The sequence below is a fragment of the Paenibacillus sp. CCS19 genome, assembly GCF_033239625.1.
Lineage (GTDB): Bacteria > Bacillota > Bacilli > Paenibacillales > Paenibacillaceae > Paenibacillus_T.
This window is the reverse complement of sequence record NZ_BTCK01000020.1, coordinates 1-57671: the sequence shown is the minus strand read 5'-3', so window position 1 is coordinate 57671 and position 57671 is coordinate 1. Positions and strand designations below refer to the sequence as shown.

Sequence of the window (57671 nt, the reverse complement as noted above, 5' to 3'; positions counted from 1 at the left end):
AGCTCCTTCGTCTGCCGCCGCAAAATGATGTTCATGCCGCGCAGTTCGTCGATCCGCTGCTGTTCTTTGTGAAAGTCGCGAATCATGAATACGAAAAATCCGCTCAGCAGTGTAGATAGCGGCAGCGTAATCGGCGCCACCTCGTGCCAGTACTCGCTGAACCCAATCGAACCCATCATCGCAATATCAAGCGCATTCAATAGATTGATCAGAATGACCGCAACGGTCGTCTTCCAGACGAACCGCCAATCGACCGCCTGCAGAAAAGCGTTGATCGCCGCCGCGAACACGCCAAGCAGCGTCATGTTCATACATCCTGCCCAGGATGTTTCGTTCACTCCGTCGTACATCAGCCTCCCGACACCAATACCGATCCCGATAATAATGAAGGTGCTTGGCCGCTTGAAGACGAGAATCGCCATAATGAGCGGAACGAATCGGAGATCGAACAGCTGTGTCTCCCCGACGCGCAGTCCGAACAGCATCGTCAGCCAGCCCGCCAGGATGAAGACGAATACGGAGATCCCCTGCTTCATCCGTCCGGAGATGCTGGGGAACAAATATTTGTAACCGATGTTGAATAAGTAAGCAATCGTAATGAGTACGCTCAAGTTGATGAAGAATACGCTGGAAAAGGAAACCTCCATCCTATCGCCTCGTTCCTGCAATGGTCTACCTTAGTACATTGTACACGATTGGCGCTTTCGAATCACCGCCAGGCATTCGCCTGCATAGCATAGAGCACCAGCCTATTGCACCGGAGGGGTTTGCCTTGGAAAAACTGGAGAAACTTCAGAAGATTGAAAAGGTCGAGAAGATCGAGAAACTTGAGAAACAGCACGAGAAGCATGAGAAACAGCACGAGAAGCATGAAAAGCAGCATGATAAATACGATAAACATGAGAAACACGACCATCACCATCATCAACAACATCATCATCACTATGAGCAGTATGGTGGTGGACAATACGGGCATTATGACCAACATGGTAAGCACGGGCATTATGGCCATCACGGTCAATATGGGCATTATGATGCATATGACACGCATGACAACTACGGCAAGCATGAGAAGCATGAGCAGTATGAAAAGTACGACAAGTATGATAAACATGACAAACATGAGAAGCAGCATAATCAAGTGGCGATTCATGAGCAGAAAGTAATTTACAAGGCTGATGCTGCCCATGTGAAGCATGTGCTCGACATCCGCAGCAAGATCCATCCGCTCTGCGGCAACTACATGCACCGCCATGTAACGGTGGAGACGGTCGATGGGCACAAATTTTCGGGCATGATTGTCCATGTGGATGAGAGCTGCTTGTATTTGCAATGTGCATGGTTCGATCCGCGCGGTTTCGTGCCGTATAATGCAGTATTGCCGCTGGTGCTGTTTGAATTGCTGGCTATTGCGCTGATGTAGCCCGGAGCTCTGGGAAAGAAACAATGAATTAGTAATTAGAAGCAAAATGTTATGCGTAGATAGAGATGATTATTCAACCGCTCCGAGTGCGGCATCATTCCTCCGATCGCTGTTATGTCCAGATTGTTCTGATTAGAGTAGATCTGTAATGGAAACAATCCGGACACAAAGGCGAACTAAAAGCTTTCCGGAGGAAAGCTACATCGGAAGCATATGCTCCGCTTCTCCAGAACGATGCAGCCCTCTCCGCTGAGGCTATGCGGCACTCTACATTATTTTAGGGAATATGGTCGCTCGCGTCTTAGATCCGCTCGCGGAATGACAAGGATGGAGCAAACCTAAGAGAAAAGTTACTGGCTGGGCACTAACGGTTGTTGGGCACTTAATTGGGGAGTTGGGCATACTTTGGAGGAGTAAGGGTTGCAATCGAGCTTATTTCGCTCGAAATTGGCGCGAACGGCTGATTGGGGAGCAATATGCTCTTTTGCAACCTTTACGTGTTCATGGAGGGCGTTGTGAGTGAAATAGGCGCTGTGGCAACCGTAAGGCGCGGAGCACGTTCGGCGGGTGAGCGAACTGCATCCCATACAAAAAAAACAACTGGTTGAGCGATAACTCAACCAGTTGTCTTCCTTATGCGGGTTAGGCTTGCTGCTGGAACGGGAGCAGGGCTGGGCGGCCGAGCCAGTAGCCTTGGCCGAGCGTTACGCCGAGATGCTTGGCGATTTGCCAATCCTGCTCCGTCTCCACACCTTCTAGAATCAGAAGCGCGTCATTCCTGCACAGCTCAGCCATCAGGTTCACGATACGCTGCTTCTGATTCGAAGCGGACAAGCCGCTTGCAAAGTAGCGGTCCAGCTTGACAACATCGGGCTTCAGCTCGACGAGCTTGCGCAGCGACGACGCACCTTCGCCCGTGTCGTCTAATGCAATACGGAAGCCGCTCGTTCGAAGCAGACTTGTGCCCTGCTCGAACGTCGGCGTGTTCCACAGATGCGCTTCCTCCGTCGATTCGTTCAGCTCAACGACAATTCGACGGAAATACCGTACGTAATTCACCTCCAGACCTGCGATAAAGGTTGAAAACAACGGGTTGCCAATAGTCGATGGAAGAAGATTGAGGAATAGAAGCGATTCGTCATCTGCGGCTCGCTCCTTGCCGAAAAAGGATTCGATCGCCGTCTCGAATGAGACCGTGTCCAGTTTGAACAGTTCTCCGCGCCGTCTTGCCGTCTGGAACAACCGATCAGGTCCGATTCCGGATTGACTTCGAATCAAAGCCTCATAGCCATAGACCTCTGCTGATCGTCCTTCAACGATCGGTTGGAAATGATGGAACAGCTCATCATAATCGAACGACTTTAAAGCTCTAGACATGGATGTGTACGTTCCTTTCATTGTCTATGACCCAATCTCCAAAAGGGACTACACAATCTATTCGACACGAATCGACCGATTCCTACTTTCTTCCTAAAAAATTTTATATATTTACCTTTTTAATAGATAATTTTGTCGAATCCCAGTTTCGAAAGTACCTATTTTGATCCATGGTCCGCGGTATATTCTTCCAACGTCAGCGCTCCTGAATGGATAACCTCAGCAAGGTCATCACCAACGTAACGCAAATGCCAAGCCTCGTATTTGTAGCCTGTTATATCTTCCTTGTCCTGCGGATATCGAATAATAAAGCCATACTCATAGGCATGATCGGCCAGCCAATTCGCTTCGTCCGTACCCGCGAAGCAGTCCTCTGCCGCACACTTGCCGTCTTTGCCGGAAACGTCCATTGCAAGACCGGTCTGATGCTCGCTGAAGCCTGGTTTGGCGCTGTAGCGCGAAGCCGCTTCGAGACCGTCGCGTTCCACATAGTTGTCGAACAACGTGCGTTGGCGGGATTCCGAGCGATAACCCGATACGCCAGCGAGCTCAATGCCATCCTTCTTAGCGGCGTCGAACAATTCCTTCAGGGCATCCGCGGCCTCGCGGCGCATTTTACGCTTATCCGACAATCCGCTGAATATAAACGCTACGTCCGGATAAACAAGATCGTCCGGCTCATAACCGGCAGGAAGACGATGCGTTTTGTTCACAAGCACACTAACGGCATTCGGATCCGATACGGTCACTACGTCGCTAGAACCGTTATTTCCTTTACTGCCGGAAGCTTGTCCACTGCCTGTCGAACCTGATGTCCCCCCGCCTGCTGGGTTGCTGTCCGTCTTCCCCTCGCCTTTGCTATCGCCCGATGCTGTCGATTCATTCGGCTGCGATGGCTTGTCCGCCTCTTGCTGCTCACCCGCAGTCGGTTTATCCGCTGATCCTGATTCCGTACTATTGTCTGGCGCTGCCACCGATCCAGATTGTTCCGATTGAAGGCTATCATCTGCAGCTGAGTCTTTACTAGTCAGCACAACATACGAACCGCCAATAACAAGAGCCACCCCGATGAGGGCGGCCCATATTCTTTTGCTCATCATGCGCTACCTCGTTTTCTATGAAGTCTATGAATATACGTTCTATTCTAATAGACGACATAATTCGAGTTTAGTTGCGCTTCTTAAGCATGCATATTGTGGATGTATCTCCGATTCCTTCAGGTGCTGGAACTAATGAGCTGCACTTGCTGCTGCTCCCGGTCTGTCCCTGACATCTGTTCGAAAAAAAGCTGATCCTCTTCCGCCAGTTTGAGCCAAGCATCCACGCACATCGGATCGAAGTGAACGCCCCGCTCCGATGCAATAATCGCCAGCGCCGCCTCGTGAGACATCGCCTGCCGATAAGAACGCGACGACGTCAAGGCGTCGTATACGTCAGCGACCGCCGTAACTCGTGCCAGCAGCGGGATTTGTTCGTGCTTCAAACGGTCAGGGTAGCCTGTACCGTCCCATTTTTCATGATGATTGCGAATAATGGCCAGCTCTTCCTTCATAAATCCAAGCCGCTTGCAGACGTCGTAACCCGCTAGCGGATGACGCTCAATGATATCCCGTTCGAAAGGGGTTAATTTGCCCGGCTTATTCAGAATGGAATCCGGCACCTTCAGCTTGCCAACGTCATGCACGATACCGCCGAGCGCAATCGCTCGGAGCTGCTCTGAATTTAATTCCATCCGCTCTCCTAGACGAAGCGCATACAGAGCGACACGATAATTGTGCCCCGCTGTGTAGGCGTCCCGCCGCTCGGTCGTTACGATCAGTGCGCGAACGTTCGGAGATAAGCAGGTTTCAATCCATTCGCGCGGATTCGCGCGGAACAGCCCCAGCAGCGAAGAACCACCTGCATCCTGCGCCCAGTACTGACGCATGACGCCGATGATCATGAACACGACAGAGAGAAGCAGCGTTACATGGTACTCCCACCAGCTGACATGCCATATCGTACCGGTCACCATAATGAACTGCGAGACGATTAACAATCCACAGCTCTGCACCAGCATAAAATGGAGCGGCGAGCCCCATGCCAGATACGATTGCCAGTACCGGCGCGCTGTCCATCCAATCAATCCGATCTCGACGACCGATTGCGCACCTTTGAACCAACCATTCTTGATCAGTTCGCTATGTACCCAATGCGTGTTCATGAACAACAGCGAACATACAATGAATAGAATTAGCGTCCACATCGGCAGCAGCATGACATTGTGGCGAGCCAGCATCCGAACGATCAATCGGTCACTGGACATCGAGGAAAGCCACAACCAGAACACAGCAAGGCTAAGACTGAGCTGTGCAGCGGCAGTCGGCAAGCTCGATGCATGCAGCAGAAACCCAGGAGTGGACAACCCGTGCAGCGTAAACACTTCGGCAAGCGATACAAAAGCAAGCGATACGAAGGTCACCTTCACATTGCGCATCCGAATACCGGCGACTCCAACTGCCAAGGCCAAAATAAAAGCTATCGCCGCAACCGTGCTGACTACATAGAAATGTCCAGTCGGCGTTTTGAAGGTAGGATCCATTGAACTAAAGCGGTGTAGCAATCCATAGCCAATCAGCGGCAACAGCATAACGATCAGAAGCGTGTTGCGAATTACTGCTTTGCTCCGCAAAAGCCGGTACCTCCATTCAAGTGGGATCGTTTAGTAGTGGATGAACGTGAACATCCCTCCGACCTGCGAGGTGAAATTGTTCGCATTATGATGCGGGATATGGCAGTGAAACGGCCAACGGCCCGGATTATCTGCAACAAATTCAATATCTCTGGTCTCCCCGGATGCTACGCCAATCGTGTTCATTAGCGGACGGCTGCCCGGGAAAAGCTTATTGCCGTCCATCGCCGTCAATTGAAATTGATGACCGTGCAAATGCATCGGATGAACATTCATTCCAATGCTGCCGAGCCGAATGCGGACTTTGTCGCCTTCCTTGGCAATCATCGGCCGCACATGCGGAAAACAGCGGCCATTCATGGTGAAGAAATTAAAGCCATCGCTGTACGGATCAATCCGATAGCGCCCTTGCTTCAGCTCGCCCTTGGACAGTCCAAGCAAACGGAACTGCTGCAGCATATAGACGTAATCGTGCGCGATTCCTTTCTCATTCGGGTCCATGATGACCAGCATGCCGCCAAGTCCACTAGACAACTGCCGAACGACATCGACATGCGAATGATACATATGCGTGCCCGGCCGGTTTCGAATCTGGAAGCGGTAATCGTAACGCTGACCCGGCTGAATGAGCGGCGTCGGTTCTATGCCCGGAACGCCATCCATTGTGTTCGGCACATCTAGACCATGCCAATGAACAGAGGTTGGCACGGGAAGACGATTTTCAACACGAATAATAACGTCATCACCCGTTCGGACCACGATCAGCGGACCCGGAATGGAGCCGTTATAGCCCCAGCCTTCCATCCAAATGCCCGGCAGCAGCTCTTGAGCGACCGGCTCAGCCTTCAGCTCAAACAGCTTAATGCCACCGTCGATCCGACAAGGCAGAATCGGCAAATCTGGCGCAACGATCATCGGAGCATTCCCCCGTTTCTGAAATCAGCTCTTTAAGTCCTTGTTCGCAAAGTTCGGCTTCGGCTTTCAGCCTCGCACTTTAGGGAACAACCTCTTCGAGGTGATACCATCAACGTGAAACATATGCTCTCTACCTTGATTTATACCTGACAATATTGCTGCCGTAAAGTAAAACTTTCCAATAACGATGCGAATCTGTCCTGCATGTCCGCTCTTGCATCAGTCGTTTTGATAGTTTGCGGAATAGGATGTACAAATTCGAATTGGAAGGAGGCGAAAGGATGGACAACCCTTTCGTCATAACGGTACTAGGAAGCTCGGGAGGCGTCGCTCGGGCTCTGCTTACGCTGTTCGAGCGTTCCTTATCGGACGAGCAATCCCCGCTTCACCATTACCTCAACAATGCCAAAATTCACGGAATCGATCGCGAACAAAAACCGCGCAGCTACTACCGCGAATTTGCGCCGGAACTCTCTTCCCGTCTCAAGCTTCATCAGCTTGACCTAACGCATGCCGAATCGCTCAAACAGCACTGCATGCGCACCAAAACTCAGCTCGTCATCGACCTGTCATGGGCCGATACGCGCAGCATGATCGCTTGCTGCGATGAGCTTGGCATCGCCTACGTGAACACGGCGCTCGAAGATACGGAAGTGGATGACATGCCAGAAGCAGAAGCTACCAGCTTGTTAGAACGGATTGACCGTTTCGAGAAGGTCGAGCACACGTTCAAGCAGGTGAAAGCCATTGTTTGTTCGGGCATGAACCCTGGCGTTGTGCAGTGGATGGCTGTGAAAATGATGAAAGAAAATCCTGACCAGAAGCCCCGTGCAATCTACGTTGTAGAAAAGGACGATACGTTCTACACAGACCGTTCGCTTGTGAAACCGAAGACGGTCTATGTGACATGGTCGCCGGAATGCTTCCTGGAAGAAGCAATCTCCAACTATCCGGTGTACTCCATCAGCGATGCGACCTATATGCTGTTCGATGATGTCTATAACCGCGAATACACAGTGAGGCTCGGCGATCTGACGTTCTCAGGCTGCATTATGGCGCATGAAGAGACGATTGCGCTTGCCGAAGACTATGAGCTGGAGTCCGCCTTCATCTATCGCGTCAACGATTATACGACCGAGCTGATCCAGGACAATCTCGACGATATCGAAGAGTTGTGGGAGTATGACCAGAAGCTGCTGCACCCCGATGACGGCGAGCTCGAAGGCTCCGACCTCGTCGGCGTACTGCTTGTCTATGACGATCATGAGCGTTACATGTACAACAACTTGAAGAACGTGGATGCCTATGCCGAGTTCAAAACGAATGCGACATACGTCCAAGTCGCCAGCGGCGTATATGCTGCCGCAGCCGTTATTTTACTCGACGGCATCAAGCCTGGCGTTCATTGGGTTCATGACCTTACGGAGTCAGAGAACAGCCGTTACGGTGACTATGTTACGTACTATTTGCGCGAGTTTGTAACAGGTACGAACGAAGGAACTGACGGCCTGCTGCTCGCTCGGCTTGTAGATGATGATGAAGACGAAGATGACGAAGATGACGAAGAAGATGATGTTTCCGTTCTGTAGCAGCGGCAGTTGCGACCTATGCCGCAGCCTTCATAGAAAAAGAAAATCCGCGTTGCCGTTAGCTGTCTCACGCTGTCGGTATCGCGGATTTTAGGTATGTTTATCGTTATTATTGCCTCTGCAGCTTCGAAAGCTCTGATGCAACGGATTCAATCATTTGGATGAATGACGCGAGCTCCTGCGAGCTTGCAGCCTGGCCATCGGCAAGCTTCAGCGTCGCTTCGCTGCCGGTGCGGACATGCTTCAGCGCATTGTTAATGTCAGTGAGCTTCGTTTGGATGACATCGAGCGAGTTCTTCGAGTTGGCAGCCAGCTTGCGAATCTCATTGGCAACAACTGCAAAGCCTCGCCCCTCATCGCCTGCACGCGCCGCCTCAATGGATGCATTAAGACCGATTAGATGGGTCTGATCCGACACATCCTTCATCGCAGAGCCGAGCTCGCCGATCGCTTTCACATGGTCATTAAGCGCCTGCACTTGCTCGTTGGAGCTGCGTTGAAGCTCGGCCGTATGCTGCGCTGCATGCGCCATCGATTTACTGCTCGCCGTCAGCTCCGTGATCATCGCCGTCAGCTCCTGTACCGCCCCGTTCACTTGGAGAAGCAGATGCTCCTTCTGATCGACCATTTGTTGAATCTTGTCCTTCTCGCCTTCCTCATAGGCTTCAAGCACGATCTGGGAATCGAGATTGAACAGCTTGCTCAGGGCAAGGACGATGACCGGCCACTGATCCGGCGACTCCTTCTTCAGCCAGCTCGTCGCAATATCGAGATAGAGCATATAGGTTCCTAGATACCAATTCGTCGTTAATCCGATCCGAGAGTGAATGCGCCCGATGTGCAGCCTGCGTTCAAAAAAAGCCTCGTCGATCGTTCCGTCCGTCAGCGACTCGAAATACCAGCGCTGCGTCTCCTTCAGCCGATCAAGCGTACTGTGCCGCTCAATAATCGCTGCCAATTCAGACTCCTTCATCAAACGATCGTAGAGCTCATCGACAACATTGTTCGTAATCCGCTTGAACAGCTCGCGCTGCTCCTGCAGCAGCGACAACTCTTCTTCGCGAATACCCGTGTACGTTACTTGCTGAAGTCGTTGGCCTTTCAGTTGGATACGGCCCTTCGTATGTCGTAATATCGTGTTCATCATCGTTCTCCTCCAGACAAGCCTGTTGTAGCTGTACTAATAACTATCGGTTTGCAAATCGTTAATAATTAGCCGCTTGCGATATTCATCACCATCCAGCGCATAGATTCGCCTGAATTCCCCATAATAAGTGCGAAATTAACATTTTGGCATATTAAGGAGGAAAGAGCGATGAGCCCTTCCCAACCACAAAAGCATCAAGTGCTCCCGCCGCAGCATCAGAATCGACAGCCAGGCATTGAATCCGAGATGAATCCACTCCCTGCCTTCGAGTCACCTTCCTATAAACCGGCCGGCAAGCTTCAAGGCAAGTCTGTTCTTATTACAGGCGGCGACAGCGGCATCGGTCGAGCGGCTGCTGTCGCGTTCGCCAAGGAAGGCGCCGACGTTGCCATCGTCTACTTGGACGAGCATGGCGATGCACAAGCGACGAAGACAATCATTGAAGGCGCCGGCCGACGCTGCCTGCTCATTCCCGGCGATATCGGAGACGAAACTTTCTGCCAACAAGCGGTTCAGCAGACGACAGCCGCACATGGCGGCATTGACGTACTCGTCAACAACTCCGCTGAGCAGCATCCGCTGCAGCAATTCGAGCAAATCACGGCACAGCAGCTGGAACGTACGTTCAAGACGAACGTGTTCGGCATGTTCTATCTAACCAAGGCGGCTATCCCGCTGTTGAAGCCTGGAACGGCAATTATTAATACCGCATCTGTGACCGCCTACAAAGGCAATCCGCTGCTTATCGACTACTCCTCGACGAAAGGCGCGATCGTATCGTTCACTCGCGCTTTAGCCGTACATCTGGCTGATCGCGGCATTCGCGTCAATGGCGTTGCGCCAGGCCCGGTCTGGACGCCGCTCATTCCAGCATCGTTCGACGCTCAGATGGTATCCGAATTCGGTTCCGATACTCCGCTGAAGCGTCCGGGACAGCCTTACGAGATGGCCGCTGCTTACGTCTACTTAGCGTGCGACGACTCGTCCTATATGACCGGGCAGATCATGCATATTAACGGGGGCGAAATTGTGAATGGGTAATAGGGGCTGTCGCCCGTTTTGAACCCGCCTTTTCAGACCAGCTTTCAAAACAAATCTTAGAATCGCACAGGTACAATTTGCAGGGATACGTGTAGATTTACCACTCTTATTCCTCGCCAACCGCAGAGATTCTAAACAAACAAGGGCTGATCCAGTGGATCAGCCCTTGTTTCTGCTGTTTCTGCTCTTGAACAAATGTTCATTGACGGGATCATTCAACTCCGCAATCGCTTCCGCCCGCTCGCTGCTCGCCACAACAATAAGGACAAAGATGACACAGCCAAGAATAATGGAGGACATCATCGGGCTCCCTCTCTTCGCTGACGGCTATTTGGTGCAGTCTATGCGGAGGGGCGGAAGAACATGCGAACTATACGGTAATTAAACTCAGCTTAACAGCTTCGTCAATTCAGACTCAGCTGGCGCTGACTGGAGGGCAGGCGCGGCATCGGCGCCATGTCCGAGACGATTCGCCAGCTGCGTGTTGATCGTCGTCATTTTGTTCGTGTAGTCGTTGCAGCTATCGATGATGCGGCGGTTCGACTGCTCGGACAGATCGATCGCTGCCATCAGGTCAGTGATCGCCCGGTTAACGGCTTCCATCGACATCGATGGTTTCGCCAGCAAGTCATTCGTACGCTCCGTCGTCTGCCGCAGCAAGCGGGCATTCTCTTGGAACTGGTTCTCGATCGTTTTGTTCGTTGCGTCAACCGCACTGATAACCTTCTCCTGGTCATTGAGTGCAAGTGCGATCATGGCAGAAACCGTAATGAGGTTCGACGTCTTATCGATCGCATTGTTCACCGAGTCGATCAGCTTGTCGTTGTTATCGTTAATGATATCCGTTGCTGCAATCGCTTGATTGTACAGCATGATCATCTCTGTCATCGACTGAATGCGCGTTACGACTTTGCGCAGACCGCGTTCGAGCTGTGCCTTGCGGCCTTCGTTCTCCGGCTTCGCAATCTCCGCCTCGAACAGCTCCTTCAGCTTGTCGCCGAACGCAATCTTCGTCTGGAGCGAGTAGATCTCTTCAAGCGAAGAGCGCTTCAGCTGACGCATGTTGACGATGCTTTCCTCCAACGTATCCTTGCCGTCGCGCAAACCGTTAATAATTGCGTCGACGTTCGATTTGACCGACTGATATTTGTAGATGTAGTTTTTCAGCGGGCTCTTACGAACGAGCTTGCCGAAAAATCCGACATTCTTGCTCTGCTGGAGCGTCTCGCACTCGCCGCGGAGCTTCAAGATCATGTTCGATACTTCCGCACGGCTGCCGCCCATCAGATCATTGACTGGACGATCCAGCAGCTTGAGCGTCTGCCCCGCCTTCTCCTGCGTCTTCATCCCCAGCTTGCCAATCTCGTCCATCAAGGAATCCAGCTGTACGGAATCCGTCTGCGCAACCTGACCGATCAGGCGCGATGCTTCCTGTACGACCTGTTGTTCATCTTCTTTCTTCAACTGCACGAGCTGTGTAGACATGTCGATTGCCTCCTCGTATTGAAAAGTGATTGAATGACCCGATTAGAGCTCTGATTGCTTGTAACGTTGGTGGATAAGCTCAGCCTTCGTCTGAAGCTCCAGCAAATCCTTATGTTCGACTGTCGAGACGATGTCCGTAATCTTCGAGTTCACGTCCCTCAGTCCGTTAAGCAGCATGCGCCGATTCTGGCTCTTCATCTCACCGCTCAGACGAAGAAACGGATTAATAACAGCGTTCAAGTCCTTCAGCACAAGCCTGCGAACCGTATGATTGATGTTGCTGTTGCCCAGCTCATTCAGCAGCGGAATAACACGCTGGATCCGCGCGAACAAAGCGAGCGACTTGTCGACAATCTCACTGTCGAGGTTGTTCTTCTGACCTTCGGAGATGATCATATCTTCGAGTACCTGCAAGTACTCAACAACCGATTCGAAGCCTTCTGGAATCGAAGACTGCTGCGGCTGCGCTTGTGGGCGCTGAGCAGTCTGGCCTGCGGCTGCACTAGTCACTGCCTGCTGCTGCGTGGACTGCGGAACCGCTGTCCCTGGCTGCTGCGGATTCATAGGCTGAGCGCCATACGGCTGATTGCGCGGCGGCGTATTCCCATTCAGGCGCGATGGAATGAGACTGCCGACAATGGCGCCTCCCGCTGGCAGCATCAGCGACAGTACCTCCGGCAGCGCGAAACCGGTTATAACAGCGGCGACATAGCCGACTGCAGCGCCGATCAATGTATTTTTGTTCACGGACGATTCCCTCCACTACTGGACTGGACACGTAGTCTCTTCCCTTATTGTAGGAACCGTCACAAGCGCTGTCAATGTGACCGGTCACCGGCAAGCGATGTCACGCGCTCGCATTCCGGTTCGAATGTTGCCATTCGCATAGCAAGCTCAATATGGCTTGTCATCATATTGTATTCCGGTTTCAGCTCGCCAATCGGCTCTCCGAGCGCTGCTTTGACACCCAAATAAGGGAAATTAATACCTGTCAAACTTGTCGCGTGAAGACCGCCGGACATGCGCGGATTAATTTCAAGCAGCTTCGGCACTCCACCTGAATATCGCATTTGAATATTGAAATTGTACGGAATCCGGTAAGTTGCAGCGACACGTTGCGCAATCGCCAGCAGCTCCTCATTATGCTCCAGCACGCGCAGACGCCCGTCCGCCTTGCGGCGAGGAATCGCAGCATGCAGATTGCCTTCACCGTCCGCGATACAGTCGATGCTGTACTCCGGACCTTCCAGCAGCTCCATTACCATCAATGACGGGAAGCTCTCTGCCTGCGACAAAATCGAATAAGCTTCCTCGAACGTCATCTCATTCGTCACATAGCCGAACAGATCGCGCAGCGCATCCCGCTGATCGTTCACGATGCGGAAACCTAATCCGCCCTCCGAATCCGTCGGCTTGAAGCAGACGCGATGGCCTTCGGCGATAAGCCGCTCGTAGGCCAGCTTGAACCCCGCTGCATCCGTTACGACCTCGTATGCCGGCACTTCCATAATGCCGCTCTCCCGTACCTCTTCATAGAATTTGTCCTTGATCGATATTTTCTCCAACAGTTCGACATCGCGGCAGACCGTTACCTTCGTGCCGATCGCGTCGAACAGCTCGATATTGCGCGCGATGTCGAGCATTCGTAGGCGCGGAATGAAGACATCGATCTCATGCTCCTTGCAGAAGTCGGCGAGCCATTGCACATAGTCCAAACCTTGCAGAACAGGTTCCGTCGTTGCATAGTCGGCCGCTTGCAGCGCCATGTGGCGGGAATCCGGATGTGTTCCGTAGAGCTTGAACGGCAGTCCGTCCTCATTGTTGCGGATGCTGTTCATATAGTGATAAGCAACAGAAAACCAGCGGTTAAAATAGACGCGATACTCCTTCTTGCTCTTCATGACGAACGTTCCTCCCATGTCCAATTGTTCAAAGCTTCAGCCCTCGCCTGCACGAAATCCGCAATCTCTTCCCCTGCAAATAAGCCTGACCGCTGCGTGAACACCCAGCGCCCCATTTGACCTGTTGACTGGTAGATCCGATATAGCTCGCCGTGAGCCGGCGCAATGGCATCATCTGCCGTCTCCAGCAGGCTTCGATCCAGCAAGGAATCGCCCGATGCGATCAGCCCCGCTTCAGGATGACGCTGCCTAATATAAGCGACAGCATCCCTTTTGTTCACGACAGAAGGAACGATGTATACCTTACGCCCTTGCACGGATACTTCCCATCCGCGCTCAGCAAGCAGCTCAGCACGTTCCTGCACCGCCTCTAGCGGCAGCTTGTCCCGATCCACCATATACACGTAGAACAGTTCATCACACAGACGTTCTTCCTTCACCCATTCCGGCTGTACGACCTTGGCGAACAACTGCCGCGCCTCATCGGAAGAACACGCTGCCCGCTTCAGCCTCTCCTGCACGAGCTTCTGCCAATAGGCATCTTCCTCGCCTTTGATCAGGATGCGTCCCCCATTGCTCGTAATCGCGTAAGCAGGCACGATATCCCGCTGGAATACATCGATTCGGCGATACTGCGCCAACGTCCGCGTCGTTACGGGAACGAACACGAGCCGCTCATTCAATGCCTTCAGCGTCGCGATCGATGCCTCGGACATGAAGGACTGCGACTTGCCGTTGATCCATTCCACGATGCGAATGCCAGGCTCGTCTTCCGGCACGATCATCGATCGTCTGGAGAAGATAAGCGTCTGATCCAGATCGCTTGCATAAATCATGCCGAATCCCCCTTAAGCGGCTTGATGATGCCGCAGCAGGAATAAGCTAGACCCGGATGCTCTTCCACGGGCACGCCCCGCTCCTCAGCCAGCATCAAGATCGGCGCAAGATGCGGGTTGTCCAGCCTGTCTACAAGGATCTTCCACGGTACGCGGCGCAGCAGCACCCGTGACGTCTCGCCAACGCCCGGCTTGATCAGATTCACATCATCGATGCCGAATGTCTCCTGAAGCTTCCGAATGTCCGCCATCCCTTGCCAAGTTGCTTCCGGCGGATTCTGCATCACCTTGTCCGCATACACGGCTGCCTTCTGCGCCACCGCATCGAAATGCTCGGCAATACGCTCGACGAATCGATTAGACTCATCGATCGGCTTCCACTGCTCATAGAACTTGGAGCCATGGTAGTCATCAGGTCCAATCAGCCCTGGCTTCAATACCGTTCGGCTCATGAGACCGGACACTGTCGCATTCAAGCAGGCGCTTGGAATCAGGTAATCGTCACGCGTCCCGAACGTCTCCGAGCAGCGGCCCGGATCGGCCAGAACCGCGAGATCATCGCTCAATCGAACCCCATACTTCTCTTCGAACTGGCGGCACGCCTCGATCAGCGTGCGGCGGATCGCTCCCTTGCCTGTCCAACCGTCGATGAATTGAACCTCGGCCTCTACCCCATGCTGCTGCAAAATATAAATAAGCGCATTCTCGTCGATCCCTTTGCCCCGAATAATCGATATGCCGTAGTGCGGGAGCGAGACGCCATATCGCTGCTCAATATACCGCTTGATCAGAACGCCGACTGGCGTACCGGCTCTAGCCAGCGATACAAGCACGCACGATAACCCGCGTTTGCGAACAATCAGCTCCGCTGCCGACGCAATGCCCTCCGCGACGAGTACAGCCGATTCGTCTAACGTCTTGCGATACAGCTTCAAATATTGCTCCGAGGGCTCATACTCCTTCGGCAGCATCTCTGAGTAGTGAACACCCGACTGAATCGCCTCTTCGCGATCTTCCGTCGGCATCTCCAGCTGTGCGTCTCGCAGGTCCTTCAGAAGGAAAATTACATCGGACGCCTCATAACTGCCCAGCGGTACCGGCGGCTTCATCTTCCGTTCGAACAGCTTCGCCAGTCGAGAATCACGTGAGGAGTGCTGATTGATGTTCATCGCGAGCCCCGACCTAGACTCCGACCCTAACTCCGGCTCCTCAGACGTACAGCTCACGACATGAATAACCTTGCAGTCGATAAACTTAAGCGCCTCCAGCATCGGCTCAAGCCGCTCCATCGTCGTTACTCGCTCTAGAATGATGAATACATCATCATAGACATGCGCGCCGAGATTGTATAGATAATGCCGTACCCCTTCATCGTCTGGGGAAGGGAACGTCACGCCGTCCTTCACCGCATAATCTGCGCGGTCCAGCGGATGAATCGGGCTGCGCGTCGACGACTGGTAGTAGACGCTGCCTTGCAGCGCCGCGGCAATCTGCATCGGCACGTACATGAATTCCCCGGTGCCGATGACGAGCGTCTTCCCTCCCCTTCCGCAGCGAAGCTCCTCTAATTGCGCAGTTGCTCTGCGAATCGCTTCATCCGCGTCCACACGCTCTTCTGCCGCAATACCGAAACGCCCCGTCTGTCTCATATACGGGGCATGATTCGCGCTGCCTGCCAGATCAAGCGATACTGCCTTAACCGGCTCGAACACCGATTGCAGCGTATGGACGCGGTATTCAGGCTCAGAAGCAGTCGTCTCCCCTTCTGCATCTTCACCACTGTTCAGCAGCCCTTGCGGCGCCCCATTCGGGAACGCCTCGCCGCTTACCTCGATCGTCCCCCGATACAAGGTAATCGTCTCGATCGTAATGCCGAATTCGCGCTCCAGCGCCGCAAAGGCATCTTCCGACGCTTCGCTCCGCCAATCGAGCAGCGAGGCGACCACATAACGCTTCCGCGGAAATTTCGCATGCATGTCCCGGATCAGGTTAAGCGTCGTCTTCCCCGTTGTCATCTCGTCGTCCACGAATACGACGATCTCGCCATTATCCCAATAGTCGCTCCGCTCTGCATAGCAGCGATGCGCCACCGCGTGTGAATGCTCCTCGTCGAACTGCAGCACCGACTCCCGGTCCGCCAGCAGCTCGCGTGTCGTATGCAGATAAGTGGCGTTAGCCTCGAATGCATCGAACATCGCATGTCCAAGCGCCGTTGCCGTCTCCGCGAAGCCAAGCAGTTTGAGCGGCATCGGTACTCGAAGCCGCTCTTCGATCAGCCTGCGATACACGCCGGGCGCTTCAGTTGGTTCCATTAAACCTTGCATCGTCTGCTTCAGAAGCGGCGCAAGCTCTGCCGAGCGCTCCGGCTGCAAATGCCGGCACAGCAGTACAGCAAGCGCGTAGCCTGCAAGCAATGAAGTATTCGGATCAATCGGAATATGTTTGCCGAGCAGCTTGCTTACGAACAGAAACGACCGTTTAGGATTGTTGCGTGCTGCCATATGAAATAAAGATGAGATCGGAAGTCCGAATGGATTGTTTTTCTCTGATACGGTCACCTGCAGGCTGCCGGCGATGTTATAAACGTGCGTAGCCTTGTTCTCGGAATAAGGCTGTGTAGCGTTGCTCATCATGCAGCACCCCATATATATTCGCTCTCGCAATTATTTTCTTCGCCCAGTAATAATGCGGCTTAAATTCGTTCATCTTATTACCATATTCACTCTTCATGACGCCAAGGCTGCCATCCCGATTATCGATGATCGCCAGCGCATCCATGTACTCTTCACGCGTAACGGTATACATCGCCTGCACGGTTCGCAGCTGAACCGGGTGAATGACCGTCTTCCCAATCAACCCGTTCTCTTTGTCCAACATAATCTCGCGGATGAATGTCGCACTGACATCTTCCGCACTTGCTGCTAAAGCAGAATGGCGCGGGTTCGGCAGCTCCGGCAGCAAGGCATCCCGAAGACGCGTTTCCCGCAGTGCCGCGAGCTGATGAGGCCGATCATTGCCGTTTCCGAAATACTCCCATACAGGACCCGATACAACGTACCCGTCTTCTGCTCTGCCGAAAATATTCATAATGTCCGCTATGCAATCCCGAATCGCTGCAAGGTCATATACGGTCAACTCCGGACTTCGTCTTAATCCGAACAAGCTGGAGAAGTCCGTCGCTCCGATCCGCACATTCAATACATAATCACGATAGGTGTCGAGCAGACGCTTCGTGTCGAGCAGCGTCTCCAATCGGCTCTCCCGATAAATAATCGAAGCACTCTCAAGTACCGGCATGCCATAAAGCGGAGGCTCGTCCTTCTCTCTGCATCGGTTGTAGTCGTCGAGCAACCGCAAATACCGCTCACCCGCAGCTGGCGTAAACTTCGGGAATACGAAACCCGTCAATATACGAACCGAGTCTTCCAATCTAACAAGCAGCCTCGCCATCTGATCCGCTGAGCGGACCCGAATGAAGAGGAGCGGCAGTTGATCCTGCGCAAGCACGCCGCTGTCCACCGCTGCAGCAACACGCGACAGCTGCTGTACGAGCGAATATTCGGCGGCATCGACCATTAGATCCGCCACGGCATCCTCCAGATCGATAACCGCAGTTACCAGCTCACTCAGCTTCCCCGTAATCAGATCAGCTGCAATTGTCGAACGTGTGGCCGGCATGTACAGCGCCGCTCCGACCGCATAGGCAAGCTGCTCCCTCGGTGTACGGTTAGAGAACGGCATCGGGGGGCAGAAGAACATCGCCCCTCTCTCTTCTTCGGACAAATCATCATAATAACGCATGACGCTCGCTCCTCCCTTCTATCCCTTATACGAACGAATCCCTCCAATATGGAGGGATTCGTATATCAACTATGAAAGAGCGCTGCTGCTGATCTCTTAGGCCTTTTCACTGACCTTCTTACGGCGAAGAATGCTGAGCAAGATTGCACCGCCGAATACGAGGAACATCGCTGCGAAGAACAGGTAGTGCGAAATATGAACGCCGAATGCTCCCAACAGCATCTTCAACGAGATTACAGCGATCAGAACGAATGCCGCTTTCTCCAGCTCCGGGAAACGCTCGATGAGCTTGAGGAATACTTGTGCAACGCCGCGCATCATCAGTACGCCCAGAATACCGCCCAAGAACAGTACCCATACTTCGTTGCTCACACCGAATGCCGCGATAACGCTGTCGATACTGAATGCGATATCCATCAGCTCGACCATTAATACGGTCTTCCAGAAGCCATAATTCTTGCCGCTGGTTTCGCCTTCTTCTTGGTGACCCTTGAACAATCCCTTATAGGCGATGAACATCAGGTAAGCCGCGCCAAGCACCTTCACCAGCGTAAACTTAACGAGGTATGTACCGAAGCCGATCGCTAAGAACCGGAATACGTACGCGCCAAGCAAGCCGTAGAACAACGCCTTCTTCTGCTGCTCCTTCGGCAGGTGGCGAACCATTACGGCCAACACGAGCGCGTTATCCGCCGATAACAGACCTTCCAGCAGGACTAGACTGAGAATGATCCCCCAGCTTGCCGGGTCCGAGAATGTTGCTGCAATGTCGCTCCAGGAGAAGAAATGACCGTAGCTCTCTCCAATTTTGTCTAACCAATCCATGAATGCTGCCTCCAATAGGAAAATGGAATAATCGTATTCGAAACTCTCCATTACGCTGAACCCACAACGGCAAGCTCAGCGGAGAAGTTGTTTTCGATCGTTATGGATCGCAATGCCCGGCTAGCCTGCGCCAATCGCAAGACACAGGCTTGTCCGGACTGCAATCTAGTTAGCGTCTAGGCCATAATTACGGCACAACGCAACCAGTCCGCCTGCGAAGCCGCTGCCGACTGCTTGGAATTTCCACTCGCCGCTGTGGCGGTAGAACTCGCAGAATACGACTGCTGTTTCTGTCGAGAACTCTTCTCCGAGATCGAAGCGAAGAACCTCGCGGTTCGAAGAAGCGTCCACAACACGCACGAATGCGTTCGAGACTTGTCCAAAATTTTGCTTGCGCGTCTCGTAATCATAAATCGTCACCGTAATGCCGATCCGATGGATCGAAGCTGGTACTTTGCTCAAATCAATGTTGATCTGTTCGTCATCGCCATCGCCTTCGCCTGTCCGATTGTCGCCCGTATGAACGACGGAACCGTTACCGCCCGATGCATTGTTATAGAATACGAAATCGTCGGCGCCCTTCGCCTTGCCATCCTCGTAGAGCAGGAAAGCCGAAGCGTCCAAGTCGAAATCAGCACCGCCGACATATTTGTTCGTGTCCCAGCCAAGACCAACGACAACCTGCGTGAGACCGGGATTCGTCTTCGTCAGGTCAACGCGTTGACCTTTGGATAGTGAGATACTCATTGCATTCTCTTCCTCTCCTGAGCAAAATGGCGTGCGGCAGACCAGCCGCTGCCGCGAAGGTCTGCCGCACGGGCTTTCACTTGCTTATGCCAAGCCGTAATCGCGCACCAAGCCGGACAAGCCGTCCTTGTAGCCGCTGCCGATTGCGCTGAACTTCCACTCGCCGCTGTGGCGATACAGTTCGCCAACGACAACGCCCGTCTCGATCGAGAAGTCCTCGCCGAGATCGAAGCGGATCAGCTCTTGGCCGCCGTCTTCGTTCAAGATACGCACGTAAGCGCGGGATACTTGACCGAAGTTCTGATTGCGCTCTGTCGCTTCATAGATCGTGATCGTGAACGCGATCTTCTCTACGTTCGCCGGAACGTTCGGAAGGTCGATGCTGATCTGCTCGTCGTCACCTTCGCCTGCGCCCGTACGATTGTCGCCAGTATGAACGACAGAGCCGTTCTCGTTCTGACGGTTATTGAAGTAGATGAAGTTGCGCTCGCCTTCGACTTTGCCTGCTGCGTTAGCCAGGAAGACCGAAACGTCGAGGTCAAAGTCCTTGCCGCCGTCGTACTTGTTCGTGTCCCAGCCAAGGCCCACCGTTACTTTCGTCAGACCTGGGTTTGTTTTCGTCAAATCGACCTTCTGGCCTTTCGTCAAGCTAATTGCCATGGTAAACACCTCTCCTCGCTAAGCCGGCCTTGCGGCCAGCATCCTTTTATTTATGCTCAGCAGCTAATTGATTGACGTGAACAGCATGCGTTCCTTCGCCAATCGCCGCAAATTTCCACTCGCCGCCATGACGGTACAGCTCGCCGCAGATTAGCGCCGTCTTGCCTGCATAGCTCTCCGACAGATTGAAGCGAACGAGCTCATTGCCCTTCGTTCCGTCCATCACCCGTATGTATGCGGACTGAATCATGCCGAAATCCTGCTTGCGGTTGACGCAATCATAGATATTAACAACAGCAAGAATCTTGCTAACGCCAGCCGGAACCTTCGCGAGATCGATAAAGATCTGCTCGTCGTCGCCATCGCCTTCGCCAGTCAAGTTGTCACCGGAGTGAATAACCGATTGGCACGGGCTTTGCTTATTGTAGAAACAAACAACATGATGATCATTCGTCAATTTCGACTGCTCGTTAAGCATCAGAACCGACGCGTCACAGTCGATATTAGCAGTCTGCTTCTTCAAACCGAACAAACCGCCCTTGGATTGCACCGGATCCCAACCCAGACCGATCGTAACTTTCGTCAGACCAGCGTTGCCTTTCGTCAGATCGATTTTCTGACCTTTCACCAAACTAATCGACATCGTTTGTTCACCTCCCTTTCCAATTGTAACGCCGAATAATGCCAGTTGAACCAGAAGGTAAAAGCCTTGAATTTCCAGACTCTAACCCCAACTATACTCTAGTAATCATCAAAAATCTACTTGCTTATACAAACATTTAGGCTCGGCTAAATAAGCTGATTTCATACGTTTCAAGCACAATAAATCGTATAAAACGACAGCTTATAACCTTCCATACGTACAGTTGCCTAGAAAGGATTCAAAAAAAAATACAAATAACATTATTTGCTTACAAAAAGAGCCTTATCGATCGTAAGACTCCATCACGATCGATAAGGCTTGCTTGTTAACTTCCATCTCCATGCACCTTCAACAAGCTCGACATCCTCGAAACCGGCCCTGCATTCTTCCATCGAGGGTTACGACTGCGGCTTCGCACCGCTTAACATCTCGCTTATGATATCGCCCAGTATCTGCTGACCCAAGAACGGGGCAATGCCAGCCAGCATATTCGGAGACAACTCGCCGGATGCTGCTGCGTTCTGCACAAGAAGCACCAGCTGCTCTTGGCCTAGGAACGGTGCAAGACCAACCAAGGCGTTCGACGACAATCGTCCGCCTTCCGAAGCTCCGCGTACAAGCGCATCCAAATGCTCTCTCGCAAGGAAAGGTCCAAGGCCGACAATGACCTGCTCGCCAATTTCGCCCTGCAGCCCGCGCTCTGCCAGCCTGCCAAGCCCCTCCCTGCTTATGAACGGCGCCAAGCCAAGCACGAGATCCGGTTGAATAGAGCCATCTGCCGCCAGCTCTGCATAGCGATCGACCGCGTCCCGCTCCAAGAATGGCGCAAGTCGAAGCAGCAGCGAGCCTTCAATCTCTCCATTGATGGCGCGATCGGCCAAGCCGCCCAGCGTCTGCCGGTCAAGGAATGGCGCAAGGGATATGATCATCTGCAGATCGAACTCGCTTTCTTCTGCCGCCCGAACCAATTGAGACAATTGACCCTGATTCAGGAATGGCGCGAGACTTACGATGCGATGCGCTGGAACTGCCCTTTGCACAGCTCCATCTACAAGCCGGCTTAGCGACTCTTGCGGAAGGAATGGCGCAAGACCTTCGATCGTCTCCCACTCCCAAGACTGCTCCGTTACCGTTGTAACGATCTGATCCAAGGATTGCTTCGACAGAAAAGGCGCCATCTGAAACGCAAACTGCTGATTGAATACTCCCGGCTCCAGCTTCTCCGTCAACTGCCCCAGCGTGCTTGCCTTCAGCATCGGCGCAATATCGACCAGTTCCTCTGCAGCAGCCGTATTCGTATTAATGAAAGAAGCCGCCTCCGCCGTCTGTCCTGCCGAGAGATCCTTCAGCAGCTTACCGATGTAAACACTGCCGCTCTCTCGATCATTCGACAGCAGCTCATCTAACGTAATACCGAGCAGTTCTGCCAGTCGAGGCAGCACCGCGATATCCGGCAGCGATTCGCCCCGCTCCCACTTCGAAACCGCCTGATGACTCATATTCAGCTTTTCTGCCAGATTGGACTGCGTCATGTCCTGTTGTTTGCGCAATTCGGATATACGTGCTCCAACTCGTCGCGAATCGATCATTTCGAATCCCCTCCATGTCTGATGGAACAGTGCGCACTGTCTTGAATCGAGCATAGCATACGAATCTTCGAATCGGCTATCGACCGTCAGTAGAATCGGCCAATCCTTGCTGCTGCGGCTTTCGCAGACATTACAAGGGGCGAATTCTACTGGCGGTAGAATTCGCCCCCTTAAGACGGATAGGCATCTATTGTGACGGTACAACTGCCATCTCTCCTCGCTGCGCCAAGCTACATATAATGATGTAGCTTCTTATCCAGCATGATGCGAAAGCGGGGATTGCGGTTGTCTGTCTATCTGGAACTAAACGATGTCCTCCTTAGGATTGATCAAGCATTGGCGAACAAGAGGCCGCTGTCGCTCGTACGAATCGGCGATGGCGAGAATATTGTGCTCGCTCAGCGGTCCGTATGGACGCTGCGCAAAGTGCTGCGGGAGCGCTGGGCGATCAAAGCCAATAAAGGGGAGAAAGGCGTTACGCTGCCCAATATTAAGCTTCGCAATGAGCTCGTCAAATCGATCCGAGCCGCGTCCATCGTCGGTCTGCTCCCGCTGGGCGATGAGCAGATCAAAGCGCCTGATTACCTCAAGCGTCCGCTGACCGATCGGGTTTTTCGCTATTTCAAGCTGGATCCGGCCGTGCAGTGTCACGCTTGCGTCAATCGTGAAATGCCCGGCAGCCAACTGTTCTGGCGCATTCTTCGTCGCAGACGCATTCTGATCATTACCCGCGATCCCGAGCCGCTCAAGGCCATATTAGAGCAGCCTCCGCTGCGGCTTCATGTGGCGCATACCATCGCATTCTCCCATTACGACCAGATTGAAGAGACGATGAAAACCGTTGCATCGATTCGACATCAATTCGATATTGCGCTCATCTCCTGCGGCGTCAACGCCGTCATTCTAGCGCCGCGCATTGCGGAGGCGACTGGCAAAGTGGCTGTTGATTTTGGCAAGGGACCTGATCGGATTGCGGCCGCACTGAAGGCTGGACATGATCCTCATTCATATCGCACTATTCGCTAACCTGCTGCCTCGATCTTCTGCTTGTGTGCGTCCCGCCGCCGAGTCTTTCCAGCCTACCTGCGCTTTTCATCCCTCGTGTCGCGTTGCGCGCATCATAGAGCACAGCGGCATTCTCCACAATCCGCTCGATCGGCAGGCAGGCATGATCCGTATGAATGACAACACACCCTGCGCCGTTAAGCGTCTCATCCGTCAATTCCACGGAGTGGAGGACTGACGCTCCAATCCGTACGGACGGCACGTACGGATCGTAGTAACTGACATCCGCCCCTTCCTGCTGAAGCAGCCGAATAAGCGTTAGTGCGCTCGATTCGCGCATGTCGGCAATATTTTTCTTATAGGCAATGCCGATCAATAAGATGGATGCGCCGCTCAATGTCCGATCAGGACCGAGCAGCCGCGCGATCCGATTCACAATATAACGGGGCATCGTCTCGTTCGTATGATGCGACAATTCGATGAAACGACTCTCCGTACCGGAACGCCTGGCTGACCATTGCAGGTAAAGCGGGTCAACAGGGATGCAGTGTCCGCCGATGCCGGGACCTGGCTGGAATGGCATAAAACCGTACGGTTTCGTGCTCGCCGCCTCGATCACTTCCCAGATGTTCAGCTGCAGCTCATCGCACAGTTTCGCGAATTCATTAATGAACGAAATGTTAATGAGACGAAAACTATTCTCCAGCAGCTTCGCCGCCTCCGCAATGTCGGTGGACGATACAGGAACAACATGCCGGAAAATTCGTCCGTACAGCTCCGTTACACGCGTCAGGCAATCCGAAGAAACGCCGCTCACAATCTTGGGCACGTCTTGCAGCTTATGGCTGTGATTGCCAGGGTCAATCCGTTCCGGCGAATAGGCCAGATGAAAATGGACGCCTGCCGTAAGACCGCCCTGCTCCAGCAGAGGCTGCACGAGCTCACGGGTCGTCCCGGGATAGGTTGTACTCTCAACGACGACGAGTTGCCCTGGTTGAAGATGGTCGCGCAGACGTACACACGTATTCGTAATGAAGCTGACATCCGGCGTATGCTCCTCCGTCAAAGGTGTAGGCACGCATATAACGATACCGTTCACATCCATCAACTGGCTGTAATCGGCAGTGGCCGCGAGCTGACCTGAACGGACTGCCGCCGTCAATTCTTCATCGCTTATGTCTTGAATATAGCTCTTCCCATCCTTCACAAGCGAAAGCTTGCGCTCGTCTATCTCGATGCCGATGACTTGCAGACCGCTGCGAATACATGCCATAGCCAGTGGCAGTCCGACATAGCCAAGTCCGATTACACCGACTTTGCCTGCCTCATACACATACCTGTCGTATGCCGATACCGCATGCTTATCATGCACAGCTCCGCCCTCCCTCCTGTTTGTTGCTTCTCTTGTATAAGGTACGGACAAGAACAACGGTTGCGCACGACCGATGACCGGGGAGAATTGACTATTTACGTTGTTGAAGGAGGTGCCGTATGCGCCGATCAGCATCTACGAGCGGAAGGACTAAGAGCAGTGGCAAAAGTACGGGAAGCAGCGGGATGGGCGTTACAATTATCACACCTACCATTCGACCGGAATATATGGAGCGGCTGCTGAGCAATTACGCTCGCCAGCAGTGGGACCGCAAAGAGCTTATTATCGTATTGAATCGCCAGAGGATGAGCATGGCTCAATACGAGGAAGCCGCACGAATGCACGATCATGTACGGGTACTAAGGCTTCCTGCCAACCATCCGCTCGGCGATTGCATGAATCTGGCCGCATCGCTGGCTAACTATCCGTATATCGCAAAATTCGATGATGACGATTATTACGGGCCCGGCTACCTGGCCGACGCGATGCATACGTTCGAGCAGACCGGCGCCGACGTTGTGGGCAAGCGTTCTTTCTACTTCTATTTCCCGCATCGGCAGCTGCTGCTGCTTCGCAAGCGGACGATTCCTTCGCAAGGCGACGTCAGACGAGTCGCCGGCGCAACGATAGTATTCCGGGCGAGCGTACTCGCGCATGTCCGGTTCGGCAAGAAACGCAAGGGCTCGGACGTGCAATTCATTCGAGATTGTCTGGAGCATGGGCTGGCGGTGCGAAGCTCGTCGCCGTATCATTTTGCCGCGATTCGCAGAGCTGATCGGCTTACGCATACGTGGAAGGTGCAAGAGAAGAAGCTGCTTGCCGATCCATCCTCGGAGCTGATTAATACGGACGATTACATGAAGCATGTCGACCATCCCTTTCATTCATCAATGGAAGCGGCCACCAGCAACGCAAAAAGCCGCACAGTCATCCGATGACTGCGCGGCTCTTGTTCGTTATGCTTCTATGCCTTCGCTTCTTGCTTCGCGTCTGGAACCGGTACGCCGAAGACCGGGAAGCCATCCTCGCTCCATGTCAGCACTTGCGCACGCGCGTGGCGGTTCGGATCGTACAGCGGATCGCCTACGATTTCTTTGTAGTTGCGGGCATGGTATACGAGGATATCATGCTTGCCGTCCTCCGAAACCGTGAAGCTGTTATGTCCAGGGCCATATTGGCTGTTCGCTTCATTCGTCTGGAACACAGGCTGCGGAAGCTTGTTCCAAGAAGCCGGATCCATCAGATCCGCATTCTCGTCTGCCCATAGCAGACCCATGCAATAGTTGAAGTCTGTAGCGCTGCCGGAGAAGCTGATGAAGATTTTGCCGTTGCGCTTCAACACGGCTGCACCTTCGTTGACGAGGAAGCCGATTTTCTCCCACTCGTACTCCGGCGTCGTGATCATCACTTGCTCAGCGCCAAGCGTCCACGGATTCGCCAGTGGTGCGATGTACAGGTTCGAGTTGCCTTTAATCGAAGGATCCTTCTGCGCCCATACGAGGTACTGCGTACCGTTATGGTTGAAAGACGTTGCGTCCAGCGCGAACGATTCCCACTTCGTGATCACTTGCCCCTTCTCTACCCATTCGCCTTCCAGCGGATTAGCAGATGCGTTCTCCAGTACGAACATCCGGTGGTCGAACAGACCATCCTGCGTTTCCGTCGTACGTGCTGCTGCGAAGTAGATGTACCATTTGCCATCGATGAAATGGATTTCAGGCGCCCAAATGTTGGCACTCATTGGACCCGTTTCATATTTGCGCCAAGCTACCGAAACTTCGCCTTGCGCTAGACCTTGAATCGTCTGCGAGCGGCGAACTTCGATGCGGTCGTATTCTGGCACAGATGCTGTAAAATAGTAATAGCCGTCCGTATGTTTATACACCCATGGATCGGCTCGTTGAAGCAATACCGGATTTTGATATTCTGGAATGAACAAGCGGATCACCCTTTTATATTTATATAATAGCTATTAACATTTATATTACTATATTAACACCGTAATTACAATTAGGTGTGCAATATTTCACCTCTTGATTGGATGCGCTTACTCTCAACAGCAGAAAGGCGTTGGCCAGTCTGACGGAAACTGGATTGTGTTTGGTTATATCTAACATCGTTTATATCAATGCTCATCATTATAGAAAACCATTCGTTCCGAAACCGTTCCGATCCTTACCAGATCAGCTATAAGGACGGCTCATGTTATACTATTGTTTAGCGAAAAATTTCGAAATGGCATACCGAAAACGAAAGGATTGTCTATAGATGCAGTCATACCGTCTTACCATTCCCGGGGCGTCCCGCCCTGTCGAGCCTGCTTCCGTTCGCGATGCGACCTCGCAGCATGCGGATCTCTTCATAGAGACAGACGCCGATCGCAGCCGAGCAGCAGCCAGCCTCGCGGAACGCGATGCGCTGTTCTTCCAAGCGCTTGCGCAGCAGCAAATCAAGCTGAACGACGACCAGGTGCAGGCCGTCCGCCATGGCGACGGACCACTGCTTACAATTGCAGGCGCCGGCTCCGGCAAAACAACAACGCTCGCCTGCCGCGCTGCCTATCTGATGCAAGTGGCTCGCGTTTCCCCGCGGCATCTGCTGCTCGTCACCTTCTCCCGCAAGGCGGCCGATGAGATGAAGCAGCGACTGGCCGAGATTCCAGGCGTGCCGCTCCGGTCCGCTCAGTCCGTCGAGGCGCGGACGTTCCACTCGTTCTGCCTGCAGTTGCTGCGGCGAAGCGGCATGCGACAAGCCGTGCTTGGCGATGACGGTCAGCAGCGCATCACGATTAAGCGCCTGCTCCGCGAATCGGGCACGTCATTCGACTTCGAACCGGAATCGCTGCTTGCGCTGCTCTCCTCTTACAAATGCCGAATGCTGACGGCCAATGACCTGCCGGAAGCATCGCCGGCCGAACGCGAGATCAAGCGCGTCCTGCTCCGCTACGAACAGTGGAAGCAGGACGGCGGCATGATCGATTTCGACGATCTGCTGCTGTTGACGTACCGTAAGCTGAGCGCAGAACCGGAAATGCTCACCGCCTTGCAGGAACGATTCCGTTATATAATGGTCGACGAATTTCAAGATACGAATACCGTTCAATACGAAATCGTTCGTCTGATTGCCGGCGCAAGCCGCAATCTCATGGTCGTCGGCGACGATGATCAGACGATCTATTCCTTCAATGGCGCGAGCAGCGAAGCGATTTTGTCATTCGATAAGGTGTATCCCGATGCGAAGGTCGTTGCGCTGCGCGTCAATTATCGATCAAGCGCCGAGATCGTCGGACTCGGCAATGCCGTCATTCGCGGCAATAAGCATCGCCGGCCGAAGACGCTGACGGTGCCGACCGCTGAACAGGGTCAAGCAGCCGGCAGCGACGATGCTGTCGATGCCGCGATTGGCACAGCAGGCAAGCCAATGTTCGCGCGGCCTGCCACCGCCGAAGAAGAAGCGGCGCTTATTACAGCGTCGATTCGCAAGCTGATCGAGCCAGGCGGCTATTCGTACGGCGACATAGCCGTGCTGTACCGCTCAGCAGGCAGCGGGCGGGCGACGATCGAGCATTTGCTTCAGGCCGGCATTCCGATTGAAGAGCACGGCGATCTGCTCTCCTTCTATGAATCGCCGCTCATCCGTCCCGTGATGGCTCACTTGAAGCTGTCTTTGCATCATCGGGACAAGCAGGCGATCGAGATGATGCTGCCCACGCTGTACGTCAATCGGGAATCGGCGATGAAATGGATTCGCGAGAAGGATGCCCAGCAGGCGAAGAAATGGCCGCTCATCCACTTGACCTCCCTGCCGAGTCTTCAGCAGTTTCAGAAGGACGCCGTACTGGAGCGTCTGCGTCTCATCAAAGCGGCGGCTGCGCAGAAACCGGCTATCGCGATTCGGAAGATAAGAGATGCGTTCTTCGACAAGTTCGCAGAGACGAACCGCGGCGGAACGCCGCATAAGGAACTCATGAAGGAGCTGCTGGACGAGCTGGAATCATCGGCGGGACGGTTCGAGACCGTCGAGTCTTTCGTTGCTTTTGCAGAGGATATGGCTAAGCGCCAGGCGGAAGCCAAAGGCGATGTTAAGCCGGCAAGCGGCGAAGGTTCGAATGATGCGGGCCGCGTTCAAGTGATGACCATTCACCGTTCGAAGGGGCTGGAGTTCCCCGCTGTATTCGTCATTGGCGCATCCGAGGGCATCATGCCGCATCGCAGCGCCATTCAACCGCAGCAGCCGAAGCAGACGTCCTCGCAGGAAGAGATCGAGCGGGACAAAGAAGAGGCGCTCGAAGAGGAGCGCCGTCTAATGTACGTTGCCGTCACGCGTGCGCGGGAGCGGCTGTATGTAAGCTCGCCTGCCTTCTATCATGGACAGAAGGCGGAGCTGTCTCGGTTTCTCGCGGAAGCGGGCGGCGGCCGTCAGACGGTATCCGCCGCTGGCAGCACTGCTGGCGTGCGACAACGGCAAAGGTAATCCTAATCGTAATCGCTGGGACCACCTCCCTGCATGCCGTCCGACTCAGCTCGGTTAGGATTGGCGCTTAAAGGTTGTGGTAGACCTTATTCGGCTCAAAAGGCACAAATCCGCTCGTTAACGGCTGCCATTGCGCTTATTGGCATGATGGCAGCTTGAGACGGGCATCTTTTACACCAATAGGCTCCCCTGCAACTGTTACAGCCTCGACAGTCACATTTTCCGCGAAATAGCCACGATGGCACCCGTTGCTGTTACCGCTGTTAGCTCCGTTATCTGAAGAGCCCGGCCTAGAAGTTACAATCGTTTCGATCAACGTTAACGATGGTTGGAGCGTATATACAAAACAAAGGCGGCTACATGCCGCCTTTGAACCAGTTGCGGACGGACAGGCTGAGCAGCTCCGACAAGCTCGACGCTTGCATTGGAGCAAGTACTGCTGTGCGGAAGCGAGCGGTAAGCGGCTTGTCGCTTCGATTGCCGAAAGCGTCCACGGCATATACGGAAGCCGAATATGCCATGTTCGGCGTCAACCCTTTAAGCTCCAACGTCAGCTCCTCCGGCAGCGGATGCTTATAAAATTCAGAGAACGCATGCAGCTTCAGGCTGCTGCGCCGGCTCCCCTCCCGCTTCACTTCAATGTCATACGAATGGACGAACAGGTTGTCCGCCGCCTGATTGAATCGGAGCAGCATCTGTGTGGCATGGCCCGTGATCGGTGTCATCACCGCTTGCGCCGACGGCTCGAAGTATGGTTTCACTCGATCCCGATCGTCCGTGTAGCGGAAACCCGCTCTCGAAGCTGGATATTCAATGACCCAGTCCTCCCCTGTCCAATCGTTACGGTGAAAGTCGCGCCGCTTCACGATGACCTTATCATCCTTCACCATCACCAGATAGCCCTGCGAGATATCATCCGGCGGGTGGTTGCCCTGCACCATGCCCGGCTCAAGCTCCGGATAACGGACCGAGGATGTGCCGAGCGACGTGAAGTCCCGCTGATGAATCGATCGCGGGCTCTCCAGCATGTAGTGCGAATGGCCGGAGAACGTAATGACCTGGGGATACTTCGAGAGGATAGCGTACAGCTTTTTATGATTTTGCGTATGCCCCCAACGATCGCTGCCATATACCGTATCGCTGATATGCTGATGGAACAGAACGAAGATTGGCTTATCGCTGCTTGCATGCTCCGCGAGCTTGCCTTCCAGCCAAGCGAGCTGTGCGTTCGACAGCTTGCCCCCGGTCGACTTGTTCTCGCTCCCCAATACGATAAAATGATAGCCGTTAATCCACTGGTCGTAATAAATGCCCGTCATTCCCGTCTTCTCAAGAAACAGGCGCTGTCCTTTCAATGCTCCTGAGGAACCGTAATAGTCATGATTCCCGATCGTTAGCAGACTCTTCGCAGTCGGCTGCTTGTGTCGATTATAGATCGACATGAACGCATCGTACTGCTCCGCCTTCCCATGATCGGTCAGGTCCCCTACGCTAGCGATCGCATCATAATGCGGCGCCAATTGATTCAACTGCTCAAGCGCATGGGCGAACTTGATCTCCGCCTTATCTCCTGAACCGATATGAATATCACTAATCACCGGAAAAATAAGGTTGTATCCGTCGCCCCGCTTAACTGTCGCATATCGATCCTGCTGAACGTTCAGATGCGCGTTCGGGTTCGTACCCTCCGTCGCAGGTAAAGCCGCCGCAGCCGGGGCTCCTATTCCGATGAGTAAGCTCTGCATCGCCAGCAGCCCCGCGGTCATTCGCGTAAGCCGTTCCTTCCCTCGCTGCAGTCGGTTGATCACGTCACCAGCACCCCATTCTGATGGCATTGTCGCAGTCGGTCGCCGAATGCGAACGTCAGCGTTAGTATGGATGTTTGCTGCCTAAAAAATCCACCTAGACGCTCAGTTTGCCTTCTGCGACCGACAGTGTACCGCCGCGGCGTGAGTGCGCATAGAGTTCTGCATAATAACCACGGTCCTCCAGCAGCGTCTCGTGCGTGCCCTGTTCCTCAATAACGCCGCTGCGCATAACAATGATTCGGTCCGCATGCTGAATGGTCGACAAGCGATGGGCAATGACGAGCGTCGTCCGCCCCTCCGATACGACATGCAGTGCCTGTTGAATAAGGCGCTCTGTATGCGAATCGAGATTCGCCGTCGCTTCATCGAGAATGAGAATGCGTGGCTGATGCACGACGATACGGGCAAAAGAGAGAAGCTGCCGCTCGCCCGCCGACAGCCCGCTGCCCCGCTCCGACAGCCGCGTGTCATAGCCATCCTTCAGACGCATGATCATCGAATGCGCGCCGACGAGACGGCATGCCTCGATCGCTTGCTCGCGCGTAATCTCATCGCGGAACAGCCGCACATTGTCGATGATGGAGCCAGAGTACAGGAATGGCTCCTGCTGGACCAGCCCGACGAGTCGGTGCAGATCATCCTGCGGCATCTGCCTTACGTCGATGCCGTCAATCATAATATTCCCTGCGCGCACATCGTAGAAGCGGGCAAGCAGGTTAACGAGCGAGCTTTTGCCAGCGCCGGTTGTACCGACGATGCCGACGAACTCCCCTGGTTTAATATGCAGGTCGAGCTTTCGCAGCACATCGCGCCCTTCGATATAAGCGAACGACACATCATTAAAATCAATCGCGCCGCGAACGCCTGACGGCACAGGGCGAACCGCTTGATCGGCAGAGGGTTCCTTCACCTCAGGCTCCTGGCTGAAGATACGCCATAGACGTTCGACAGATACGAACGTCGATTGCAGCGTATTCCACTGCTGCGTCATCTGGTTGATCGGCTGGAAGAACTGGCGGATATAGTTGATAAAGGCGTACAGCACGCCGAAAGCAATCGCATCGTCGAGCACAGCCATCCCGCCAAGCCAGACGACAAGCGCGACTGCGATGTTGCCGAGCGTATCGTAGGTTCGATTGAACATAACCGAAGTTCGAATTTCCCGCAAGCTCTCGCGCAAGTAATTGCCGTTCCTTTCCGCGAACCGCTTGCGCTGCTCCTGCTCCTGTCGGAACGCTTGCGTAAGGCTCATGCCGGACAGATTCTCCGCAACGAACGCAATGACGCGGGACAGCTGTGAACGGGCCCGCTGGTACGACTGCCGCAGCGTCCGCCGGAATGCGATCGCAATGCCGATAATGACCGGGAACAGCAGCAAGCACAGCGCCGCAAGCCGCGCATCGAGCGAGAACATGAAGGCGACGACGAGAATAAGCATAAGTCCGTCTCGAACGAGGCTGATCAATACTTGCGTGAAGAACTGACTGATCGTCTCCGTATCGCTCGACTCGTTCGTCACCAGGCTTCCGATCGGGTGACGGTCGAAGAACGACATCGACTGGCTCGTGATGTGCCGGAACAAATCCTCGCGCAGCCGTGCGACGATGCTCTGTCCGATACGCTGCACGAAGACCGATTGCAGGTAACCGAATACGAAGCTGACGACAGCCATCAGCAGGTAGACTCCGCCTAATAGCAGCAGCTTGCGCAGCTCATGCTCGCCGGTGAGCAGCTCATCGTCGATCGCGATCTTCACCAGATAAGGCTGAAGCAGATCGGCTGATATGGCGAGCAGCGCGGAGCCGAATACAGCAGCGAACATCCAGCGATGCGGCTTCGCATAAGCAAGCAGCGCACGGAAGGCCGCCATCCGATTCGCTGGACGATTGCTATTGCTGTTATCGCTGCCGGGTTCACTTTTGTTATCGCCGTTGGACGGCTTGGCGTTCATCTGCTTGCGCTCGCTCATATGCCGCACCTCCTTCCATACTGCCCGCTGCCGGCAGATCCACAAGGTCCGTTCCTTCTTCTTGAATGGCGCGAAGCGAGGCGTAATGACCGCCGAGCAGGACAAGCTCATCATGCGTTCCGCGCTCAATGATCCGCCCTTCCTCCAGCACGAGAATCAAATCTGCATGCTTCACCGCACTGATCCGGTGCGCGATGATGACCGTCGTCCGTTTGCTCCGTTCCCGCTGAAGCCGCTCAATGATTTGCGACTCCGTCACCGCGTCGACCGCGCTTACACTGTCATCTAGAATAAGGATCGGCGCATCCTTGTATAGCCCCCGCGCCAGACTCGTTCGCTGCCGCTGCCCGCCTGACAGCGTTAATCCTCGTTCACCGAGCTTCGTATCATAGCCGTCGGGGAACGTCTCGATGCTGCCGCTGATAGCCGCCGACTTAGCAGCAGCATGGACGCGCTCTTTCGCACCGCTGCGATCAGCGAAGGCGATATTGTCGCCGATCGTCTCACTGAACAAGAAGCCGTCCTGCGGCACATAACCGATACCGCCTCGCAGGCTTTCAAGCGTTGCTTCCCGAATATCGATGCCGCCAATGCGAATCGTGTTTTGCGGCGGCTCATACACACGAAGCAGCAGCTTTGCCAACGTTGTTTTTCCGCTTCCGGTCCGCCCGACAATACCTAACGTTTGTCCTTCTTTCAATGTAAAAGCAAGCTCCTGCAGCGCCGGACGGCGAGCTTCAGGATACGTAAAAGTCAAATTCTCGATCTTAAGGCTGGCACTAGCTGTCGAGATATCAATAGCCCCTTCAGCATCCCGCACCTCGGGTTGCTCAGATAGGAGCGTATTGAGCCGATCCAGCGAAGCACGCGCCTGTTGAAGACGGTTGATGACGTTGCCGAACTGTTGAAGCGGCGTCATCATGACCCGCAGGTACAACGTAAGGGCAACGAAGCCGCCAAGCGAGAACTTGCCCTGCCCTGCAAAATAACCGCCATACGTAATCGCAACGACGAGCGACAGTGCACCTGCCAGCGGAATCGCAGACTGGAACAACGAAGAGGTCCGCACAAGCCGAAGCTGTCGGTCTTGAATCCGGCTGACCGATTCACCGAATCGTCGCCGCGCAATTTCTTCTGCGGCGAACGTCTTCGTTACCCGCACGCCGCCGAATTGCTCCTCTGCCGACGAGGTCATGCCGGCGATCGATTCCTGCACCTCGTGAGAGCGGCGCTTAATGACGGGGCCGAAATAAATGACAAGAACCGGAATCGTCAACAGCGGTGCGATACACGCAAGCAGCAGTTGGAACGGAATGTCGGACGAAGCCATCATAATGATCGAAGTAATGAATAAGAACGTCGCATTCGTCAGCTGATTGATGCCGCCGCAAATCGTCTCGCGAATGCTCGTCACATCGCTAAGCACATAGCTGAGCCATTTGCCCACGCCATGCTTGGCGAAATAAGCTTCGCTCAGCCTTGTGAACTGCGTGAACAGCCTCTCCCGAATTTCGGCCTCGAACCGGCGTCCGAGCCGATGATTCAGCAGCTGGCCGACGCCGAACATGACGCCGTACGCAACACCGATCACGAGCAGCTGTAAGCTGCAGCTGATGACGATACTCCGCGTCAGGCCGCCCTGCTTCATCGTGTCCGTGAAATCGCCCAGCACACTCGGATAGAACGCATAGATCATATTGCCAGCCGCCATTACCGCAACCGCCACCGTGTACATCCATTTGTTTCGTCTGAAATAAGCAGCCAGAAGTGCAGTCCCTTTCACATGCGTTCCTCCATTCCGTTGCACCCAAGGTGAATTTGGTTTGCGATGAAAACCCTTTCCGATATATCGTTAACTCGCACAATCTCCATTATAAGGACGTCGCCTAAAAAATCCCACCCCGCTGCACGCCGAAAAAGCGTTCCCTCGCACGCTGCATCGGCGTATAAGCCGATTATGCCGTACAATGAAACGCTTCTCTCTTAAATGCTCCATTTGCCGCCCAGTTCGATCTCCCAGTCATCGCCGACCGCCGCTTCCAGCTCTACGGAGCCCAGCTCCTTCAAGTATGCAACAATTTGCGGAGCGCTCATCGGCTTGCCGAAATAATAGCCCTGAATAATGGAGCAGCCCGCTTCGGTAAGCAGCTCAACCTGCTCTTCCTCTTCAACGCCTTCCGCGACGATCTCCAGATTCAATTGCTGCGCGAGCGTAATAATCGTTCGAATAATGGCACGCCTTGCCGGAATGTGACTCTGGCTGATGAACAGCCTGTCAATCTTGACGGTATCAATCGGGATAAGATCCAGCGACCCGAGCGACGAGTAGCCCGCTCCGAAATCGTCCATAGACGCCTTCACCCCAATCTCACGCAGCTGATTCAACTGCCGGATGACTTCGTTCATATCATGAATAACGATCGACTCGGTAATCTCAAGCTCCAGCCGTTCAGACGGAAGCCGCGCTTCCTGCAAGCATTCCTTCACCATCTCGAACAAAATCTGGCTGTCGAACAGCCGCACCGACGTATTGACCGATACGGTGTATGCGCCCAGCCCGCTTTGCTCCCAGCGCATGCAATCGCGACAGGCCTGCCGCAGAACGAACCGGGACAAGCCAACGATCATCCCGGTCTCTTCGGCAATCGGAATAAACTCGGACGGCGCTACGACGCCAAGCTCCGGATGGTTCCAGCGCACAAGCGCTTCGAATCCGATCGGTCCGCCTACTCTTGTATCCCACTTCGGCTGATAATGAACAACGAATTGACCGCCGTATTCCATCGCCTTGCGAAGGTCGTTCTCGAGCTGCATCCGGCGCAGCAGCCGCTCTTGAATTTCTGGATTAAACAGCTCATAGCGGTTCTTGCCCGCTGCCTTCGCTTCATACATCGCCGCATCCGACGAGCGCATAAGCGATGAACGATCGCTGCCGTGCTCAGGATAGAGCGCAATGCCGATGCTGCACGAGACGAACAATTCATTGCCTTCAATAAGAAATGGCTGATTGATTCGCAATAGAAGACGCTGCGCCAGCTGCACTGCCTGCGCTTGGTCGGCCCCTTCTGCAAGGAGCAGAAACTCGTCGCCGCCAATGCGAAACACCATCAGCTGCTTGTTTGCCATCGCCTCGAATCGGCGGCTTGCATCCAATACAAGCAGGTCGCCGATATCGTGACCGAGCGTATCGTTGATCGACTTGAATTGGTCGATGTCGATGAACAAGATCGCTCCTCGGCTTGACTGCGACAGGAACGATTCGAACCGGCGGCTCAGTTCATAGCGGTTCGGCAGACCTGTCAGTTGATCTTTATACGCCATTCGCTCGAGGAACGCGCGGTCGATAAACATCGCTCCCCATGATACGAGCAGCAGTGTAGCAATCGACAACGTGACGATGCCGAGCAGAAAAATATTGTTATCTGCAGCTGCATCAGCGATAGCGGGCACGCTGCACCAGAATGTGACGGATGCCATTCCCGTATAATGCATCCCGCACACGGCCAGCCCCATGAGCACCGCTGCGAACATTTTGGATATGAAGAAGCCTTCGAATCCGCTGCGGAATCGGTTCATAATGAAGAGTGCCGCATAAGACACAACAATCGCAACAAGAACAGACAACGTCCAATAGAATGGATCGTAGTTCATGGTTACGCCAGGGATGCTGACGGCAGCCATGCCGATATAATGCATGGCTGATATGCCCGCACCCATAATCAGACCGCCGATTGCGATCCGTCCTAATCCGATCTGCTCTCGCTGCGTTAAATAGAATGCAATGAACGAAGCGAAGATGCTGGCAACCATCGAGAGCGCCGTAGGCTCCGCATCGAACGATATAGGCAATTTCAGATGGAACGCCAGCATGCCGACAAAATGCATCGACCATATGCCGCTGCCCATGACGACTGCTCCGGATGCAATCCAGCCCCATCTTGACCTTCCGCGTGACCGCCAGACCCGTCCGATCATATTAAGCGCCGAGAATGAAGACAATGTGGCGATGAGGAACGATAATAGTACGATTCCAATGTTGTAGGTTCCATGCAGCATGACCATAGAATGTCCTCCGATGCCGTATCCGTATCAAACATAAGTCCTATGTTTTGATTATACACGGACTATGGTCGGTAGACATCTACTATTATCCTCTATTGGTCACATTTTCCCCTCCTGCTTTTTGAACAACCTCTATGAGGACGATGACAACAACTTCTCATATTGTTCAGCTGTCAGCAGCCGCTGCAGCGCGTCGCTTGCATCACCCGCCGCCTCAATTTCCACGAGCCATCCATCCTCGTAAGGCTTCTCATTGACAAGTTCCGGCGCTGTTTGAAGCTGCTCATTGACCCGTACGATAACGCCATCCAGCGGGCTGAACAGGTCAGACACGGTCTTCACCGATTCAATCGTCCCCATCGGCTGCAAAGCGGTTGTCGTCGTACCGACCGACGGAAGCTCCACATAGACAATGTCGCCAAGCAGGCATTGCGCATAGTCGGTAATGCCTACCCGAATGACTCCATTCTTCGATAACACTGCCCATTCATGCTCTTCGGTATAGCGAAGCTCTTGCCGAATGTCGCTCATGTTCCACAGCCTCCCTGCGTATGCATATAGAACAGCTATCCCTCTGCAGTCCCTATTCCTCCTATGTTTATGACGAGACAGCGGCGGATAGCCCTTCTTGGGTCCAACCTATCCCTTACATGATGAGGTGATTCGATGACGATGCGCAGAAGAACGCCCCTTTATCCGCTCTACGACGAGCAGCCAAGCGTGCGCTGCATCGATTTCGCGGGCTGGGAGCTGCCCGTACAGTTCGCCGGCATTGTGAAGGAGCATGAGGCGGTTCGGCACGCCGCCGGGTTGTTCGATGTTTCGCATATGGGCAGGCTTATCGTAACCGGAATATTCGCAGAGGCCTTCCTCCAACATTTGACGACGAATGACGTTACGCAGCTGAAGGATGGACGCGCGCAGTATTCCTTGCTGTGCAGCCCTATTGGCGGGATAATTGATGATTTGCTTGTTTATCGGCTGTCAGCCGATCAGTATATGCTCGTCGTTAATGCCGCGAACACCGCTACCGATCTGGAATGGCTTCGCGAGCATCTGATCGGTGACGTGACGATTGAAGATCATACGGAGACAACGGCTCTTATCGCGCTGCAAGGCCCTGATGCGGAAGTGATTCTAGCAGGTTTGGCCGGTAGCTATGCCAAGGCGATTACGACCCTTGCTCCGTTCCAATTCAAAGCCGATGTACCGATCGCCGGAGCTTCGGCGCTCGTCTCTCGCACAGGTTATACGGGCGAGGACGGGTTCGAGCTTTATACGAGCGCGGAGGACGCCCCTGCCTTATGGCGCGAATTGCTGCAGGCCGGAGCACACATTGGCTTGCAGCCAGCAGGACTCGGCGCACGGGACACGCTGCGGCTGGAAGCCAAGCTTCCGCTGCATGGACACGAGCTGTCTGCTTCGATTACACCGCTGGAAGCCGGCCTGCGCGCATTCGTCAAGCTTGATAAAGGCAGCTTCATTGGACGCAAGGCGCTGCTGACACAGCTGGCAGACGGCGGTCCGTTCCGCAGACTCGTCGGCATCGAGGTGCTGGAACGCGGCATCCCTCGCAGCGGCTGCGACGTCTATACGAACGGCGGTGTTCAAGCGGGCTATGTAACATCCGGCACCCATTCCCCTTCGCTGAAACGCAATATCGGTCTCGCGCTGCTCAGCGTGGAATACGCCGAGCTTGGCACGGAGCTCATCGTCGATGTACGCGGAACGCAGCACAAAGCCGTTGTCGTGCCGACGCCCTTCTATCGCCGCGCCTCTTTCTCGCCGAGGAGGTGACCACATATGCCTTCCTATCGCCATCGCTACCTGCCGATGACCGATCAAGATGAAGCCGACATGCTTCGGACGATCGGCGCTACCTCTGTCGATGAGCTGTTCCGTGATATTCCGAATGCCATTCGTTATCAAGGAACGTTGCCGATTTCGGCGCCGCTCGATGAACCTGCGTTGTGGGCGCATCTGCGCGAGCTGGCGGAGCGCAATACCGATGCTACCCGATGCGTCAGCTTTCTCGGAGCGGGACTGTATGACCACCACATTCCAGCCGTTATCGGCCATCTGATATCACGATCGGAATTTTATACCGCCTACACGCCTTATCAGCCGGAAATCAGCCAGGGCGAGCTGCAGGCGATATTCGAATTTCAATCTTATATCTGTGAATTAACCGCCATGCCGGTCGCCAATGCGAGTATGTACGACGGCGCAACGGCGCTTGCCGAAGCGGGACTGCTCGCTGCCGGAACAACTCGCCGCAAGCGGCTTGTCGTATCGAGAGCCGTTCACCCCGAAACCCGCCAGCTCATCGCCACGACTGCACGAGGACTTGGCCTCGAAATCGCGGAGGTCGATTATATAGCCGGAGACGGAACGACCAATCTGGAGCTGCTGGAGCAGGCGGTGAACGATCAGACTGCAGCTGTCATCGTTCAGTCGCCGAATTTCTTCGGCTGCATCGAGCGTCTTGCCGATATCGCAGCGTTGACGCACGCGCATAGCGCACTGCTCGCTGTCAGCGTTAATCCGCTGTCGCTCGGGCTTCTCGAGCCGCCTGGCCGCCTTGGTGCCGATATCGTCGTCGGCGATGCGCAGCCGCTTGGCATTCCGCAGTCATTCGGCGGGCCGACTTGCGGCTTCTTCGCTGTCGCGGAGCCGCTCATGCGGCGCATGCCCGGCCGAATCGTCGGCCAGACCGTCGACCGCAGCGGCAAGCGCGGCTTCGTGCTGACGCTGCAAGCGAGAGAGCAGCATATTCGGCGAGAGAAGGCGACGTCCAACATCTGCTCGAATCAAGCGCTGCTCGCCTTGTGCGCCGCCGTATATTTGTCCGTCATGGGCAAACAAGGCATCCAAGAGACAGCCCTTCTCAATACGCGCAAGGCGCACTATGCCGCTTCCAGCGCAGCCGCCATCCCAGGGTATTCCGTGCCGATGGGCGCTCCATTCTTCAATGAATTCGTCCTCCGACTTCCCGCCAAGCTTTCTTATGAAACACTAAGTACACGGTTATTGGCCAATGGCATTCTCGCCGGTTATGACCTGGGACAGTCTTATCCCGAGCTGGCCGGTCATATGCTGCTTGCCGTGACGGAGAAGCGAACGCAGGCGGACATTGATCTTCTGCTGGCACGATTGGAGGAATACGTATGAACGGAAACAGCCATATATCGGATAACGGCGGTACGCCGTTTATTTTCGACCGAAGCAAACCTGGCCGCATCGCCTACTCCCTGCCCGACTGCGATGTGCCCGAGCTGCCTGCCGAGCAGCTCATCCCTACCAGCCTTCTGCGTACAACGCCGGCCGCGCTTCCCGAGGTATATGAGGTCGATGTGGTGCGGCACTATACGGCGCTGTCGCGGCGCAACTTCGGCGTCGATAACGGCTTCTACCCGCTGGGCTCGTGCACAATGAAATATAATCCGAAGCTCAATGAGGATGCCGCCAAGCTGCCCGGTTTCGCGGGCATCCATCCGTACCAGCCGACATCCACAGTCCAAGGCGCACTCGAACTGCTATACACGTTGCAAAATGACCTCGCCGCCCTAACCGGCATGGACAGCGTCACCTTGCAGCCCGCCGCAGGCGCACATGGCGAATGGACCGGCCTCATGATCATTCGCGCCTATCATGAGAGCCGCGGCGAGCGGCGGACAAAGGTGCTCGTCCCCGACTCCTCGCATGGCACGAATCCGGCCAGCGCATCCGCGGCTGGTTATACGACCGTGACGATCAAGTCGGATGCGCACGGACTTGTCGATCTTGATGCGCTCCGCGCAGCCGCTGGGCCAGATACGGCCGCGCTTATGCTCACGAATCCGAACACGCTTGGCTTGTTCGAGTCCCATATTGAAGAGATCGCCGCGATTGTCCATCAAGCCGGCGGTCTGCTCTACTATGACGGCGCGAATGCGAATGCGATCATGGGCATCGCTCGTCCCGGCGACATGGGCTTCGACGTCGTCCATCTGAATTTGCACAAAACGATGAGCACGCCGCACGGCGGCGGCGGTCCTGGTGCCGGACCGGTTGGCGTGAAACAGCTGCTCGAGCCTTTTCTGCCGAAGCCGCTTATTGTCCGTCATCCGGACGGCACTTATGGCTATGACGATAATCGCCCGCACTCGATCGGCCGAATCAAGCCGTTCCACGGCAATTTCGGCATTCTGGTGCGGGCGTACGCCTATATTCGATCCTATGGCCCGCTTGGTCTTCGGCGCGTATCCGAATGCGCGGTGCTGAACGCGAACTATCTATTAAGCAGGCTGAGCGCCGCCTATGACGTGCCGTATCCCGGCCTGTGCAAGCATGAGTTTGTCCTATCGGGGGCGAAGCAGAAGGCGCTTGGCATCCGTACGCTCGATATCGCGAAGCGGCTGCTCGACTTCGGCATCCATCCGCCTACCATTTATTTTCCGCTCATCGTGGAAGAAAGCATCATGATCGAACCAACGGAAACCGAGAGCAAAGAAACGCTTGATGCGTTCGTCGACGCGATGCTCCAGGTCGCATGGGAGGCGGAGCACTCGCCCGACACGATTCTGCAAGCGCCAAGCACTACCGTCGTAAGCCGGCTGGACGAAGCGCTCGCTGCGCGGCGGCCGGTGCTCCACTGCGATTGCAGCTAATAGCTCAGGCGCAGGTCCGAGTGCAAAACCTAGACTAGGATCGCGTTGAATCTGTCATCCGATCAGACGTATAATCAACCTATTGTAAATTACCTCTTACTGGTCGCCGCGCTAGTTCATTCTTCGACAAGTGACCAACTGTCAACTGCGACAAATAATTCGAGTTGTAAATGACAGTTCAAATCGCTAAACTTAGTACTTGGTTATTACTTGATTGTTAACGTTGACGTAAGATCGGAGAGGGTCAGAAAGTGAATCGCACTTGGAAAACGTGGCTGTGGAGTCCGTTCGTAGTTTTTACCGTTATTATGACCTTGAAGTTCTATATGTCCTGGAATGTCATCTATGACACCGGATTCAGCTGGAAGCCACTGCTCACCGAGCTGCCGATCATTTGGGCTATCTTCGCTGTCATTGAACTGTTGGCGTCCAAGCGCAAGCTTGGCATCTATTTATTCGTGAACTTATTGCTGACAGCCGTTTATTTCGCCGTCATTATGTATTACAAATATTTTGGCATCATCGTCACGTACCATGCGCTCGCACAGGTCGGGCAAGTTGGCGAAGTGAAGGGCAGCGTATTCCAGCTCATGCATGCGTCGTTCCTGCTCATCTTCCTAGACATTGTACTCATTGGACTTGCGCTTACCTTCTATCGCCGCTTCCGCGGCTGGGCCAAGCTGTCTGCCGTTCGCGCGCCGCGCATCGCATCGGCTGCTTTACTGGTTGTCGCTATCGCCTGCTCCGTCGTTACCATCTGGAAGCATGACGGCGTGCTGAATGAAGTGCGTCAGACCGAAGAGATGGGCATTATCAACTACGAGCTGTACAAAGTCGTTCGGACAAGCGACGCGGAACGCACCATACCGATCGCAGAGGTTACTCGTTCAGCCATTGATGAGCTGAAGGGCTGGACGCCATCTACAGCCGCTCCTGCCCACTGGGCGGAGGCCAAAGGTCGCAACGTGATCGTCATTCAGCTTGAAGCATTCCAGAACTTCTTGCTGGATCTCCATGTTGAAGGACAAGAGGTTACGCCTATATTGAACCAGTTGAAGAACGAGGGCGTATACTTCAATCATATGTTCCAGATGGCCGGACAAGGCAATACGTCGGATGCCGAGTTTATTACGAACACTTCGTTCTACGTGCCGCCTGTCGGCGCAGCAACGGACGAATACATTAACTATTCGCTTCCTTCTCTGCCGAAACATTTTAAGGAAGCAGGCTATTTGACCGCTACGTTCCATACGAATGACGTGAAGTTCTGGGATCGGGATGCCATGTACCCGGCGCTCGGCTTCGACTACTACTACGATAAATCTTGGTATGGGGAAGAGGATACGATCGCTTTCGGCTCGTCCGATAAGATTTTGTATGACAAGGCGATCACCGAAATTGCAGACATTAATAAGTCCGGCAAGTCGGTGTATGCGAACATTATCTCCATGTCTTCGCATCACCCGTTCAACTACCTGCCGGAGTCGATGCCAAAGCTGAAGCTGCCTGAGAAATACGAAGGTTCCTTCGCCGGCAATTATATTCAATCCCAGCATTATACGGATGAAGCACTGGGCGTTCTGATTAATAAAATGAAAGAAGCCGGCATTTGGGATAACAGCGTGCTCGTCATTTATGGCGACCACATGGGATTGCCGGTTTACTCGCTTGATGACACGGACCGCGAGCTGCTGGAGACGGTGCTCGGCAAGCCGTATAGTTATTCGAGCATGCTCAATATCCCGCTTCTCGTCGTCGCTCCCGGTCTGCTGGAACCTGAGGTTCGTACGCAGACGGCTGGACAGATCGACATTATGCCGACGATTGCCAACTTGGCGGGATTGTCGCTGAAGGACGATATTTATTTTGGCCAAGACCTGTTGAATCATACGAGCAACCTGCTGCCTGAACGGTATTATCTGCCTTCCGGCTCGTTCATTAACGATAAGAGCATCTTCGTTCCTGGCGAACAGTTCCAAGATGGTGTCGTCTACCCGCTGCCGGCTGATCCGGATGCGCCTGCGTATCCGACTGCCGATGAGTTCAATCGTGCGCGTCGCCTGCTCAAGATGTCTAACAGCTATATCATGTCCCTTCCTCCTGCGGATGGACATACAGAATCAGGCGCAACGCGTACGACATCACAGAAATAAAGTAGTTCAAAGTCGTCTTTCTCGCAATCTTCTCGGTGCTGAAAACCCGACTTTTTGAACACGAACATAAAAGGAGATGGATCGCCATTATGCCTTCTATCCGTAAGTGGCTGGACCGCGATAGAATGACCTTTCTCGCCCCATTGCTGCTGATGCTTGTATTCCCTGTACTCGGTTATTTGTACAAAGCGTTCAACCAACCGACCGATCAGGTATACAGCTTGGTCACGTCGTTCGATGAGGCGACGCCTTTCTTGAAAGTGTTCGCTCTGCCGTACTCGATCTGGATCGTTTATATTTATATCTGCCTTATTTATTTCTTCTTCAAAGATCGGACGTCGTACTACCGCGGCATTCTGCTGTATACGCTGTGCGCGCTGTCCTGCTATATGATCTACTCGATGTTCCAGACGACTGTGCCGCGTCCTGAAGTTCTCGGCAACGATGTGTTCTCGCAGTTAATGCGGTATGTGTATCATCGCGACCAGCCATTCAACTGCTTCCCGAGCATTCACTGTTTCTCGAGTTATCTGATGATTCGCTTGCTTAGCGCGAGTCCCATTCGGAATAAGGTGAACCGCGTGCTCATCTATGGCATGTCTACGACGATCATTGCGTCGACGCTGTTTGTGAAACAGCACGTACTGTGGGATGTAATCGGTGCGGTAACGCTCGTTGAGGTGATGTACCTGCTTGTCGTGGTGGTGCTGCCGCGGACAGTTGGTGCGAGAGCGCGTCAACGGGGTCTGGATGCTTAAAATTTGCGGGAAACCCTATGGGTAAAAGGCGGGGTTCACTGCGTGACCGAATGTTCTTTCGATCGCTGTTTTCCTCGGATTGTCCTGATTATATAAATTCAGAAGTGGTAACAATCCGGAGTGACAAAGGCGAACGCTGACGCTTCTACAGAATCATTCGCTCACTCCGTTCACAGTGCCTTCATGCAAGCCTGCAGCGAATTCCGCTGCAGGCTTTTTGTGTAATATTGGGCTCGCGGGATTGAAATGGATCTCCGCGTCGCTGGAGGAATAGATGGGCGGGTCGCCTGTTCACGCTTCGAGTGGACTTCGTCCTCTCTGCGTGAAGGGGCAAGAGACGAGAGATAATTACTTGGCTTGTTATAGGTTATAGGTGGTGAGGTGCGGATAAGTAACGTTTGCGATGATTGAGGTTGGTCTGAGATAGTCGAAGGCTGCGATGAAGGAACTCAGTTCAAACATTAACGATTGCGATAGAGCTTATCGGGCTCGAAAAGCGTTGATTACTCGTTTAACGGTTACCGTTGAGCTTATTGGGCGAGCTTGTGCTTGGCAGGGGTGATTATTGCATCATTTGGTTCTCGTACAACCGTTCGCGATTGAGGAGCTGCGTTTTACGCGCAATAGCTGTTGTAGCAACCGTTGCGGCGCTGAGCGAGTGACATTGTAGGGGCAGTAGAGCTTGTGGAGAAGGAGAGCTAATCGCCGCGGGCATTTTGATGTGGGGCAAGTGGGCTGGATTGCCTTCAAGACGAGTGGCAAGCGGATGAATGATCAGCGGGACGTTGGGGTATAACAAAGAAGCAGCTAGCCTTAGGGCGACTGCCTGATAAGTAGAACCCCCCTCACGCTTGGCATCAACGGACCTTAAGTCCAGCCGATGCGATGCTGAGGGGTGTTTCGATTACAACGCGATTATTTCTTGTCGATGAGCTTAAAGTCGTCGTAGTGGAAGCCCGGTGCGACGACGCACGAGACGAGAACCGGCTCGTTGCCCAGCGGACGGGCTTTCTGCCAGACGCGCGCAGGGACGAGCGCCTGCGGGTGCTGTCCAGCGGCTACGTCGCCGCCGACGATAATCTCGGTCTCTTCACCCGGCTTGTCCCCGTCGCCGCCGAGCGTCAGCAGCAGCGGGCTGCCCGAGTGCCACAGCCATAGCTCATCCGATAATACCGTATGCCATGCCGATTGTTCGTCCGGATGCAGGACGAAGTAGATCGACGATGCTGCGAAACGCGGTCCCGAGTAGTCGCCGCCGAGCGTTTCATGCGGAATCGTGAAGGATGCTTTCCAAATCTCTTTGTACCAGCCGCCTTCAACGTGCGGCTGCAGTCCAAGCTTCTCCACAAGCTCGGATCTTTCCAACGTTGCTGTTGTCGTGTTAGTCATCTCGATGCTCCTATCCATTCTATTCTGTAGTCTACCCATACAATAGCTACTAGTGTAGACGGATTGAATAGGATTGTAAATGGAGGAATGTTAGCAACAAGCCCACACTCTCGTCCCTATCGGCGCGCGTTCAGCGGCGACATCAGCTCCAGTCGGTCCGCCAGCTGCGACATTATGTTGGACTCAATCGTCGAGGCGATTTGATCCGAGGACGTATCTGTATTGATGCGCCAGCCGAGCTCCTTGTCCCAGATTGCGCTTGCCGCCGCGTCCAATGGCGTACGGCGAATTTCATTCAACCGGTCATACCACTTCGAAATCTTTAGCGATTTAAGATATCCATCCCGCCGCTGAAGCTGGAAGGTCGAGAACTTCCATGCAAGATCCTTGTTGCCGCTTTCCTTCGGAATCGCAGTCACCCAGCCGGTAATAATGGCATATTGATTGAGAGGAAGCCGTGTCGTCCTCCACAGCCGGTAGCTATCCTGCGCCCAGTTCTGCAAGTGAGGGTCGCCCCACTCCCCATTCGTGAACATGACGAGTTCGCCATTGCGAATGGCTTCCTGTCCAGACGCTTCCCAGATCGTTGCTCCCAGCGGCAAACCAAGCTTATTCGACTGCTTCGCAATCGCAATCGCAGACACGAACTCCGTCGCATTTCGCGTAAATGAACCATCGTTATTGAAAAATCCGTACGACATATCCAACACCTGCAGCAAATCGGTCGGCTTCTGCATGATTCGCTTGCCCTTCAATGCGAGCTTCTTCGCCATCGCCAGCCAGCGTTCAGGACTTTCCATATAGCGCCCAAGCTCTTCCGGATCATCCGGGTAGCCATACTCTTTCATGACATCGGCCCGGTAGTAAGTGACGTTTGCGTGCAATATCTGAGGCATAAAGACGACATGCTGACGATCAAGCGACCGAAAATAGGACAAATCTATGCCGGGAAAATAGCTGTTGATAACAGACTTGGCATCATACGGCGCTAAGTCCAATGACTCGAAGATATCATAGTCAACTAAGTCTCGAATCAGTGAATAATCGAATTCAATCAGATCCGGCGGATTCGAACTGTCTAGTGCCGCTAATATATCTTGCGAATTACTGCCGTTCATTGAAATCCATTCAATATTAACGCCATACATCTGTTCAAACGTCTCGACATTGCCTCGATCTTCTGCATTGCCTGACAGGATACGCAATATCGGCTTATCATCGCGCTTCGTCTCAACCTTCTCGCTTGCAATAGAGAGCCTCACCTCTTCGCTTGACCCGCTGCTGCAGCCTGTGAATAGAAGCGTGAGTGCAGCGACCGCTGGCCATATGCGCCAGCCTCCTCGACGGAATAACCGGTTCATCACGCTTCCCTCCTTTGGTCTTCCAGACCCCGACCGAACCAGTTTATAATCTGTTCAGCCGGGACAGCCTTGCCATAATAAAACCCTTGCTGCAGCCAGCAGCCCGCTTCTCCCAGCGCATCCGACTCTCCGATCGTCTCCACGCCCTCGGCGACTACAAGCCAATTGCGCGATCGCGATAACAGCATCATCGTCTCGACAATCGAACGTTTATCCTTGTCTTCGTGAAGACCTTTCACGAATGTCCGGTCGATTTTGAACCCGTCTATAGGCATTCGATTGAGCATTCCCAATGATGAGTATCCTGTGCCAAAATCATCGATCCACACCTTAACGCCATGCTCCTTCAGACGAAGAAGCTCCGCTATAACGCGCTCTGGATATCGCGCAAACACTTCTTCCGTAATTTCCACCTCGAATAACCGCGGCGGCGTGCCGGTCGTCTCGAGCAGCTGCTCCAGATAACCGACGATCCCATGCATCTGAATCTGTGTCGGAGACAGGTTGATCGCCACCGGCGCCGGTGTTAATCCTTGATCGAGCCATTCGTTGATCTGGCGGCAAGCTTCGCGTGCGACCCATTCACCGATCGGCTTCAACAGTCCGCAGCTCTCGGCAATAGGAATGAACTGGGCGGGCGATACGAACCCGAAATCCGGATGGTGCCACCGCAGAAGCGCTTCGATCGACATCAGTCTATCCTGTTCTTTGTTATAGATCGGCATATAGTGAAGCTGCAGCTGGTTACGATCAAGCGCCTTATGCAGCTCAAACTCCAGACGCATCTGCTGGGTTAAATCGTTGTCCGGCTTCGTATAGAAACGGTATCCGTTGCCGCCTGCCGCCTTCGCTTCATACATGGCGAAGTCAGCGTTCTTCACGATCGTCTCTCGATCATCGCCGCTTATTGCCGAGGAGCTGATCCCCATGCTCGCAGTGACGAACAGCTCTTCACCGTTAATCAGGAACGGCCGCTTTAACTTGCTGATGAGATCGTCCGCCATCGTGCGAACCTCGCTGCGACGCTGATTAGAGACGAGCACGAATTCATCCCCGCCAAGACGCGCGATGAAAGCCCGGTCGTCCACCGTCCGCTGCAGTTGGAACGATACCTGCTGAAGCAGCAGGTCGCCGACCGCATGTCCGAGCGTGTCGTTAATGTGCTTGAACCGGTCAAGATCGATGAACACGACATAGATCTCGTCGTCCGGCCCCATTTCATCCATAACCCGCTTCAAATATTCATTGAAATTCCTTCTGTTCGGCAGTCCTGTCAGCATGTCAAGATACGCCTGCTCGCGGGACTCCATGAACATTAAACCAAGCTTCTCCGTTACGATTCGGAAATTGCCGACAAGCGAGTTGATCTCCTCCAGCCTCGATTGCGGCCAGACCGGCGCAATGTCATCTTTGACCTTGTCCGGAATACCATGCGAGACAACAGCAAGCCTGCGAACGCCCGATATGAAGAAGCGGTGAATCATAAGCGCGAACAAGCCGATAATCGCCGTCACGTACAAGCAGCTCATCATCTGTGCGTTGTACACCGAGTACACCTGATTGCGGTACGTATCAAGCGGCACTCGAACGAATAACTCGAACGTCCCCATGTCTACGGTGTAGATGAAGGACATATTCTTCCACTTAGAACCCGTTGAAATTAGATCTGCCGAGTCCGGGCTCCACATTCGACGCTCACTGAAGTACTGCTGCCAATTCTCCTGCCTCAGCCACTCGTAATCATATCGCGTGCCGCTTAGCATATGCAGAAGAACTCGTCCATCCTGCGCAACGAGAACAGCCTCATACGGATCGGAAGCGAGAACGCTGTTAATCATCCTCTTCACCATGGCAAGCTCCATATACCCGTTCAAACGCAGGCCTCTCTGTTCCTCCGGCGACATCGTCCTTATGCTTTCTGCAAGCGCTTGCGAAGCTTGCGTCGCTCTATTGTTGATGTCTTTAATGATCGTATGTTTATAGCTGTTGCCGCCGCTGATCAGGAACAGGATCGAGGAGCCAATCATCGCCGCCAGCATCATATGGATAAGCGCACGCGAAATTCGAATCGGCGGGTTCGACGCTATGCCGGTCAGCTTATGGATGCGAGCCGGCATATAGTTAGCAATCAGCTCTGCAAGCAGTACGTTGCATAAACCGCATGCCGTTATGATGTAGGTATAGAACATAATTTCCTGATTGATCGTGCCTGAATTCCCGCTGAGCAATACATACATCGGGATGCCAATCGCCGCCCAATAGATCGCACCTGCCCCGATGAAACCAAGCTTCGGCCATCGCATGTTAAGCGCAATGATAATGACGGCTTCTATTAGGTGGCTCCATAAGAGGAAGTCCGTACTCTGTGTACCAATGAGCGCCCCATAGACAAGCACAAGAAGCAGCAGACCTCTCCGCCAGCCGAACCAAGCGACTGCAAGGAACAAGAAGCCTGCTGTAAACGATCCGTTAATGCCGAAGAGCGGAGATATCGGAATGGAATAACTGCCATAGGCCAATAGTCCCAATGATACAAAAACGAAGCTAATTCTTCGAAATAGAAATCCGACAATCCGATTAGTCATGCTGTGCTCCTTCTAACTCGACGTTTGTAAAAGGATAATGGTTCAATTATCGTGGTTCTAAAGCGGCGCTTCGCTTCTATTGATGCATAACAGGCATATCGCCTTATAATCTTTAAGTCCTAGTCTCTATTAACATCGGCTGTTAGCACTCTATATTTCAGTGGGAAATCAGGAAGAACAGGAAAGATTTTCGTTTCCTTCACAATTTACCCCTTCATCGCAGCCGCCTAACAACACAAAAGCAGCGATCCAGGATGCTCCCGAACCGCTGCTGCTCTTATTCTTCATAGGAATGATTCGTTATAAAAGGCCTGATGCGCACCGCGCATACTTTGAATCCCGGCATCCGACAGGTCGGATCAAGCGCCTGATTCGTCAATACATTCACGTTCTGACTATCGCCCCAGTGCATCGGCACGAATACCGTATCATCCCGAATCGTGCGCGCGATCCTGCAGCGAACGACAATTTCGCCGCGGCGCGACGTAACGACCGCCAGCTTACCATCCGAAAGGCCATACAGCTTCGCCGTCTTCGGGTGCAGCTCCACGAACGATTCGAAATCACGGGAAGCAAGCGTATGGCTCCGCCTCGTCTGAACGCCCGTTAAGTAATGGCTCAATACACGCCCCGTAGTCAGATACATCGGGTATTCCTCGTCCGTCAGCTCCGCCGGCCAATGGTTGTCGACCGCGATCAGCTCCGCTCGTCCATCCCCATGGGCGAACGAATTTTCGAACATCCGTCCAACCCCATCGCCCTCCGGGTCTGGACACGGCCAGTAGACGCCTTCCTCACGGCGAAGCCGGTCATACGTTATGCCGTAGTAATCCGCGATTCCGCCGCGGCTGGCGACTCGGAGCTCCTCGAAGATTTGCTCCGCGCGCTCATATTGGAAATAAGCGCCGCGCCCGAGCCCGTCTGCCACGTCGCATAGAATACGCCAGTCATTCTTCGCTTCGCCGGGAGCAGGACGATGCCCCTCTCGCAACAGCACGCGTCCTTCCAGATTCGTGAGCGTTCCCTCGTTCTCCAAGTAAGCCGTCACCGGCAAAATCAAATCCGCCGAGCGAGCCGTCTCCGACATGAACATATCTGCCACAACGAGAAAATCGAGACGCTCCATCGCCTCTTGAACCAAGCTCGCGTTAGGGTTCGACACAACCGGATTGGATCCCATGACGAGCAGCGCACGAATGTCTCCCTCATACGCCTTCTCCATCATCTCGTAAGCCGACACGCCTTTGCCTGGCAGCTCGCCAGGATCGACGCCCCATACGTCTGCGATATATGCGCGGTGCTCCGGATTCTCGATCGAGCGGTAACCTGGCAGCTGGTCAGCCTTCTGCCCATGCTCGCGCCCGCCCTGTCCATTGCCTTGGCCTGTAATGGCGCCATAGCCGCAGCCAGGCTTACCGATCTTACCGGTCAGCAGCACGAGGTTCAGCAGGTTGCGTACCGCCATATAACCGTCTGTCTGCTGCTCAACGCCGCGAGCGGTGAATACCATCCCCGTCGCCGCCCTGCCGAAAGCCGATGCCGCCTTGCGAATCGAATCCGCAGGAACGCCTGTCATTGCCGCGATCTCGTCCAGCGATTGCTCCAGCAGATGCGAGCGAAGCGCATCATACCCTCGCGTCCTCTCCCGAACGAATGCTTCATCGACCAGCCCTTCATCGAGCAGCGCCCGCAGCATCCCATTCGCCAGCGAAGCGTCCATGCCAGGCTTTACTTTCAGATGCAGATCAGCGAGCTTCGATGTCCCCGTCTCGCGCGGATCAATGACGATGATGAACGTGCCATTCTCCTTCGCCCGGGTAAAATACGGCATTAACGTCGGCTGACATTCCGCGACGTTCGTGCCTGCAAGCACAATGCACTTCGCCAGCGGAATATCCGATAACGGGTTCGTCAGCCCTCGATCCAGGCCAAGCGCCTTGCTGCCGGCTGACGCCGCAGCCGACATACAAAACCGCCCGTTATAATCAATATGCTTCGAACGCAACGCCACCCGCGCGAACTTCCCGAGCAGGTAAGCCGTCTCATTCGTCAGCGATCCGCCGCCGTATACCCCAATCGCATCCGGGCCTGATTGCTGTGCAATCTGCTTAAAGCGATTAACAATTAACGCGATTGCATCTTCCCATGAAATGCGCTCAAATTTGCCATCACGTTTCACGAGCGGATATAGGATCCGATCCTCGCTGACCGCGTGCTGAAAGGCATTCATCCCCTTCACGCATAACCGGCCTTCTGACGCGCGATTCGGCTTCGCCTCCACCGTATACTGCGGTTCACCTACCACAGCGCTGCCCGATTCGGTCAGTGTCATCTTGCATTGCACGCTGCAGAACGGGCACTGCGTCTCCATGACAAGCGCAGTTACCACGGCTCCACCCCCATCTGAAGCTGCATGTTCGCATGGGTATAGCATTCTCTTCATGAGCATTCACCTCGTATGGCCATTGGCTGTTCAGCTTCGTATTGAGAGCGCAGCAGCAGCGTTCTGCGGCTGCGCGGATCGAGCACCCGCTCGCGGATCGCAACTACGCCTACGCGGTCCAGCCACTGCCAGACCGGCTCGCCGTACATCGCTTCTTCTGCATAGAGCTGGAGCACGGCTGCGACTGTATCAACGGCTGCGCGTTCATCCGGCTCCGTCAGGAGCAGCTTCGCTTCCTTCACCTCGATGCCGGCAGAACCGCCGGCATACAGCTCCCAGCCGCCTGGCACCCCGACGATGCCGATATCGCGGACCAGCGATCCCGCACGATGAAGCGGACTTGCCGACACAGCCGCGCTTACCGTCGTTGGCAGCTGCAGCCGCTCCAACCGCCGTTCCAACGCAGCCCCTACAGCTACGGAATCGCGCACAGCACCTCGCTCATAGACGATGCCGCCACAAGTTACAACCGATGCGACCGGACGGCCGTATGCATAAGCCGCAATCGGTCCGCCAAGCGTCTGCGATACACCTGCCGCTTCCGCCGCTGACAGGCCAAGCAGTTCAAGCCGCCCATCCCCATTGAGCTTGGCGAGCGGCACACGATATCGCTCGATCGCATCCGCGATTCGCCGCAGCTGCTCCGCTGTCGCCACGCCGCCGTACAAGCGCGGTTGAACAGCATAGGTGCCGTTCGCCAGCGCTGCATAGGCGCCTGAGTCCGACGCCGCGTCTGCCATAACGTCGATCTCGGTTGCCGCTGTCAGCGAAGCGGTCGAGACCAGATCGCCCCCGCTAGCGCTCAAGCGTCCCAGCGAACCGATATAATAACGAATCGCAGGACGACAGATCGTGCAGCCATCCGCCGTCCTCCAGCCGAGCGCAGCCATTGCTTCGCGAACGTTTGAGGTTCGGCTGGCAGCGATCGCATCCTTCAGCCGTTCGCGGCTTAACGTTGTGCAGCCGCACAATGGCGTTGCCTGCACCGCATCCTCATCGCCGCTCTCAAGCACGCATTGCAGCAGCGCCGAGACGAGCGGCTTGCAGCCGCCGCATGAGCTTGCTGCACGGGTGCACTCGCGCACCTGCTCGAACGTTTCGAGACCTTGCTCCCGAATGACGGACGTAATCGTCCCTTTGCTGACACCATTGCAAGAACAGATCGTTTCACTATCCGACAACCCGCTAACATACTCGGATGTCCCGCCGCCTGCCCCCCCTGAAGTCGACGCTTCCTGCTGGAGGACCGATATGTCTGCCCCCTGCTTCACATAGCCAAGCAGCTTGTTGCTGTCTCCGCTATCTCCGAATAGGACAGCTCCGACGATTCGATTGTCGCGAATGCCGATTTTGCGATACGTTCGACGAATGCCGTCATACGACATCTGCATCGTAGACAACTGCGAATCTTCGATATCGCCGACAGAGAACACATCCACCCCCGACACCTTCAATTGCGAATATAGAACCGAACCGCGATAACCTTCCGTCTCTTGTTCGCAGATCGCTTGCGCCAGCACCTTGCCCTGCTCATATAGAGGAGCGACCAGACCATATACCATCCCTCGATGCTCCGCACATTCCCCTACGGCGTAAACGTTCGGAGCGCTCGTCTCCATCCGATCATTAACGACGATCGCGCGATTTACCTCGATTCCGCTATCAATAGCAAGCCGAACATTCGGCTTAATGCCAACTGCAATGACGACTAGATCGACAGGAAGCCGCGTACCGTCTGTAAACTGGAGCGCTTCGACCCTTTTCCGGCCGATAATACGCTCTGTATTCCGATCCAGCCATATCTTCATTCCTTGCTTCTCCAGCTCTTGCTGGAGCATATTCGCAGCATGCGGATCAAGCTGCCGATTCATCAGATAGCGGCTGTTATGAATGACATGGACATCCTCCATCCCGAGATTGAGCAATCCTCGAGCGGCTTCGAGTCCAAGCAAACCGCCGCCGATCACGGCAGCACGCTTGTAGTTCGCCGCGGTCTCCACCATCGATTCGCAGTCCTTCATATTGCGAAATGCGGTCACGCCCGGCTTGTCGATTCCAGGGAGCGGCAGCATGAAGGGCAGCGACCCTGTCGCGATGATGAGCTTGTCATAAGCAGTCGCTCTGCGTCGGTCCGTACGAACGATTCGACGCTCCGTGTCAATGCCGGTAACCGTCTCGCCCGTGTAGAGGGTAATACCCCGTTCTTCGTACCAGGCGTACTCATTAATCGTGATCGCCGACATCGGCGTATCGCCTTGCAGCACCTTAGACAGCATGATTCGGTTATAGTTCGGATGCGGCTCCGCGCCGAATATCGTAATGTCGAACGCATCAGGACGCAGCTTCAATATTTCCTCGATACAGCGTACGCCTGCCATTCCGTTCCCGATGAGAACTAGCTTCTGCCTCGTCATCGCTTCCCCTCCAGGTCTCTACTCCAGATCCATCCCATTTAATCTCTCTATATTTATGTAAAGATAGTTGACATATTGTCAGCAAGGTTTACCTTAGTGAGGTTTTCAAGACACTTATGTTAGCATATATAACATCAATTCCAATGTACTCCACTGCTAAAAAATAATCAATAGCGATTTGGCATCATATCTAAGCCAATTAAGGAAGCCTCCTAAGAGTCCGATCCACGGTTTGTGTCAGATTACGTAACACAAATTTCGTTTTTGATTAACAATCGTTCAACCTTACGCCAAATCGTCGAGCCGATCCGATTATTTCCTCGGAAATAGACAAAATAACGCAAAAAGCAGCCTCCCCCGTCTGTTCCCGGCAGAGACTGCTGAATGGATCGTATTTATTTTACGTTTTGAACCAGCCTATCCCCCGATTCGTACGCATATTCTGCAGGCTTGTCGCTAAAAGGAATATACGCCTTGAACGTGTTCGACTCGCTGCTATAAATAACCCCGCCCTTGGCTTGCAGAAGCTCCGCCAAATTAACTGCCTCAAGCTGATCGCCGCTGATGCTGAATCGCACCAGAATCGAATGAATCGGCATGCCAGAGTCGGTATAGACGAGTTCATTGATGCCATCGTGATTCCAATCAACAAGCTGCGTGTGAGCGTTAAAATACAAATTTCGCACTGGAATCCCGTCTTCATATCGAACGTAATGCTCAACCGCACAATTCGCGCCACACGCGCCTAATATTCGGGCGTAGCTGTTGCCGAATAGGTCCACTTGGTCGATCGCAACGTCCTTCTCGTACACATCGCCGCCGATCGTGCCGAGCTCATAGATGTAATCGCCCGCTGCATATCCGATGAAGCGCTCTGTCGAATCGTCGTTATTCGGTTTGGCATAGATCCAATAACTCTTGCCCTCTGACTCAATCGTCCTTGTATGATCATTCGGGGCAATGGAAGATCTCAGCACCTTCAGAATAGGAAGCTCCGAATCCGCCAACGGCTGGAAGGTCAGCTTCACTTCCTGCGGGAAAGTCATCTCTTCATCCGAGTTGTCCAGGGCCGCCGATTGGTCGGTGACCGCAGACTGCTCATTCCTCTTTTCCAACTCCGGGTGATCGACCTCATTCATTTGATGTCCATCCACATTGGCCGGCTGCTCCCGCTGTTCTTTGACCGCCGTTAAAGCGACCAGCACCACGACCACCAATACAATTGCTCCCCCTGCCCATCCAAGCCACAGGTCCCTTCTCACCATATGCCCCTCATTCCATTGTCATCTTATTAAGATAGACTCTACATTGGCGAGGAAGGTTGCATGAAACCCGCATAGTTCCGGATTCGCCACATACGATTACACGGAGCGATTAACAAGGAGTATAGCTGAGACGAGTCTCCTGAATCCGATCGGAAGTAAATGCAACCTCGCAACGGGTATAGGCGTATTTCCTAATATAACCAACATTTTAATGGGAGGTAAGCTTAACAATGAGTACTGTAACGGATTTGAACCGTAATGCACCTCGCCGCGGTCCTCAGCCGGGCCGAATTATTGGCTGGAGTATCGGCGCATTGCTCGTACTATTGGTTGCCTTCAACAGCTATACCACTGTCGAATATGGTCATGTCGGATTGTACAAAACATTCGGAAAGTTAAACGACAACGTGAAGGAACCGGGCATTCATTTGAAGATTCCCTTCTTCCAATCGGTCATCGAGGTGAACACGCAGGTCACGAAAGCAGAAGCCGACTCGACGGCTTCCTCGAAGGATTTGCAGCCGGTGTCGACGCATGTCGCCGTTAACTATTCCGTCAATAAAGCGTCAGCTTTTAATCTCATGAACAATGTTGGCTCAAGCTACGATAACGTTATTATTAATCCGGCGGTGCAAGAGATCGTGAAAGAAGTGACTGCCCGCTATCCAGCCGAAGACTTGATTGCGAAGCGCGACATTGTCGCAGCCGAAATCAGCGACCTGCTGACGCAGCGTCTCGCCAAATACGATCTTATCGTGAGAGAGATTAACATCGTGAACTTCAAATTCAGTGACGCATTCAATCAATCCATCGAGGCGAAGCAGGTTGCCCAGCAGCAGGCGCTGAAGGCGGAGAACGACCTGAAGCGTGTGCAGATCGAAGCGAAACAGCTCGTCGCGCAGGCTGAAGCCGAAGCGCAGTCGCTGAAGCTGAAGAAGCAGGAAGTAACGCCGGAGCTCGTGCAGCTGAAGCAGATCGAAGTGCAGGAGAAGGCGCTGGACAAATGGGACGGCCGATTGCCAAGCGTTACCGGCGGCGCAACGCCATTCATCGATTTCACTTCTGTGATCAGGTCCAATTCGAGCGCAAGCACCAGTCAGGCGCCTGTCTCGCAGCAGTCGACGGAATCGGAAACGACGCAGACGCAGCCTTAATAAGAGTTGTTAACGCCTATGGCTCAGCCATAGGCGTTTTCTTTATTTGTTCGGCTTACCTGGACGTTTTAGGCGTACGGATACCAGAGCACGGATAGTTAGTGTACTTTTATGTATGCTAAGTCGGGAGGCCGCTGGATCGCGGACAGTTAATGTACTTT

Annotated in this window: 43 protein-coding genes and 1 pseudogene (1 of these 44 running past the window's edge); 12 read left to right on the top strand and 32 right to left on the bottom strand. The window is 54.0% G+C overall.

Going from position 1 to position 57671, the window contains the following annotated elements; translation table 11 throughout:
• On the bottom strand, window positions 1-647 hold the 5' end (the start) of the coding sequence (locus SBI19_RS29665) for a sensor histidine kinase (RefSeq protein WP_483312298.1). The gene continues 1108 nt to the left of window position 1, outside the view; the window shows 647 of its 1755 coding nt (coding positions 1-647); the start codon lies at window positions 645-647; the stop codon falls past the left edge of the window.
• Between the two features lie 125 nt (window positions 648-772).
• On the opposite strand from SBI19_RS29665, the gene SBI19_RS15195 reads away from it, so the two are divergent.
• A complete protein-coding gene (locus SBI19_RS15195) occupies window positions 773-1423 on the top strand; it encodes a hypothetical protein (protein ID WP_317969597.1) in 651 nt (216 codons plus the stop codon).
• Window positions 1424-2065: 642 nt separating this feature from the next.
• Here SBI19_RS15195 and SBI19_RS15190 read toward each other — a convergent pair.
• The 4 genes from SBI19_RS15190 to SBI19_RS15175 form a co-directional block, all read right to left on the bottom strand.
• Window positions 2066-2800: an EAL domain-containing protein gene (locus SBI19_RS15190; RefSeq protein ID WP_317969595.1), complete on the bottom strand. Its 735-nt coding sequence runs from the start codon at window positions 2798-2800 to the stop codon at window positions 2066-2068.
• A gap of 158 nt (window positions 2801-2958) precedes the next feature.
• Entirely contained in the window at window positions 2959-3900 is a 942-nt protein-coding gene (locus SBI19_RS15185) for a M15 family metallopeptidase (RefSeq protein WP_317969593.1), read from the bottom strand.
• 116 nt (window positions 3901-4016) lie between these two features.
• Window positions 4017-5471 carry an HD-GYP domain-containing protein gene (locus SBI19_RS15180; RefSeq protein WP_317969591.1) on the bottom strand — a complete coding sequence of 485 codons (1455 nt, stop codon included), beginning with the start codon at window positions 5469-5471 and terminating at the stop codon, window positions 4017-4019.
• 30 nt (window positions 5472-5501) lie between these two features.
• Entirely contained in the window at window positions 5502-6386 is an 885-nt protein-coding gene (locus tag SBI19_RS15175; RefSeq protein WP_317969589.1) for a multicopper oxidase family protein, read from the bottom strand.
• A 281-nt stretch (window positions 6387-6667) separates the two neighbouring features.
• Between SBI19_RS15175 and SBI19_RS15170 the strand changes: the two genes are divergently transcribed.
• The gene (locus tag SBI19_RS15170) at window positions 6668-7975 is read left to right on the top strand and encodes a Rossmann-fold NAD(P)-binding domain-containing protein (protein WP_317969587.1); all 1308 of its coding nucleotides are present in this window, start codon (window positions 6668-6670) and stop codon (window positions 7973-7975) included.
• 109 nt (window positions 7976-8084) lie between these two features.
• Here SBI19_RS15170 and SBI19_RS15165 read toward each other — a convergent pair whose 3' ends face one another.
• Window positions 8085-9122, bottom strand: a complete 1038-nt coding sequence (locus SBI19_RS15165; protein ID WP_317969585.1) for a globin-coupled sensor protein — start codon at window positions 9120-9122, stop codon at window positions 8085-8087.
• 168 nt (window positions 9123-9290) lie between these two features.
• On the opposite strand from SBI19_RS15165, the gene SBI19_RS15160 reads away from it, so the two are divergent.
• Window positions 9291-10163, top strand: coding sequence for an SDR family oxidoreductase (locus SBI19_RS15160; RefSeq protein ID WP_317969583.1), 873 nt, complete (start codon window positions 9291-9293; stop codon window positions 10161-10163).
• A 159-nt stretch (window positions 10164-10322) separates the two neighbouring features.
• Here the strand turns inward: SBI19_RS15160 and SBI19_RS15155 are convergent, their stop codons facing one another.
• The 13 genes and pseudogenes from SBI19_RS15155 to SBI19_RS15095 form a co-directional block, all read right to left on the bottom strand.
• On the bottom strand, window positions 10323-10466 hold the full coding sequence (locus tag SBI19_RS15155; protein ID WP_317969581.1) for a hypothetical protein: 144 nt from the start codon (window positions 10464-10466) through the stop codon (window positions 10323-10325).
• 84 nt (window positions 10467-10550) lie between these two features.
• On the bottom strand, window positions 10551-11648 hold the full coding sequence (locus SBI19_RS15150; protein WP_317969579.1) for a toxic anion resistance protein: 1098 nt from the start codon (window positions 11646-11648) through the stop codon (window positions 10551-10553).
• A gap of 42 nt (window positions 11649-11690) precedes the next feature.
• Entirely contained in the window at window positions 11691-12395 is a 705-nt protein-coding gene (locus tag SBI19_RS15145) for a hypothetical protein (RefSeq protein WP_317969577.1), read from the bottom strand.
• A gap of 71 nt (window positions 12396-12466) precedes the next feature.
• The gene (locus tag SBI19_RS15140) at window positions 12467-13549 is read right to left on the bottom strand and encodes an ATP-grasp domain-containing protein (RefSeq protein WP_317969575.1); all 1083 of its coding nucleotides are present in this window, start codon (window positions 13547-13549) and stop codon (window positions 12467-12469) included.
• Window positions 13546-14385 carry an HAD family hydrolase gene (locus SBI19_RS15135; protein WP_317969573.1) on the bottom strand — a complete coding sequence of 280 codons (840 nt, stop codon included), beginning with the start codon at window positions 14383-14385 and terminating at the stop codon, window positions 13546-13548. The genes SBI19_RS15140 and SBI19_RS15135 overlap by 4 nt, the downstream gene beginning before the upstream one ends.
• Window positions 14382-15554, bottom strand: a complete 1173-nt coding sequence (locus SBI19_RS15130; RefSeq protein WP_317969673.1) for a cysteine protease StiP family protein — start codon at window positions 15552-15554, stop codon at window positions 14382-14384. Before SBI19_RS15130 ends, SBI19_RS15135 begins: the two co-directional genes overlap by 4 nt.
• Before the next feature lie 99 nt (window positions 15555-15653).
• Window positions 15654-16886 (bottom strand): annotated as a pseudogene (locus SBI19_RS15125) (phosphoribosyltransferase family protein); the annotation flags it as partial.
• Between the two features lie 76 nt (window positions 16887-16962).
• A complete protein-coding gene (locus SBI19_RS15120) occupies window positions 16963-18186 on the bottom strand; it encodes an HpcH/HpaI aldolase/citrate lyase family protein (protein WP_317969571.1) in 1224 nt (407 codons plus the stop codon).
• A 96-nt stretch (window positions 18187-18282) separates the two neighbouring features.
• Window positions 18283-19011, bottom strand: a complete 729-nt coding sequence (locus tag SBI19_RS15115) for a TerC family protein (protein ID WP_317969569.1) — start codon at window positions 19009-19011, stop codon at window positions 18283-18285.
• Between the two features lie 165 nt (window positions 19012-19176).
• Window positions 19177-19758 (bottom strand): TerD family protein, encoded by a 582-nt coding sequence (locus SBI19_RS15110; protein ID WP_317969567.1) that lies wholly within the window; start codon window positions 19756-19758, stop codon window positions 19177-19179.
• A gap of 84 nt (window positions 19759-19842) precedes the next feature.
• Window positions 19843-20418, bottom strand: coding sequence for a TerD family protein (locus SBI19_RS15105; protein WP_317969565.1), 576 nt, complete (start codon window positions 20416-20418; stop codon window positions 19843-19845).
• A 46-nt stretch (window positions 20419-20464) separates the two neighbouring features.
• Window positions 20465-21061: a TerD family protein gene (locus SBI19_RS15100; RefSeq protein WP_317969563.1), complete on the bottom strand. Its 597-nt coding sequence runs from the start codon at window positions 21059-21061 to the stop codon at window positions 20465-20467.
• A gap of 398 nt (window positions 21062-21459) precedes the next feature.
• Window positions 21460-22650 carry a helix-turn-helix domain-containing protein gene (locus tag SBI19_RS15095; protein WP_317969561.1) on the bottom strand — a complete coding sequence of 397 codons (1191 nt, stop codon included), beginning with the start codon at window positions 22648-22650 and terminating at the stop codon, window positions 21460-21462.
• Between the two features lie 261 nt (window positions 22651-22911).
• On the opposite strand from SBI19_RS15095, the gene SBI19_RS15090 reads away from it, so the two are divergent.
• Window positions 22912-23676: a GT-D fold domain-containing glycosyltransferase gene (locus SBI19_RS15090; RefSeq protein ID WP_317969559.1), complete on the top strand. Its 765-nt coding sequence runs from the start codon at window positions 22912-22914 to the stop codon at window positions 23674-23676.
• Here the strand turns inward: SBI19_RS15090 and SBI19_RS15085 are convergent.
• Window positions 23666-25027 carry a nucleotide sugar dehydrogenase gene (locus tag SBI19_RS15085; RefSeq protein WP_317969557.1) on the bottom strand — a complete coding sequence of 454 codons (1362 nt, stop codon included), beginning with the start codon at window positions 25025-25027 and terminating at the stop codon, window positions 23666-23668. The two genes, SBI19_RS15090 and SBI19_RS15085, sit on opposite strands and share 11 nt — an antisense overlap.
• 119 nt (window positions 25028-25146) lie before the next feature.
• On the opposite strand from SBI19_RS15085, the gene SBI19_RS15080 reads away from it, so the two are divergent.
• Window positions 25147-25965, top strand: a complete 819-nt coding sequence (locus SBI19_RS15080) for a glycosyltransferase family 2 protein (protein WP_317969555.1) — start codon at window positions 25147-25149, stop codon at window positions 25963-25965.
• Window positions 25966-25991: 26 nt separating this feature from the next.
• On the opposite strand, the gene SBI19_RS15075 is transcribed toward SBI19_RS15080, so the two are convergent.
• The gene (locus tag SBI19_RS15075) at window positions 25992-26966 is read right to left on the bottom strand and encodes a glycoside hydrolase family 43 protein (RefSeq protein WP_483312297.1); all 975 of its coding nucleotides are present in this window, start codon (window positions 26964-26966) and stop codon (window positions 25992-25994) included.
• A 329-nt stretch (window positions 26967-27295) separates the two neighbouring features.
• Between SBI19_RS15075 and SBI19_RS15070 the strand changes: the two genes are divergently transcribed.
• Window positions 27296-29500: an ATP-dependent helicase gene (locus SBI19_RS15070; RefSeq protein ID WP_317969553.1), complete on the top strand. Its 2205-nt coding sequence runs from the start codon at window positions 27296-27298 to the stop codon at window positions 29498-29500.
• Between the two features lie 356 nt (window positions 29501-29856).
• Here the strand turns inward: SBI19_RS15070 and SBI19_RS15065 are convergent, their stop codons facing one another.
• The 5 genes from SBI19_RS15065 to gcvH all read right to left on the bottom strand — a co-directional run bounded on the left by SBI19_RS15065 (window position 29857) and on the right by gcvH (window position 37870).
• Window positions 29857-31335: a metallophosphoesterase gene (locus tag SBI19_RS15065; RefSeq protein ID WP_317969551.1), complete on the bottom strand. Its 1479-nt coding sequence runs from the start codon at window positions 31333-31335 to the stop codon at window positions 29857-29859.
• Between the two features lie 67 nt (window positions 31336-31402).
• On the bottom strand, window positions 31403-33259 hold the full coding sequence (locus tag SBI19_RS15060) for an ABC transporter ATP-binding protein (protein ID WP_483312300.1): 1857 nt from the start codon (window positions 33257-33259) through the stop codon (window positions 31403-31405).
• Complete coding sequence (locus SBI19_RS15055; RefSeq protein ID WP_483312296.1) at window positions 33231-35060, bottom strand: ABC transporter ATP-binding protein; 1830 nt, start codon at window positions 35058-35060, stop codon at window positions 33231-33233. Before SBI19_RS15055 ends, SBI19_RS15060 begins: the two co-directional genes overlap by 29 nt.
• A gap of 200 nt (window positions 35061-35260) precedes the next feature.
• Window positions 35261-37339, bottom strand: a complete 2079-nt coding sequence (locus tag SBI19_RS15050) for a putative bifunctional diguanylate cyclase/phosphodiesterase (protein WP_317969549.1) — start codon at window positions 37337-37339, stop codon at window positions 35261-35263.
• A 132-nt stretch (window positions 37340-37471) separates the two neighbouring features.
• On the bottom strand, window positions 37472-37870 hold the full coding sequence (gcvH, locus tag SBI19_RS15045) for a glycine cleavage system protein GcvH (RefSeq protein WP_317969547.1): 399 nt from the start codon (window positions 37868-37870) through the stop codon (window positions 37472-37474).
• 135 nt (window positions 37871-38005) lie between these two features.
• Here gcvH and gcvT point away from each other — a divergent pair, with 135 nt between their 5' ends.
• The 5 genes from gcvT to SBI19_RS15020 all read left to right on the top strand — a co-directional run bounded on the left by gcvT (window position 38006) and on the right by SBI19_RS15020 (window position 44899).
• Entirely contained in the window at window positions 38006-39136 is a 1131-nt protein-coding gene (gcvT, locus tag SBI19_RS15040) for a glycine cleavage system aminomethyltransferase GcvT (protein WP_317969545.1), read from the top strand.
• Between the two features lie 6 nt (window positions 39137-39142).
• Complete coding sequence (gene gcvPA / locus SBI19_RS15035; protein WP_317969543.1) at window positions 39143-40510, top strand: aminomethyl-transferring glycine dehydrogenase subunit GcvPA; 1368 nt, start codon at window positions 39143-39145, stop codon at window positions 40508-40510.
• The gene (gene gcvPB / locus SBI19_RS15030; RefSeq protein WP_317969541.1) at window positions 40507-41988 is read left to right on the top strand and encodes an aminomethyl-transferring glycine dehydrogenase subunit GcvPB; all 1482 of its coding nucleotides are present in this window, start codon (window positions 40507-40509) and stop codon (window positions 41986-41988) included. The genes gcvPA and gcvPB overlap by 4 nt, the downstream gene beginning before the upstream one ends.
• A 251-nt stretch (window positions 41989-42239) precedes the next feature.
• Complete coding sequence (locus SBI19_RS15025) at window positions 42240-44141, top strand: LTA synthase family protein (RefSeq protein ID WP_317969539.1); 1902 nt, start codon at window positions 42240-42242, stop codon at window positions 44139-44141.
• A gap of 89 nt (window positions 44142-44230) precedes the next feature.
• Window positions 44231-44899 carry a phosphatase PAP2 family protein gene (locus SBI19_RS15020; protein ID WP_317969537.1) on the top strand — a complete coding sequence of 223 codons (669 nt, stop codon included), beginning with the start codon at window positions 44231-44233 and terminating at the stop codon, window positions 44897-44899.
• A gap of 915 nt (window positions 44900-45814) precedes the next feature.
• On the opposite strand, the gene SBI19_RS15015 is transcribed toward SBI19_RS15020, so the two are convergent.
• The 6 genes from SBI19_RS15015 to SBI19_RS14990 all read right to left on the bottom strand — a co-directional run bounded on the left by SBI19_RS15015 (window position 45815) and on the right by SBI19_RS14990 (window position 56356).
• On the bottom strand, window positions 45815-46288 hold the full coding sequence (locus SBI19_RS15015) for a cupin domain-containing protein (protein ID WP_317969535.1): 474 nt from the start codon (window positions 46286-46288) through the stop codon (window positions 45815-45817).
• 116 nt (window positions 46289-46404) lie between these two features.
• A complete protein-coding gene (locus tag SBI19_RS15010; protein WP_317969533.1) occupies window positions 46405-47649 on the bottom strand; it encodes an ABC transporter substrate-binding protein in 1245 nt (414 codons plus the stop codon).
• On the bottom strand, window positions 47649-50234 hold the full coding sequence (locus tag SBI19_RS15005; protein WP_317969531.1) for a putative bifunctional diguanylate cyclase/phosphodiesterase: 2586 nt from the start codon (window positions 50232-50234) through the stop codon (window positions 47649-47651). Before SBI19_RS15005 ends, SBI19_RS15010 begins: the two co-directional genes overlap by 1 nt.
• A gap of 277 nt (window positions 50235-50511) precedes the next feature.
• Window positions 50512-52668: an assimilatory nitrate reductase catalytic subunit NasC gene (gene nasC, locus SBI19_RS15000; RefSeq protein WP_317969665.1), complete on the bottom strand. Its 2157-nt coding sequence runs from the start codon at window positions 52666-52668 to the stop codon at window positions 50512-50514.
• Between the two features lie 5 nt (window positions 52669-52673).
• A complete protein-coding gene (gene nirB / locus SBI19_RS14995; protein WP_317969529.1) occupies window positions 52674-55091 on the bottom strand; it encodes a nitrite reductase large subunit NirB in 2418 nt (805 codons plus the stop codon).
• 395 nt (window positions 55092-55486) lie between these two features.
• On the bottom strand, window positions 55487-56356 hold the full coding sequence (locus SBI19_RS14990) for a hypothetical protein (protein WP_317969527.1): 870 nt from the start codon (window positions 56354-56356) through the stop codon (window positions 55487-55489).
• Between the two features lie 230 nt (window positions 56357-56586).
• On the opposite strand from SBI19_RS14990, the gene SBI19_RS14985 reads away from it, so the two are divergent.
• Window positions 56587-57510, top strand: coding sequence for a prohibitin family protein (locus SBI19_RS14985; RefSeq protein WP_317969525.1), 924 nt, complete (start codon window positions 56587-56589; stop codon window positions 57508-57510).
• Window positions 57511-57671: the final 161 nt, after the last annotated feature.

What these genes read in the sequence shown, in the direction of transcription:
- SBI19_RS15190 (WP_317969595.1), bottom strand. Translation starts at nt 2,800, where the DNA reads ATGTCTAGAGCTTTAAAGTCGTTCGATTATGATGAGCTGTTCCATCAT.
- SBI19_RS15185 (WP_317969593.1), bottom strand. Translation starts at nt 3,900, where the DNA reads ATGATGAGCAAAAGAATATGGGCCGCCCTCATCGGGGTGGCTCTTGTT.
- SBI19_RS15175 (WP_317969589.1), bottom strand. Translation starts at nt 6,386, where the DNA reads ATGATCGTTGCGCCAGATTTGCCGATTCTGCCTTGTCGGATCGACGGT.
- SBI19_RS15170 (WP_317969587.1), top strand. Translation starts at nt 6,668, where the DNA reads ATGGACAACCCTTTCGTCATAACGGTACTAGGAAGCTCGGGAGGCGTC.
- SBI19_RS15165 (WP_317969585.1), bottom strand. Translation starts at nt 9,122, where the DNA reads ATGATGAACACGATATTACGACATACGAAGGGCCGTATCCAACTGAAA.
- SBI19_RS15160 (WP_317969583.1), top strand. Translation starts at nt 9,291, where the DNA reads ATGAGCCCTTCCCAACCACAAAAGCATCAAGTGCTCCCGCCGCAGCAT.
- SBI19_RS15155 (WP_317969581.1), bottom strand. Translation starts at nt 10,466, where the DNA reads ATGATGTCCTCCATTATTCTTGGCTGTGTCATCTTTGTCCTTATTGTT.
- SBI19_RS15150 (WP_317969579.1), bottom strand. Translation starts at nt 11,648, where the DNA reads ATGTCTACACAGCTCGTGCAGTTGAAGAAAGAAGATGAACAACAGGTC.
- SBI19_RS15140 (WP_317969575.1), bottom strand. Translation starts at nt 13,549, where the DNA reads ATGAAGAGCAAGAAGGAGTATCGCGTCTATTTTAACCGCTGGTTTTCT.
- SBI19_RS15135 (WP_317969573.1), bottom strand. Translation starts at nt 14,385, where the DNA reads ATGATTTATGCAAGCGATCTGGATCAGACGCTTATCTTCTCCAGACGA.
- SBI19_RS15130 (WP_317969673.1), bottom strand. Translation starts at nt 15,554, where the DNA reads ATGAACATCAATCAGCACTCCTCACGTGATTCTCGACTGGCGAAGCTG.
- SBI19_RS15120 (WP_317969571.1), bottom strand. Translation starts at nt 18,186, where the DNA reads ATGCGTTATTATGATGATTTGTCCGAAGAAGAGAGAGGGGCGATGTTC.
- SBI19_RS15115 (WP_317969569.1), bottom strand. Translation starts at nt 19,011, where the DNA reads ATGGATTGGTTAGACAAAATTGGAGAGAGCTACGGTCATTTCTTCTCC.
- SBI19_RS15110 (WP_317969567.1), bottom strand. Translation starts at nt 19,758, where the DNA reads ATGAGTATCTCACTATCCAAAGGTCAACGCGTTGACCTGACGAAGACG.
- SBI19_RS15105 (WP_317969565.1), bottom strand. Translation starts at nt 20,418, where the DNA reads ATGGCAATTAGCTTGACGAAAGGCCAGAAGGTCGATTTGACGAAAACA.
- SBI19_RS15100 (WP_317969563.1), bottom strand. Translation starts at nt 21,061, where the DNA reads ATGTCGATTAGTTTGGTGAAAGGTCAGAAAATCGATCTGACGAAAGGC.
- SBI19_RS15095 (WP_317969561.1), bottom strand. Translation starts at nt 22,650, where the DNA reads ATGATCGATTCGCGACGAGTTGGAGCACGTATATCCGAATTGCGCAAA.
- SBI19_RS15090 (WP_317969559.1), top strand. Translation starts at nt 22,912, where the DNA reads ATGATGCGAAAGCGGGGATTGCGGTTGTCTGTCTATCTGGAACTAAAC.
- SBI19_RS15080 (WP_317969555.1), top strand. Translation starts at nt 25,147, where the DNA reads ATGCGCCGATCAGCATCTACGAGCGGAAGGACTAAGAGCAGTGGCAAA.
- SBI19_RS15070 (WP_317969553.1), top strand. Translation starts at nt 27,296, where the DNA reads ATGCAGTCATACCGTCTTACCATTCCCGGGGCGTCCCGCCCTGTCGAG.
- SBI19_RS15065 (WP_317969551.1), bottom strand. Translation starts at nt 31,335, where the DNA reads ATGCCATCAGAATGGGGTGCTGGTGACGTGATCAACCGACTGCAGCGA.
- SBI19_RS15060 (WP_483312300.1), bottom strand. Translation starts at nt 33,259, where the DNA reads ATGAACGCCAAGCCGTCCAACGGCGATAACAAAAGTGAACCCGGCAGC.
- SBI19_RS15050 (WP_317969549.1), bottom strand. Translation starts at nt 37,339, where the DNA reads ATGGTCATGCTGCATGGAACCTACAACATTGGAATCGTACTATTATCG.
- gcvH (WP_317969547.1), bottom strand. Translation starts at nt 37,870, where the DNA reads ATGAGCGACATTCGGCAAGAGCTTCGCTATACCGAAGAGCATGAATGG.
- gcvT (WP_317969545.1), top strand. Translation starts at nt 38,006, where the DNA reads ATGACGATGCGCAGAAGAACGCCCCTTTATCCGCTCTACGACGAGCAG.
- gcvPA (WP_317969543.1), top strand. Translation starts at nt 39,143, where the DNA reads ATGCCTTCCTATCGCCATCGCTACCTGCCGATGACCGATCAAGATGAA.
- gcvPB (WP_317969541.1), top strand. Translation starts at nt 40,507, where the DNA reads ATGAACGGAAACAGCCATATATCGGATAACGGCGGTACGCCGTTTATT.
- SBI19_RS15020 (WP_317969537.1), top strand. Translation starts at nt 44,231, where the DNA reads ATGCCTTCTATCCGTAAGTGGCTGGACCGCGATAGAATGACCTTTCTC.
- SBI19_RS15015 (WP_317969535.1), bottom strand. Translation starts at nt 46,288, where the DNA reads ATGACTAACACGACAACAGCAACGTTGGAAAGATCCGAGCTTGTGGAG.
- SBI19_RS15010 (WP_317969533.1), bottom strand. Translation starts at nt 47,649, where the DNA reads ATGAACCGGTTATTCCGTCGAGGAGGCTGGCGCATATGGCCAGCGGTC.
- SBI19_RS15005 (WP_317969531.1), bottom strand. Translation starts at nt 50,234, where the DNA reads ATGACTAATCGGATTGTCGGATTTCTATTTCGAAGAATTAGCTTCGTT.
- nasC (WP_317969665.1), bottom strand. Translation starts at nt 52,668, where the DNA reads ATGCTATACCCATGCGAACATGCAGCTTCAGATGGGGGTGGAGCCGTG.
- nirB (WP_317969529.1), bottom strand. Translation starts at nt 55,091, where the DNA reads ATGACGAGGCAGAAGCTAGTTCTCATCGGGAACGGAATGGCAGGCGTA.
- SBI19_RS14990 (WP_317969527.1), bottom strand. Translation starts at nt 56,356, where the DNA reads ATGGTGAGAAGGGACCTGTGGCTTGGATGGGCAGGGGGAGCAATTGTA.
- SBI19_RS14985 (WP_317969525.1), top strand. Translation starts at nt 56,587, where the DNA reads ATGAGTACTGTAACGGATTTGAACCGTAATGCACCTCGCCGCGGTCCT.